Origin of the sequence: Sinorhizobium sp. 7-81 (assembly GCF_030124405.1) — a bacterium.
In the GTDB taxonomy this organism is placed as follows: Bacteria; Pseudomonadota; Alphaproteobacteria; order Rhizobiales; family Rhizobiaceae; genus Sinorhizobium; species Sinorhizobium psoraleae.
The window spans coordinates 115344-173014 of sequence record NZ_JASKLT010000008.1; the positions used below are offsets into that span (position 1 = coordinate 115344).

The following is a 57671-nucleotide window of genomic DNA, read 5'->3' on the forward strand; positions in this document are numbered from 1 at the left end:
GCAGCAGGAAGGCAACGCCAATATCTACACGATGGACCTGCGTTCACGCACGACGACGCGGCTGACCAACACAGCGGCGATCGACACGTCTCCATCCTATTCTCCGGACGGCAGCAGGATCGTTTTCGAAAGCGACCGCGGCGGCAAGCAGCAGCTCTATGTCATGGGTGCCGACGGTTCCGGTCAGACGCGCATTTCCTTCGGTGACGGTTCCTATTCGACGCCGGTCTGGTCTCCTCGCGGCGATCTCATCGCCTTCACCAAGCAGTCGGGCGGCAAGTTCTCGATCGGCGTCATGAAGCCGGACGGTTCGGGCGAGCGCATCCTCACGACCGGCTTCCACAACGAAGGCCCGACCTGGGCGCCGAACGGCCGCGTCCTGATGTTCTTCCGCCAGAACGCGGGTGCCGGCGGGCCGCAGCTCTATTCGATCGACCTCACAGGTTACAACGAGCAACCGGTCCAGACACAAGGCTTCGCATCCGACCCGGCCTGGTCTCCTCTGATGGAATAGAGCGGACGAGGAGAACTGTAAGCGGTTCTCCGCCCGCATCCCGCGTCTCTACTTGCTGAAGCGCGCCGCGATCAGACCGATCCATGCGGCGCGCTTCATGTCTTTGTTTTTGTGCATGTCGCAGCCCCAAGACCACCGTCTCCGGGTAGCATGGACCAGAACCGATCACATTTGCGATCGATCCAAGATCATCGTGATCCGGTGTCCACAGAAGCGGCGGGAAATGTGGCCGATGTGCCGCTTTCTCGCCGCAAAGTGCTGTTCTAGCAGGCGTCCCACGCAAATTATCGATTTGTTAACCATATCAGTTGAAAAGCAATTAACCGCTTCCGGTTACAGTCTGGCAACCGTGAATCAGACACTTCCAAGGAGACCCGGCCCATGAGCCGAATTGACACCCCGGCCGCGAGCCGCATGCAGTCCATCGCCCGCAATCCGGTCATGATCGCTCTCGTCATGACGCTCGCTCTTGCCAGCTGCGCTTCCAAAAAGAACCTGCCGAATGATGCCGCCGGCCTCGGTCTTGGCGCAGGTGCGGCAACGCCGGGTTCGCAGCAGGACTTCACCGTCAACGTCGGCGACCGCATCTTCTTCGATACGGACTCGAGCTCCATCCGTGCCGACGCCCAGGCGACGCTCGACCGTCAGGCCCAGTGGCTGGCGAAGTACCCGAACTACGCGATCACCGTCGAAGGCCACGCCGACGAGCGCGGCACCCGCGAGTACAACCTGGCGCTCGGCGCCCGCCGTGCCGCTGCCACCCGCGACTATCTCGCCAGCCGCGGCGTTCCCGCGAACCGCATGCGCACGATTTCCTACGGCAAGGAAAAGCCGGTTGCCGTCTGCGACGACATCTCCTGCTGGTCGCAGAACCGCCGCGCCGTAACGGTTCTCGGCGGCGCCGGAATGTGATCGTCCGGTCACTGAACTTGAATTTGAAGGGGCGGCCACGGGCCGCCTTTTCTTTTTTACCACACTTTAGCCGAACTCCGTTGCTTTTTCACAGCAATTGGAAAACTGTGCGGCGCGCTCACCTTAAGAATCGGCGACAGTATCGCGGACCGCGATCGCGGGTGGGAGTAATCGGTATTCGAACAGGACAGACGAAATGAAGAAATTTGTCGTGGCAGGACTGGTTGGTCTTGTGGCCCTTTCGGGTCTCGGACCAGCGGCAAATGCCATGCCACTTTCCGGGCTCTTCGCCCGCGTGACCCATGCCGATGCCGCCAGCAAACATGACTTGCCGGTGGTGAAGGTGCAGTCGGCCGACCTCGGACGGATCGGTCAACTCGAGGAACAGATCCGCTCGCTCAACGGGCGTATCGAGGAAATGAGCTTCCAGTTGCTGCAGATGCAGGAACAGATCCGGAAGTTCCAGGAGGACAACGAGTTCCGCTTCCAGGACCTCGAAAACGGCAAGTCCTCTTCGAAGAAGAGCGGCGCACTCGAAACGCCGAACTCCAGTGATCAGGCGTCCGTCACCCCTGGGGTGACGGATAGCCAGCCCCCGGTGGCACCTCCCGCCGCCGGCAACGACATGGCGGCAACGGGCGCCAATCCGGGCGCGACGGGCGCCGCACCGCCGACGACGTTGGGGCAGATCATTTTCGACGAGAACGGCAATCCGGTGTCGGCGACCACCGATGCCCAGCCGGGCGCGAACGCCACGCTTCCCGGCGTTGGGGCGGGAACGGCAGACGGCGGCGATGCGGGCCTCAACGGCAATCCCGGCAGCGAGCAGCAAACCGCCTCTCTCGACAATCCCGGCGATCTCTACCAATCCGCCTACGGACACGTGCTTTCGGGCGACTATGGGTTGGCTGAGCAGGAATTCCGCGATTACCTCGATACCTTTCCCAACGGCGACAAGGCGGCCGACGCCAGTTTCTGGATGGGCGAGGCGCAGTATTCGCAGGGCAAATACAGTGACGCAGCGAAGACCTTCCTGAACGCGCATCAATCCCACGGGAAATCGCCCAAGGCGCCCGAGATGCTGCTGAAGCTCGGCATGTCGCTCGGTGCACTCGACAACAAGGAAACTGCCTGCGCGACGCTGCGCGAGGTGAATAAGCGCTACCCGAAGGCTTCGCCCGCCGTGAAAGCAAAGGTGTCGAGCGAGCAGAGCCGCTTTGGCTGCTGAGGCCCACCGACGTGCCTGAAGCCGTCATTGCCACGGCCAGATATTTTCTCCGCGCCTTCATCGAGCCTCGCCGGATCCTCGTGGCCGTCTCTGGAGGCAGCGACTCCAAGGGACTTCTTCTCGCCCTCCATTCCGCAATCGGCGACAAAGATCGCGAAGGTTTCTCGCTCGTCGCCTGCACGATTGATCACCGCTTGAGACCGGAATCCGCAGATGAGGCAGCAGCGGTGGCGGCGTTCTGTGCCGAACTCGGCGTTCCTCATCTTGTCTGCCGCTGGGAAGGCGACAAACCGCGAACCGGGATTCAGGCGGCAGCGCGCCACAAACGCTATGAACTGCTGGCGGACGCCGCCGCCTCGCTTGGCGCCGACTGCATTGCGACCGGACATACGCTGGATGACCAGCACGAGACGATTGCGATGCGCGGCGCGCGTGGCGAAGGGGAGGGGTTGGGCAGCGCCGGCATGGCGAGCACCATGCTTTACGGGCGCCGGATCTGGGTGTTGCGGCCATTCCTCGGCCTGCGGCGTGCCGACATACGGGCATTCCTGACCGCGCGGGGTGTCGCGTGGTTCGACGATCCGAGCAATGCCAATCCCCTGTTCGAGCGTGTTCGCGTGCGCTCCGAGCTCGCAGCTTCGGAGGAGGCGCCGGCCGCCCGGTGGAGCGCTGCGCAAAGGGCCGCGTCGTCGGCGCGGGCAGCCGCCTTGATCGAAAGCCATGTCCGGGTCCACGAGACCGTCGCGGCCGAGATCGCGGCCGAGCAGGCAGGAAACCTGGGCGACGCCGACTGGCGCCGCGCGCTTCTGTCCGTCGCTGCCGTGCTCGGCGGCCGCAATCATTTGCCCGTGCATGCGACGATCGAGCGCATATCCGGCTTTCTGCAAGCGGGCATGCCGGGACGGATGACGGCCGGGGGCGTCGTATACGACAGGCGTCCAAGCGGTCTCTACCTCTACCGTGAGGCGCGCAACCTTTCCGCACTTGTCATTGAACCGGGCGAGACGAAGACGTGGGACGGGCGCTTCAACGTAACGAATGGCGAACGCAGCCCGTTGATGGTGACTGCCAAGGGACAGGATGGTCAATGGGATCAGAGGCTTATTGACGCAGGCCTGCCGTCTGGCGTCGCCAAACGGGCCTCCCGAGCTGCGCCACGTATTGCTCCAGCAGCCGCCAATGTCGTTGGCATGAGCCCGATTCAGGCGAAGGTGGAATGCCGCATCGGTCTCTACGACGCCTTTTTGCCCGGTTTCGACCGGATCATGGCAGATGCGGTCGCGATGCTGTTTGGGCGCGAACGATACCCCGCTCCGCCGGTTCACGATGTTTTTGACAGAAATGGAAAGGTAGCTGGCGGTTTGCCTTGGCAAGGCGACACCAGAACCTTATGTTAGGGAACAAGACTGTAGCTCGGCGAAATGCGCGAGTTGCGACAGGTTCCGGGGAGTTCGATGAACCCTAATTTTCGAAATTTTGCCCTTTGGGCAATCATAGCGCTTCTCCTGATTGCGCTATTCAGCATGTTCCAGCAGCCGACTGAGCGCGCCGGTTCTCGTGAAATTCCATTCTCGCAGTTTCTGAAGGATGTCGACGCCAGCCGCGTCAAGGAAGTCGTGATCACCGGCTCGAAGGTGATCGGCAGCTATTCCGAAAGCGGCGCCACCTTCCAGACCTACGCGCCCTCCGTCGATACGGCCTTGACCGAACGGCTGGAAGCCAAGGACGTTACCGTCACCGTGCGTCCGGAAACGGATGGGTCCTCGGGCTTCCTGAGCTATATTGGTACGCTGCTGCCGATGCTGCTGATCCTCGGCGTCTGGCTGTTCTTCATGCGGCAGATGCAAGGTGGCTCCCGTGGGGCGATGGGCTTTGGCAAGTCCAAGGCCAAGCTCCTGACCGAAGCGCACGGCCGCGTCACCTTTGACGATGTCGCCGGCGTCGACGAGGCCAAGCAGGATCTCGAGGAAATCGTCGAATTCCTGCGCGACCCGCAGAAGTTCCAGCGCCTTGGCGGGCGCATCCCGCGCGGCGTGCTGCTGGTTGGCCCCCCTGGCACCGGTAAGACGCTGCTTGCCCGCTCGGTCGCCGGCGAAGCGAACGTGCCTTTCTTCACGATCTCCGGCTCTGATTTCGTCGAGATGTTCGTCGGTGTCGGTGCGTCGCGTGTCCGGGACATGTTCGAGCAGGCGAAGAAGAACGCCCCCTGCATCATCTTCATCGATGAGATCGATGCTGTCGGCCGCCATCGCGGTGCCGGCCTCGGCGGCGGCAATGACGAACGCGAGCAGACGCTGAACCAGCTGCTCGTCGAAATGGACGGCTTCGAAGCCAATGAAGGCATCATCCTGATCGCCGCGACCAACCGTCCCGACGTGCTCGATCCGGCGCTGTTGCGTCCGGGCCGCTTCGACCGCCAGGTCGTCGTACCGAACCCGGACATCAACGGCCGCGAACGGATCCTCAAGGTGCATGTCCGCAATGTGCCGCTGGCGCCGAATGTCGATCTCAAGGTCCTGGCGCGCGGCACTCCGGGCTTCTCCGGCGCCGATCTCATGAACCTCGTCAACGAGGCTGCGCTGATGGCGGCGCGGCGCAACAAGCGCCTTGTCACCATGCAGGAGTTCGAGGACGCCAAGGACAAGATCATGATGGGTGCGGAGCGCCGCTCTTCCGCCATGACCGAGGCCGAGAAGAAGCTGACCGCCTATCACGAAGCGGGCCATGCCATCGTCGCTCTGAACGTTCCCTCCGCCGATCCGCTGCACAAGGCGACGATCATCCCGCGCGGCCGTGCGCTCGGCATGGTGATGCAGTTGCCCGAGGGTGACCGCTACTCGATGAGCTACAAGTGGATGATCTCGCGCCTTGCCATCATGATGGGTGGACGCGTTGCCGAGGAACTGACCTTCGGCAAGGAGAACATCACTTCCGGCGCCTCCTCCGACATCGAGCAGGCGACGAAGCTTGCGCGTGCGATGGTGACGCAATGGGGCTTCTCCGATCAACTCGGTCAAGTCGCCTATGGCGAGAACCAGCAGGAGGTCTTCCTCGGCCACTCCGTGGCGCAGCAGAAGAACGTTTCGGAAGCGACGGCACAGAAGATCGACAACGAAATCCGCCGCCTGATCGATGATGCCTACGAAACGGCGCGCCACCTCCTGACCGAGAAGAACCACGAATTCGTGGCGCTTGCGGAAGGCCTGCTGGAATACGAAACCCTGACCGGGGACGAAATCAAGGCGCTCATCCGCGGCGAGAAACCCGCACGCGACCTCGGAGACGATACGCCTCCGCATCGTGGTTCGGCCGTTCCCTCGGCCGGTACGAAGAAGGAAGCCGGTGCCAAGGGCGAGGAGCCGGAAGGCGGCTTCGAACCGCAACCGCAATAGCACCGGTCGAAAAAATCAGAATCGGAGGCCGCCGCGCCGAAGGGAGCGGCGGCTTTTTTGTTGGGTATTTTCTTCGAACGTATCTTTCGCGCAGTTGGTAACGCGCTGTAATGATTTCTGATGATAGGATTGCTGCCGTTTGCTGCGGTTTTATGCCAAAGATGATTCAACCATGCCTGACCTCTGCGGTGGACGCGAGCAGGCTGCAGCCATAACAAGCCGCGCGAGCGTCAAGCCCTTTATACGAGGTCCGGCGATATGAAATCCAGTCGCGGAACACGCGGACAGACGCGGCCGACAAAGAAGATCCTGCCGAAGCGGGACAATGGAGTTTTTATGAGGCGCAAATATTTCGGGACTGACGGCATTCGCGGGCAGTCCAACATTTTCCCGATGACGCCGGATCTGGCCATGCGTGTCGGCATTGCCGTCGGGACGATCTTCCGCAACGGCGCGCACCGTCACCGCGTCGTGATCGGCAAGGACACGCGTCTTTCCGGCTATATGCTGGAAAATGCAATGGTCGCCGGCTTCACCGCGGCTGGCCTGGATGTTTTCCTGCTCGGACCGATCCCGACACCAGGTGTCGCCATGCTGACGCGATCGTTGCGCGCCGACATCGGCGTGATGATCTCGGCCTCGCACAATCCTTTCCGCGATAACGGCATCAAGCTCTTCGGACCTGATGGTTACAAGCTTTCCGACGATATCGAGGAGAAGATCGAGGAGCTCATCGACCAGGATATGTCCGCACAGCTTGCCAAGCCCGAGGATATCGGCCGGGCCAAGCGCGTCGATGGCGACATCTACCGCTATATCGAACAGGCGAAGCGGACCCTGCCGCGCGACGTCACGCTGAAGGGATTGCGGATTGCCATCGACTGCGCGAACGGCGCCGCCTACAAGGTTGCCCCGTCCGCGCTTTGGGAGCTCGGCGCCGAAGTGGTGACGATCGGGACGGAGCCGAATGGCGTCAACATCAATCTCGAATGCGGGTCGACGCATCCGGCCGCTTTGTCGAAAAAGGTCCACGAAGTCAGGGCCGATATCGGCATCGCACTCGACGGGGATGCGGACCGGGTCCTGATCATCGATGAAAACGGCACTGTCGTCGATGGCGACCAGCTCATGGCCGTCATCGCTGACAGCTGGGCTGCCGATGGCATGCTGAAGGGTGGCGCCATAGCCGCGACGGTGATGTCGAATCTCGGCCTCGAACGCTACCTGAAGGAGCGGGGCATCGGACTGCACCGCACCAAGGTCGGCGACCGCTACGTCGTCGAGCAGATGCGCCAGGATGGCCTTAACGTTGGCGGTGAACAGTCCGGCCATATCGTGCTCTCCGATTTCGGAACGACCGGCGACGGTCTGGTGGCTGCGCTGCAGATTCTCGCCGTGGTCAAGCGGCAGGGCAAATCGGTCAGCGAAGTGTGCCATCGCTTCGAGCCCGTGCCGCAGGTCTTGAAGAATGTTCGCGTGTCGACGGGCAAACCGCTCGAGCATCCGACCGTGCAGCAGGCGATCGCCGATGCCGAGGCGGGACTTGCCAGGAATGGCCGCCTGCTGATCCGTCCGTCCGGAACCGAACCGCTGATCCGCGTCATGGCGGAAGGTGACGATCGTAGCCAGGTCGAGCGTATCGTCGACGAACTGGTCAACGTGATCGGCAGCGTTCGCAGCGCCGCCTGACCATCAAAGTGCGACAGCGATATTTGTGCGTCTGAAAAGACATACGACGCTGTAGGACCATGATTGCTTTTGAAGGCCGGCATCGATCGCCGGCCTTTTTTGTTGCTGCGTCGGGTTGTCGAATAGGGCGAGCATGAGCAATTGTTAATAAACAGAGTAAATTTCTATGCTTAATCCGATATTAACCGCAGCGTGCGACTTTTGACGCAACAAGAGTGCAGTATCCGGCCGAGGCAACGCGGCGCGGGTCAGAATATTCGCGGAGCTATTATGAAAAGACCTTTGATTGCATTTGTTGCCGCAATATTGAGCGGCGCCCCGGTTTTGGCTGCCGACCTTTATGTCGAAGATCCTGCGCCGGTTATAGTGCCCAGCGGCTGGTATCTGCGCGGCCATCTGGGGATGAGCAACCAGAAACTCGGTCATATGAAGCACGAACTCATGGATGTCGTGGAACTTCACGAGTTCCTCGACGAAGGCGAGTTCGACAGCGCGCCGCTCGCCGGCGTCGGTATCGGTTATCAATTCAATGACTGGCTGCGCCTGGACGGTATCGTCGAATACCGCGGCAAGGCGGATTTCGCCGCGCTTGATCGTTACGGCCACAGCGGCCCGACTGGTCCGATCTGGGATGGCACGAACGACTACGACGCCGCCAAATCGGAGTGGCTGTTGATGGCCAACGCCTATGTCGACATCGGCGATTGGTACGGCATCAAGCCCTATGTGGGCGCCGGTATCGGTGCCTCGCGAAACAGGATCTCGGGTTTCCGTGACATCAACGTGCCGACCCTCGGCGTTGCCTATGCCGACGACGACCCGACCTGGAACTTTGCATGGGCGGTGCATGCCGGCGTCGCTTATCAGGCGACCGAACGCCTGGCGCTCGATCTCGGCTACAGCTACGTCGATCTCGGCGACGCAAAGACCGGCAATATTCGTACCTACGACGGCTCCACGGTGAACGCCCCGATGCACTTCGAAGACATCACGTCGCATGACTTCAAGCTCGGCATGCGCTACGCCCTGCAATAGTCCGGGCTGTAGAGCGAGACATCGTCCGGGGGCCGCCATGCGGCCCCTTTTCACTTCGGGGGCTCACCTTTCGAGGGGCGGCCGCCGTGCCGGATTTCCTTAAATTTTCCGTCAATCAACATGCTTAACCGATGGTTAACTTGTCGCTGCCAATAGTTAACGCCAGCAAGCGGGCCGTCATGGCCGCTGACACGAATACTGGCAGGGCGCGGACATGCATTGGCGGAACGGGATTTGCGGCATCGCTTTCAGCGCCGGTTTTCTGCTCTCCGGCATGGTGGAGGCCGCAGACGAGGATTTGCTCGACGCGCCGGAGATCACCATCTCGACGAAAGCGGAGCGCAGCAGCGGTCTCTATCTGCGCGGCGACATCGGTTATGCGCCGTGGCGCGACGAGGGCGATCCCTCCTATCGCACCTTCGACGCCGGCACCGGCGGCTACAGCAGCGTTCCGTTCGACAATGCCCGTTTCGACAGGCCGATCTCCGGCACGATCGGTATCGGCTATCAGTTCAATGACGTCGTGCGCGCCGACATAACCGCGGAATATTTTGAGGGGCGGTTCGACGGCTCGTCGTTGTCAGCCACTCCCTGCGCAGGCCAGGGCGCCGGAACGTCATGCGACTTGTCGCACAGCGCCAATTTTTCCGCGCTCGGGCTCATGGCGAACGGCTATGTCGACCTGGCGACACTTGCCGGCTTCACGCCATATCTCGGCGCGGGCATCGGCGCCACGAACATCAACTGGAACACCGTCCGGGAGACGGCAACCTGTGTTCCGGGCGGTGGCGCCTGCGCGGGTGTGGCAGGTGGAACGTCCTATGAGGGAGAAGACAGCTGGCGCTTCACCTATGCACTCATGGCCGGTGTCTCCTACGACATCACGGATCGGCTGAAATTCGATCTCGGCTACCGCTATTCCCACATCGCAGATGGCGACATGTTCGGCTTCGGAGCCGAGGCGCTTGCCGGCGCCAGTGGCGCCAAGGGTCATGACGACGGCCTTTCCCGCCACGAGATCCGCGCGGGCCTGCGCTTCTCACTCTGGTAACAATCGTTCGGCGTCTGCACTCTCTGTGTTCGAAGTTTACCCGGAACGCCGAAAATTTTTCCAAAAGCGACGCAAGTTGCTTGACTTCCTCTCTGACCCGCAATATTCCCGGCGGCGGGACACCCCTCCCCAACGAGGGGCTTCTATCTGAGAGGATAGCATTATGACGAAGCCTGCCACGCCGGACGTGCGTCCGGCAAATACCCATTTTTCTTCTGGCCCCTGCGCAAAGCGTCCCGGTTGGACGCTCGAAGCTCTCTCCGATGCCGCGCTCGGTCGATCGCACCGAGCCAAGATCGGTAAGACGAAGCTGAAGCAGGCCATTGACCTCACCCGTGAAATTCTTGAAGTGCCCGCCGATTACCGCATCGGTATCGTGCCCGCTTCCGATACCGGCGCCGTCGAAATGGCGCTGTGGTCGCTGCTCGGCGCCCGTGGCGTCGACATGCTCGCCTGGGAAAGCTTCGGTGCCGGTTGGGTGACCGACGTGGTCAAGCAGCTCAAGCTCGCCGATGTTCGCAAGTTCGAGGCTGCCTATGGCGAATTGCCGGACCTCGCCAAGGTCGATTTCGACCGCGATGTCGTCTTCACCTGGAATGGCACGACCTCCGGTGTGCGTGTGCCGAATGCCGATTTCATTCCGGCGGACCGCAGGGGCCTGACGATCTGCGACGCGACCTCCGCCGCCTTTGCCCAGGATCTCGATTTCGCCAAGCTCGACGTCGTCACCTTCTCCTGGCAGAAGGTTCTGGGCGGAGAGGGCGCGCATGGCGTCCTCATTCTTTCGCCGCGCGCAGTCGAACGGCTGCTGACCTATGCGCCGGCATGGCCGCTGCCGAAGATCTTCCGCCTGACCAGCGGCGGCAAGCTGATCGAAGGCATCTTTTCCGGCGAGACGATCAACACGCCGTCGATGCTTTGTGTCGAAGACTATATCGACGCGCTCCTTTGGGCGAAGTCGGTCGGCGGCCTCAAGGGGCTGATCGCCCGGGCAGACGCCAACGCCGACGCGATCCATCGGTTCGTCGACGCAAATGCCTGGATTGCAAACCTGGCGATCAAGGCGGAAACCCGCTCCAACACCTCGGTGTGCCTCAAGATCGTCGACAAGGACGTTCTTGCCCTGGATGCCGACGGCCAGGCCGCTTTCGCGAAGGGCGTCGTCGCCCTGCTCGAAAAGGAAGGTGTGGCCTACGATATCGGCCACTATCGCGACGCCCCCTCCGGTCTACGGATCTGGGCTGGTGCCACCATCGAGACTTCCGACATGGAAGCGCTGATGCCGTGGCTCACCTGGGCCTTCGAGACCCAGAAGGCGACGTTGTCGCAGGCCGCCGCCTGATCCAAGCGATAAGCTTCGCTCGCTGCGAGCGAAGCCACTCACGCACCCTTTCAGAACTGATCCTCAAGGAGGCCTCTCATGGCACCTCGCGTTCTCGTATCCGATGAACTGTCGGAAACCGCCGTCCAGATCTTCCGCGACCGCGGCCTTGAAGTGGATTTCCAGCCGAAGCTCGGCAAGGACAAGGAAAAGCTCGCCGAGATCATCGGCAACTATGACGGTCTCGCGATCCGCTCCGCCACCAAGGTGACGGAGAAGCTGATCGCTGCCGCCACCAATCTCAAGGTCGTCGGCCGAGCCGGTATCGGCGTGGACAATGTGGACATCCCGGCTGCATCTCGCCGCGGCATCATCGTCATGAACACGCCCTTCGGCAACTCGATCACGACGGCCGAGCATGCTATCGCGCTGATGTTTGCCGTCGCCCGGCAGCTTCCCGCGGCAGACGGTTCCACTCAGGCCGGCAAGTGGGAAAAGTCGAAATTCATGGGCGTCGAGATCACCGGCAAGGTGCTTGGCGTCATCGGTGCCGGCAATATCGGCTCGATCGTCTGTGCCCGCGCCATCGGGCTGAAGATGCACGTCGTCGCCTACGATCCGTTCCTGTCGAAGGAACGCGCCGAGGAAATGGGCGTGGTCAAGGTCGAACTCGACGAGCTCTTTGCGCGAGCGGATTTCATCACACTGCACGTACCGCTGACGGACAAGACCCGCAACATCATCGACGCGCAGGCGATCGCCAAGATGAAACCGGGCGTGCGCATCGTCAACTGCGCGCGTGGCGGCCTCGTCGTCGAAAGCGCGCTTGCCGAAGCGCTGAAATCGGGCCATGTCGCCGGTGCCGGCTTCGACGTCTTCGAGGTGGAACCCGCCACCGAAAGTCCGCTGTTCGGTCTGCCGAACGTCGTCTGCACGCCGCATCTCGGCGCTTCCACGACCGAAGCGCAGGAGAACGTGGCGCTGCAGATCGCCGAGCAGATGTCCGACTATCTGGTCAACGGCGCTGTCTCGAACGCCATCAACATGCCGTCGATCACGGCGGAAGAAGCGCCGATCCTGAAGCCCTTCATTCGGCTCTCCGACGTTCTCGGCGCCTTCGTCGGCCAGGTCACCGAAAGCGCTATCAAAGAAATCGAAATCCTCTATGACGGTTCCACGGCGGCGATGAACACCAAGGCACTGACGAGCGCCGTTCTTGCCGGCCTGATCCGTCCGCAGGTGGCGGACGTCAACATGGTTTCCGCGCCGGTCATGATCAAGGAAAAGGGCGTCATCCTTTCCGAAGTGAAACGCGACAAGTCCGGCGTCTTCGACGGCTATATCAAGCTGACGGTGACGACATCGAACCAAACCCGTTCGGTCGCCGGTACGGTTTTCTCCGATGGCAAGCCGCGCTTCATCCAGATCAAGGGCATCAATCTCGATGCCGATGTCGGCAAGCACATGGTCTATCTCACCAACACCGACGTCCCCGGCATGATCGGATTCATAGGTACGACGCTCGGTGACGCCGGCGTCAACATCGCCAACTTCCAGCTCGGTCGCGAGAAGGAAGGCGGCGACGCCATCGCTCTGCTTTATGTCGACGGTCCGGTCTCCGAGACGGTGCTCGACAAGCTGCGTGCCAACGCGGCAATCCGCCAGGCGAAGCAACTGGTGTTCAATATCGATTAAGCGACACCCCACCCGGAACTCGGCGACAGCGCCGCACGTCGTTCAGATGTGCGGCGCTGTCGCGTTTCATACGGCACGGCGAAGTTCTTATCAGCGCGGCAGCTTCGGACGGCCACGTTCCGCGATGGCAATGCCGCCAAGCACCAACAGCAATGCCACGAGATGAAACGGATGAAATGTCTCCCCGACAAGAAGCACGGAAAGGAGCGTCCCGAAAACCGGGATGGCATTGATGAACAGTCCGGCGCGATTGGCGCCGATCATTTCAACGCCGCGCACGTAAAGAACCTGCGACATCAGCGATGGGAAGATCGCAGCATAGACGACGATCGCCCAGCCGCTGGCGTCGGGTGCGATGGCGCTGCCGTTTGAGAATTCCCAGATGAGGAGCGGGATAGCGCTCAAGAGTGCCCCGAAGGCCGGCGCGGCGATGAAGCTCTGCCAGTGCATGTTCGGCTTCCAACGCAGACCGACGGTGTAGGCGGCGTAGACGATACAGGCGAGGATCATCAGCGCGTCGCCGAAATTGAACTGCAATTGCATGAGGCTTGCGAGGTCGCCATGCGCGGCTGTGATCAACACGCCGATCAGAGTCACCGTAAAACCGATGATCTGCGCGACCGAGGCCTTTGTGCGGAACAGGACGAAGTTGAAGAGGAAGATCAGCATCGGGATGCCGGCCTGCAGGATCACGGCGTTGATGGCGCTCGTATATTTCACCGCCGAATAGAGGAATGCGTTGAACATGGTGAAGCCGACCGCGCCGTAGGCCAGCAATTGCAGCCAATGCTCACGGATCTTGTCCCAGTCGCGACGGATCTGCGGCGTCATCAATGCCAGGATGACGGCGAGTGCCACCATCCAGCGCAGCGTCGTCAGCATCATCGGACTGACGTGCCCGACGGCCATCTTGCCCGCGACTGAATTGCCGCCCCAAAAAAGCGAAGTTATTGCGAGATAGAAATAGGCCCTGGCGTTCACGATGCTGCGATCCATGTGGGACGGGAATGAGTGCCGGAGAGGCGGGAAAGCAGCAGAGATATAGGCGCTAAATCCGTCGGTTGTCATGCGAAAAAGGGCTTCGAGCGGGGCACAACGGGGTCGCTTTCCGCAAGACAACACAGTATAGATGCGCGGGTTTCAGAATGGCGCAATCCCTTGTGCGCGTGCGAACAGGAAGAAAATTATGACGAATGTCGTGGTGGTCGGATCCCAATGGGGCGACGAAGGCAAAGGCAAGATCGTGGACTGGCTTTCGGAGCGCGCGGACATCGTCGTGCGATTCCAGGGCGGCCACAATGCCGGCCACACCCTGGTGATCGACGGCGTCAGCTACAAGCTGTCGCTGCTTCCCTCCGGCGTCGTCCGCCCCGGTAAGCTCGCGGTCATCGGCAACGGCGTCGTGATCGATCCCCATGCGCTGATCGCGGAGATCGACAAGCTTGCCAACCAGGGCGTGAAGGTCACCCCGGACAACCTGCGTATCGCCGACAACGCGACGCTCATCCTGTCGCTGCACCGGGAGCTCGACGGCTTCCGCGAGGATGCAGCCTCGAACAGCGGCACCAAGATCGGCACGACGCGCCGCGGCATCGGCCCGGCTTACGAGGACAAGGTCGGCCGCCGCGCCATTCGCGTCATGGATCTTGCCGATCTGGACACGCTGCCGGCAAAGGTCGACCGACTGCTGACACATCACAATGCGCTGCGCCGCGGGCTCGGTGAAGTGGAGATCAGCCATCAGGCGATCATGAATGAACTGTCGTCGGTCGCCGCACGCGTGCTGCCGTTCATGGATACGGTCTGGCTGCTCCTCGACAAGCATCGGCGCAAAGGCGCGCGTATCCTCTTCGAAGGCGCTCAGGGCACGCTGCTCGACATCGACCACGGCACGTATCCCTTCGTCACCTCGTCCAACACGGTTGCTGGCCAAGCGGCCGCCGGTTCGGGCATGGGGCCGGGCTCGCTCGGCTATATTCTCGGCATCACCAAGGCCTATACGACACGTGTCGGCGAAGGACCGTTTCCGACGGAGCTTAACGACGAGGTCGGCCAGTTCCTCGGTGAACGCGGCCATGAATTCGGGACCGTCACCGGGCGCAAGCGCCGCTGCGGCTGGTTCGATGCCGCGCTGGTGCGTCAGTCCGTCGCCGCGAACGGAATCACCGGCATTGCGCTCACGAAGCTTGATGTACTTGACGGTCTCGACGAGTTGAAGATTTGCGTCGGTTATACTCTGGACGGACAAGAGATCGACCATCTTCCGGCAAGTCAGGCGCAGCAAGCTTCGGTAAAGCCCGTCTACATTACGCTTGAAGGCTGGAAGGAATCGACGGTCGGCGCCCGCAGTTGGGCCGATCTTCCGGCACAAGCGATCAAGTATGTTCGCCAGGTCGAGGAACTGATCGGCGCGCCGGTCGCACTTCTTTCGACGAGCCCGGAACGCGATGACACAATACTTGTGACGGACCCTTTTGAGGACTAGTGTCGGCGCGACGACAGTGGCGTCGGTGATTGCGGGCGCATGCCTGGGAGTATGAGAAAGTTCTGATGGCGGATTTTGTTGCAGTTATTCGCAGGACCGTTGACGGCCTGTCGGAAAACACACCGGAAATGCGGGGCAGGGTTTACGAGAAGGCGCGTAGTGCCGTGCGCCGGCAACTCGAAAACATGAGCCCACGGCCATCGGACGACATGATCAATCGCCAGCTTAACAAGCTGGAACAGGCAATCGGCGAAGTCGAAAGCGAGCATGCGGAAGCCCTCCCTGCCGTCGAGGAAACCGACGCGGTCGAGCCGCGCGTAGACGAAACGCCGACGGGGCAGGAGCCGCCTGCCTCGAGCGAGCCGCAGACTGAAGCGAGCGTTGCTGACGAGCCGGAACAAGCGTCGTCGGAGGAACAGACCGAGGAACCTGCAAGCGAGGAGTCGGAAGTCGCAGAACCTGTGTCGCCGCCGCTGGTTAGCGCCGAAGCGGGCGACGAGGCGCAGCACGCCGCGCCGATCGACGAGGAGGCGGCACACGAACCGGTCGCCGCCTATGACGAGGGCACCCCGTCCGAACCGCCTGAGGAAGTGCCGGCCGAAGAACCGACGGACGAAGCAGCGGCACCACGGACCGCTCCGACAGACGAACGACCGGCCGAACATGAATTCGAAGCCGATCAGGCGCCGCCGGTTGACGATGCGGGACAGCCCGAATCGCGCGCTGACGATTTCCGCGACGAGCAGGTCGAGGCCGAGCCCGATCACGGGGAGCCGGTACGGCCCGAATCTCTCCCGAGTGAGGGGGATACGGAGGCGAAATCCGCCGCGTCGGAATGGGCCCTGCCGGAATGGGACGATACGGCTTCGACGACAAAGGCGCCCGAGGCGGCCGGGGATGCCTCTTCGGCGGCGCCAGAGCGGCTGGGCATCCACCCGGTGGAACCGGTAACGGACGAGCCCGAACAGCAGCATCCCGGCGACGCCGAGCCGTCGCGCTCCTGGTCCTTCGACGAAAACGATCCTTTCGCGCCGGCAACGGAGAGCAAGAAGGATAAGGCTGCCGAAGCCGACATTTCCGAATGGTCGTGGCCGGTGGAAAAGGCGCCTGTGCCCGCGAGCCAGGAAGAGCGCGCCAGCACCGCCTGGAACCACATCGACGACCTGCTTGGCTTTGGCGACAACGCCGGGGCAGGGGCGGCTGCGAACGGAGCGGCAACTGCTGCCAAGGAGAATGGCAGCGAGCCTCCGGTTTCCGCGCCGGCTCGTCCGTCCTACCGGGCAACACCCAAGCCCTCCCGCTTCAATTTCAAGCGGCTGGCGATCGGCGCCGTCATTGCGCTTCTTCTCGGCGGCGGCGGTTATGCCTATTGGCAGAACCGCGAGGCGGGCAACGCCTGGCTTTCGGGGCTGATCGCAAAGATCATGCCCGCGGCGCCGGAGGGCACCGGAACGCCGGACGGCCAGAACGCGCCTGCCGACCAGCCCAGCCAGCCAAGCGGGCAGTCTGGCACGCCTGGCGAAACGGCGCAGCCCGAGGACAGTTCGACCAAGCTCACCCAGCGGCTGCTTGCCGATGGGTCCGAAGTGGATGAGGGTCCGGCGGGCGCGAGCGACACGGAAGTCTCGCAGGAGGGCAAGTCAGTCGCTCCTCAGACGGAGGCCGGACAGCCGCCAAGTGGTGGTGCCGAACCACAGCAGACGGCAGGGGCAGAGGCCCCCGCGGCGCCGAACCAGGACGCCGGGCAAGCGCCTCAGGCGGAGATCTCCGTCGCCGACGGGGAGAAGATGTTCCTTTACGAGGAACGGCTCGGCCAGTCCTCCCCGACGGCGATCCCCGGTACCGTCGCCTGGTCGATCAAGGATGAGTCGCCGGGCGGAGACGCGAAGCCCGAGCCGACGATCCAGGCGCAGATCACGGTGCCCGACAGGGGGTTGACCGCGCTGATGACGATCAAGCGCAATGCCGACCCGTCTCTGCCGGCGAGCCACGTAGTCGAATTTGTGTTCTCGCTTCCGGAGAACTTCGAGGGCGGCGCAATCGACGGTGTCCAGCGCGTTTCGATGAAGCGCACGGAGCAGGACCGTGGCGATCCCCTGATCGCCGTCCCCGCTAAGATCACCGACGATTTCCACATGATCGCGCTCAACGACTTCGCCGAAGCTGTCAGCAACAATACGGAACTGCTGCGCAGCCGCAGCTGGATCGACATTCCGATCACCTACCGGAACGGGCGTCGTGCCTTGCTGACGCTGGAGAAGGGGGCTGCCGGCATCGAAGCCTTCAACAAGGCGATGCAGGCGTGGGGCGCGCTCGGCAACACGGCCGCAAGCAGCCAATAGCCGGGGAAGAGATGGCGATACAAAAAAATCCCGGCCAGGAGAGCCCCGGCCGGGATTTTTCTTGTTCCTATGTGACTTCCCGCGGGCGGGGAAACCGAGCCGTTACGCGCCTTCGACGACGCGCAAGGCGTTCGAGCGTTCGAGCGCTGCCTTGCGGACCGCGTCCTGAACCTTCTCGAAAGCGCGGACTTCGATCTGCCGGACACGCTCCCGGCTGATGTCGAACTCGGACGAGAGGTCCTCAAGTGTTACCGGATCCTCGGCAAGGCGACGGGCCTCGAAGATGCGGCGCTCGCGATCGTTCAGAACCTTCATCGCGCTGGCGAGCAAGGCCCTGCGGCTATCGAGTTCGTCCTGCTCGATCAGGATCTCTTCCTGGTTGTCATGGTCGTCGACAAGCCAGTCCTGCCACTGCCCCGAGTCGCCTTCGCTGGCCTTTATCGGCGCGTTCAGCGAGGCATCGCCCGACAGGCGACGGTTCATCGAAACGACCTCGTCCTCGCTGACCTTCAGGGTCGTCGCGATTTCCTTCACCTGCTCGGGCTTGAGGTCTCCCTCATCGAGAGCCTGAATGCGGCCCTTCAGCCGCCGCAGGTTGAAGAACAGCCGCTTCTGGTTGGCGGTCGTACCCATTTTGACGAGGGACCAGGAGCGCAGGATGTATTCCTGAATGGCTGCCTTGATCCACCACATCGCATAGGTCGCCAGCCGGAAGCCGCGATCGGGTTCGAATTTCTTGACGGCCTGCATCAGACCGACATTGCCTTCCGACACGACTTCGCCGATCGGCAGGCCATAGCCGCGATAGCCCATCGCAATCTTGGCGACGAGGCGAAGATGGCTTGTCACCAGCTTGTGCGCGGCACTGCGGTCGTCATGCTCCTGATACCGCTTGGCGAGCATGTACTCTTCCTGCGGTTCGAGCATCGGAAATTTGCGGATTTCGTCGAGATAACGGTTGAGACCGCCCTCTCCGGCGGTAATGGTCGGCAAAGTATTGCGGGCCATGAAGCACCCCCTTTTTGCGTCTCCGGCCTCCGGGACGGCAGACCGGGCTGTGGGTCTTCGTCAAGACCCCACGAAGCTAAAAGATAAGTACGGCGAAAGCATGATTCAAGGACTCCGGTTTCACGCTACCGTGAGACCGGGGAAGGGAATGTTGCGAATTGAAGCTTCTATAAGATTGGAATCCGCAACGGCGAATTCAAGGGCTACTGCATGTATCCTCAAACGTACTCTATTAAAGGACAAAAACATGGCAGCAATTCAAAGCGCTACGGCGTCCTTTGCGCGTCTGATAAGACGTTCGGCGCTGTAGGATCACTCCTCAGCGCGTAGAGCAGCGACAAGGACCTCCATGTCCGCGGGCATCGGCGCCTCGAAATGCATCGTCTCGCCCGTGGTCGGGTGCTCGAATTGCAGCATGAAGGCGTGCAGCGCCTGCCGGTGAAAACGGTTGACCACGGCTTTTGCCGGTTCCGGCAGCAGATTGGCCTTGGTACGAAAGGCTGCACCATATTCGGGATCGCCGATCAGCGGGTGGCCGATATGGGCCATATGGACGCGAATCTGGTGCGTGCGGCCGGTTTCGAGGTGGCACACTACGGTCGAGGCGAGGCAGGTGCCATCCGGTTTTTCGAGGTAACGCTCGACGACTTCATAATGGGTGATGGCCTCACGCGCGTCGTCACTCTCCTCGCGTTTGACCGCTCGCTTCGTCCGGTCTAGGGCCCGTCCCAGCGGAGCGTTGATGGTGCCCTTCAACTGACGGGGACGTCCCCAGACCACTGCCTGATAGGCGCGCTCGAGCGGTCCGGTGCGCCCGTGGTCGGCAAACTGGTCCGAAAGATGGCGGTGGGCGGCATCGTTCTTCGCCACGACCATGACGCCGCTGGTTTCCTTGTCGAGCCGATGAACGATACCTGGTCGCCTGACGCCGCCGATGCCGGAAAGGCTGTCGCCGCAATGGTGGATGAGAGCGTTGACGAGGGTGCCCGTCCAATTGCCGGCACCCGGATGCACGACCAGGCCGGCCGGTTTCACGAGAACGATCAGGTCGTCGTCCTCGTAAAGCACGTCAAGGGCGATCTCTTCGCCCCTCGGTTCGGGATCCTCGGGCTCAGGCAAGGCAATCTCGAATACGTCGCCGGGATGCACCTTTCTTTTCGGCTCGCTGACCGTCGAGCCGTTGATCGAGACGGCGCCCTGTTCGATCAGGCTTTTGATGCGATTGCGGGAAAACTCGCCCGAAAGCGCGGCCGTGAGGAAGGCGTCCAGCCTTCCGGCCGCGCTCTCGTCCGCCTTCAGGACTTTCCTATTGTCGGCCGCTTGTTTAAAGGGATCGTTCATTCCGTCTCAATTCCGATAGAAAGCCAGCCATGACTGCAATCGAGCCCGATGAACAGGAAGAAAAGCCGCTTGATCCCGCGATGGAGAATGTCCGTCGCAAGATGGTGCGCCTGCAACTCGTCTCGGCCGGCGTGATGCTCGTCATGCTTATGGCTGTCCTTGGGACGATTGTCTACAAGGTCACCCGTCCGAATGGTCGCGCGGAGGCGGCGCCGACCGCGATAGACGTGCCGAGCGACGCGCCGGTGAGCGCGATCGCCGCACTGCCGGCCGGGTTTTCGGTGAGCAATGTCGCACTCTCCGGTTCGCAGGTGCTTTTCTACGGCAATCTGCCAGGTGCCGAGCCGCGTGCGATCGTGTTCGACATTCCCGCGGGGCGCATCGTCGCCGACATCACCGTCAGGACCAATTGACGGATTCGCCATGACGCTGCCCTCCCTCGCCCGCATCGATGATCCGTCCGATGGCCGCATCGCCGCATTCGTCGCGATCAAGGAGCGAGATCTGACGGGGCGGCAGGGCCGTTTCATCGCCGAAGGCACTGTCGTGCTCCGCATGCTGGCTGCCGCTCACCGCGCTGGACGCGGCATCGTTGCCGAGGCGATCCTGCTGCTCGAGAGCCGCGTTGCCGGCCTGACCGGGCTGCTTGCGGAATTTCCGGCCGACATTCCCGTCTATGTGGCGGATGCTCGGGTCTTCGACGCGATCGCCGGCTTCAACATGCATCGCGGCGTCCTGGCGCTCGGGCGGCGCGAGGCGATGCCGGACGCGGATGCTCTGATCGCGGGACTTCCGGCGGTGAGCCTGGTCCTCGTCGCCTGCGGGATATCGAACCACGACAACATGGGCTCGTTGTTTCGCAATGCGGCCGCCTTCGGCGTCGATGCCGTGTTCATGGACGCCACGAGCTGCGATCCGATGTATCGCAAGGCAATCCGGGTATCGGTCGGATCGGTACTGACGATGCCTTTCGCACGCGAAGGGACGGCATCCTCGCTGATCGAACGACTTCAAGTCGCCGGTTTCGCGATCTGGGGGCTGTCGCCGCGCGGCACAGTCGACATCAACGATATCCAGCCTGCGCCGCGCACGGCGCTCCTCGTCGGCACCGAGGGCGAAGGGCTACCGGAGGCGATCCTTTCTGCGATCCAGACAGCGCGCATCCGCCAGCGGCCGGGCCTCGACAGTCTGAACGTCGCCATGGCTGCCGGCATAGCGCTGCATCAGGTTGCACTGATCAACAAGCGCCTCTGACGCTTGCGCTTTCTATCGTCCGAAGCATGCGGACGACGTGAGGCATAGCCTTCAAAAAGGAAAAACGGTCGACAGCGCGCTCATTCCGGAGGCAGGTATTCCTTGGCGCGGCTTGCGAGGCTCTTGCGGGTCGGCGTTGCGCCCGTCTCCTCCCCGGCAAGAAGGCTGCGGATCGGTGACGCCTTGCCTTCGCTTGCCGCCGTCAGTGCGATCATGCCCGCGGCAATATCGGCGATCTCCTGCCGCAGCGCCTCGTCATGCGCGGCGGATTTGGCGTTTATCAGGCGCTCCGAAAGTGCGGTAGCGCGATTGCGCAGGTCTTCGGACAGTATGGTCGTGTCAGGGCCTGGAGCGGCCGCAGGCGCCGCTTTTGTGGCGGGCTCGGCGATCTCTCCATTCACGGCGTCCACGACGGCGGACTTTTGCTCCGCGCGTTTCGGCATGGTCAGACCCGCCGCGCGAAGTGCCTTGGCCGCTTCGCGCATCTCATGATTCAGGTCCTTCAGGCGGGCCTTCAGTTTTTCGATTTCGTCCGCGCGCCGCGTCAGCGCGTTCTCGCGGTCCGCGTTGGTGGCGGCTTCGCGCGCGACGGTGGTTTCAAGCTGGCGTATCCGGGTCTCGTTCCGACCGAGCCGCAGTTCCATTTCCCGTGCCCGGGCATTCTCGGCCTTGAGTTCGCCTCGAAGTGCCTCGCGCTCGTCGCGCAGTGTGGCGACCCGGCTCTTCAGGTGCTCGATCTCGGTTTCGCGGGCGGCGAGATCTATCCGGAGATTGTCGATATCCGCCGCTTGTTTCTCCATCTGGCCGTTGAGCTTGCGAATCGTATCGTCCTTGGCGCCGTTGTGCTTTTCCGAGGTTTCAGAGGTCGACTTCATCCGCTCGATGCGTTGTTCGAGTTGGCGGATGGTGGAGCGCATGTCGGCGGCCTCCACGTTCATGTCGGCGAGTTGAGCCTGCAGATCGGCCTTCTCGCCGGCAAGTTTGCGCGCCTCCCGCAGGGTATTTTCGCTTTGCAGCATCAGCGTGACGCTCTTGTCGCGCTCGCGGCGGAGCGCCTGCTGGGCCTTGGCATTTTCGGCAGCATAGGCGGCGCGGGCGGCATCCTTCTGCGCGCGTACTTCCTGGGGGCTCAGAGGCATAGTCGCCTTCAGCCGATCCTCCGCAAAGCGCACGATGCGTCTTTGAATGGCAGGGGCGGCCATGAGGCCGATGACAATCGCTGTCAGAAAGCCCAGGGAAAAGAGGAGCGCAAATTCAATCACGAGCTGGCCGTTTCAATCTGGACCGGATGCGCCGCCCGCCGCGGAAGCCAGGCGCCATCTCGGTGCTTCCCCCGCAGTAAACATGATGCCCTGAATGCTGCAAGTGCTAGAACAGCAAAGCGCGTCTTTTCAGACGCGCTTAATTTCTGGCGAGACGGGGAGATGAGGCATTTTTGCAGCGGCCGGGTCAGCGGCTTTTCTGGAACATGCCGCCGCTTGAAGTACCCTCAGAAAGGATTCCAGGTCGGCTGCTGCGTCAGCTTGAGATAGCCGACGTTAAGACCGAGTCTCGCGCCGATGCCCGTGCGGATCGGCACGACAACAACGTGCTCGTCGGTCAATACCGTCATGCCGACGCCCGCGACGACATAGGCCGAGCCGGAGACGCCGCCGAACCGCTTGTAGAGCGCCGGAACGCTGGGCAGATTGTAGACGAGCATCATGGCGCGACTCCCCTGGCCGCCCCAGTCGAGCCCAAGCGAGGGTCCCTGCCAGAAGACCGTGTGTTGGCCCACGTTCTTCGTATAGAGTTCGCCTTCGCCATAGGTGAGGCCGGCGATGAAGGCGCCGGAGCCTTCCTGCCCGAGGATGTAGCCATTCGGCAAGCCGTAGCGCTCGAAGGCGCGTTCGACGACCTTGGCAAGTCCGCCCGATGTTTCGCCGAAGAAGCCGTGGCCGGCGTCAACGATTTCCTGCATCGTGTACTGGCTGTTGTTGGGGGATTGGGCGTGGGCGGCAGACATGGTGCCGGCTATCAGCATCATCGTCAGGATAGCGCGAACAACCATCGTGGTTGCCTTCATGAACGGCTGCATCGTTTCCTCCGTCAGGCACGAAAGTGACCTGCGCCGGCTGTCATGGCCGGCATTTGCATCGGTTGCGCGTCCGGCGCGGGTCTGGTCCAATTCCAGGGGCGGGCGCGGAAAAGTGTGAAAACTGGTTCCGGCCGCGCATCCTCCAGCGATTCAGGCTGAATTCGGGATGCTCCAGCAATTTGAACCGATCATCTTAACAATCGGTTTACCAAATGTGATGTCATTATGGCCTAGTGATTACCGGCCGCGCCCGCGCGATTCATGGCCCATGCCATGGTCGTGCGGCAGCTTTGGTTGCGGGGCAAGAACGCGCGGCGGTGGCGCCGGCAGACGGATAGCAAACAAGGAAGAATGATGGCAAAGAATCCGAACCTGACATTGACGGGACCCGATCTGGCTGCACTGCTCTGCAGCCGGGTTTGCCACGACATCATTTCGCCAGTCGGCGCCATCAATAACGGCCTTGAACTCCTGGACGAGGGGGGAGCTGATGCCGATGCGATGGACCTGATCCGCACCAGTGCGCTCAACGCTTCCGTCCGCCTCAAGTTTGCGCGCCTTGCCTTCGGTGCATCCGGTTCGGTCGGCGCGTCGATCGATACGGGCGAAGCCGAAAAGGCGGCCAAGGATTTCGCCGCGGCGGAAAGGAAGACCGAGGTCAACTGGAACGGCCCGCGCGCGATCATCGCCAAGAACCGCGTCAAGCTTCTCCTCAATCTCTTCCTGGTCGCCTACGGCTCCATCCCGCGCGGTGGCTCGATCGACATCACGCTGGAAAAGCCCGAATTCGACGCGACCTTCACGCTCGTCGCCAAGGGGCGAATGATGCGGGTGCCGCCGAAGCTCGTGGAACTGCTCTCCGGCACTCCGGAAGAGGCCGTCGATGCGCACTCGATCCAGCCCTATTACACCGTCCTGCTGGGCGAGGAGGCCGGAATGACGATCGACGTCGTTTCGACCGGCGAGGCGATCGTGTTCACCGCCAAGACCGAGGCCTAGAGTATCCCTCTTTCATCAAAACGGCCCGCATCCGACCCTCCGCGACGCAAGTCTGCCGGAGGGTTTTTCGTGTGCGGCTTGGCGTTGCGCTCGCCTCTGCGCGATTAAGAAGCGTTGGATCGGCGCCAAGCCGAAAGGAAGCATTAAGCAATCGTCGTAACGGTTTCTTTGCCAAATCTGTATAGGCTTTGTTTCTTGGATGCGGGGTGCGCGTGCAAGTAGGCGTGAAGGAGTTTGGACATGCGGCGCTTGATGATTGCCGATGGCTCGGATGTTGTCAGGAAAGTTGGGAAGCGCATCCTCTCGGGCATGGGATTTCTGGTTCTGGAGGCGCCAAGCAGCCTTGATGCGCTGGTGCGCTGCGAAGCCGAGTTGCCGAACATCCTGATCGTCGATGCCGCGCTGGACGGCGCGCTCGATCTGATCGCCAATATCCGGCACCTGCCGAATGGCACGTCGGTGCGCATCTACTATTGCGTTGTCGAGGCGGACCTGAAGAAGATGATGGCGGGCAAACGTGCCGGCGCCGACGACTTCCTGCTGAAGCCCTTTGACCGCAAGATCCTGACGAGTGTCTTCGCCGGCCAGTCGATGGCCGCCTGACGAGCGTTGAGAGCCTCGTTAGATCATTGGTGAAATAAACTAGTTGTTTGAAACACGGCCGCGGCAATGCTGCGGCCTTTTTGCATGCGCCCTTTCGGCATGCCCAGCGCCAATCCGACATGAGACGGCGTGGACGGGAGAGGAGGCGCCGTCGTCTCGTCATTGTCTAAATGCATGTCGCCCGAAAGTGTGCAGCGGTATCGGGACAACGACATGCATGCAAACAAAGACTTAAAAGCGCGTCGCGCGCCTCCAATTGAATGCGACGCGCTTTAATGAGCGGGCAACCTGCCGCCAAAGAAAAACCCGCCCGAGAGGGGCGGGGTTTTCGATCCGATAATAGCCGTGAGAGCGGACGAGGAAATGCGGGTCTCGACCGTGATGCTATCGAAAATCAGGCCGTTTCCAGGTAGTCGTTGCCGTCGGGCTCGCGCAGCACGTAGCCGCGACCCCAGACTGTCTCGATGTAATTGGCGCCGCCGGCAGCATTTGCGAGCTTCTTGCGCAGCTTGCAGATGAAGACGTCGATGATCTTCAGCTCCGGCTCGTCCATGCCGCCATAGAGATGATTGAGGAACATTTCCTTGGTGAGCGTCGTGCCTTTGCGCAGCGAGAGGAGCTCCAGCATCTGGTATTCCTTGCCGGTCAGATGCACGCGCTGACCACCGACTTCCACAGTCTTGGCGTCAAGATTGACGATCAGCTCGCCGGTCGAGATGACCGACTGGGCGTGACCCTTGGAGCGACGGACGATTGCGTGGATACGCGCGACCAGTTCGTCCTTGTGGAAAGGCTTGGTCATGTAGTCGTCAGCGCCGAAACCGAGGCCCCGCACCTTGTCTTCAATTCCCGCCATGCCCGACAGGATGAGGATCGGGGTCTTTACTTTCGACAGGCGCAGCGTTCTCAGGACCTCGTAACCGGACATATCCGGCAGGTTCAGGTCGAGAAGAATGATATCGTAGTCATAAAGCTTGCCGAGATCGACGCCTTCTTCACCGAGATCGGTCGTGTAAACGTTGAAACTCTCGGACTTAAGCATGAGCTCGATGCTTTGAGCTGTCGCGCTATCGTCTTCGATAAGTAGAACCCGCATGTTTTTCCCCTTTTCCGCCGCCCAAGGTACGTCGTGGCCCCCTTACGCGATACGGATCCAGTCGTTGCCTGATTTGGAGGCTGCCACCAAATGGTTAACAAATTCTGATTCACTCTGGCAAGGTGTATCGAGAATGTTAAATATTTTTAGCAGTCTCCTGATTCAAAAGGTGAATCTCAAATGGCACCTCTCATGTAATACATGAGGAAATGCCGCTATCTGACTCTTCCGACTCGTTAATGCGCGAAGTGCCACATTTCATGCTTCAGCATTTACGGAGCCTTAAATCATCACCCCTATGATTAACGATGCCCGTAAACGAAAGGTTACCAGCGGTAGGCCTTTGTTAAGGTCGCTTCTATTTTTTGTTTCCGGTCGCCACGGGGCCGGCACGACGGGTCAGGATCAGTAACCGGGGTCTCGCTATCCACGGGAGTATTGCGTATGAAAGCACGTGAGAGCCTTGTCCGCCTGAAGGAATTTCAGGTCCGGGAGAAGCAGCGTCAGTTGAACCAGCTTCAGATGATGATGGCTGAGTTCGAGCGAATGACCAAGGATCTGGAAAGTCAGATTGTATTCGAAGAGAAGAAGTCGGGAATTTCGGATCCCGCGCATTTTGCCTATCCCACCTTCGCCAAGGCCGCCCGCCAGAGAGCCGACAATCTACAGGTCTCGATTCGCGAGCTGAAGGCGCAGCAGGATGCGGCCGAACTCGCGCTCGAGGAGGTTCAGGCCGAGTACGCGAAAGCGGCGGCGCTCGAAGAACGAGACACAGGCGCCCGCATGCGCGCCTGAGTCATTATGCTCCTTCAAAGTGTTACAGCGATCTTTCCGTATCTGATTGGACGTGCGGTGCTGTCTTCTCGAGTCATGCAGTCTGCCTGACGCGGGAGACGTTTCTATTGCAGCCTGCAGCAGTTCCAGGAAAGGTATGTAACGGTTTCCGTCCGGAATTGTGTGGCTTCAAAGAGTTAGATCATTTCATTGTTTCAAGGGAACAATGAAATGATCTAATCGATCCCCCCGCATGTTCGGATGCCGGGCGTATCAAGTCGTCGATGGACGATCGACTCGTCGGAATGCAAGGCGGAGCATGACGGAAGAGCGCGTCTTCACGACCTCGGCTGCTTGTGAGCGCGCCGTCCGCTGAGCTTCGAAAACGCCGATCGCGCGGGCCCGCTTACGCCTGAATGACGTCCTGCCACTCCGGATGGCGCATCGCTTGCGCGCGCATGAAAGGGCAGAGCGGAATGATCTTCCAGCTGCCTTTTCGCGCTTCGTCGACTGCGTGCTTTGCGAGCGCTTGTCCGACGCCCTTGCCGCGCAATTCATCCGGCACCAGCGTGTGATCGATGATGATCAGTTTCGGTGAGGACCGCGAATAGGTCATCTCGCCGGTATGGCCCTCCACGGTCGCCGAATAACGGCCCTTTGCATTGATTTCCTCGTGGGCGATTTCCATAGATCTTCGCTCCGCATCTGTTGCTGCCGGCGGGAATGCTACAACATGTTTTCCGCGATCGGAAACATGAGCAATTCAAAGTGCTACGGCGTCCTTTGCGCGTCTGATGAGACGCGCGGCGCGGTAGCGGCGTCATGCGATCCAAAACAACACCGGCGGCTGCGGGCAGATCCCGAAGCCGCCGGTGTTGAACTATGGCCCTGTCGGGTGAAATCAGTGGCGATACTGTTGGATGCGCGTGGTCCGCAGACCGGCGAGACCATGATCGTTGATGGAGGACTGCCAGGAAAGGAATTCCTCCACGGTCAGGGTGTACCGTTCGCACGCCTCCTCGAGGCTCAAAAGGCCACCGCGCACGGCGGCGACGACTTCAGCCTTCCGGCGGATAACCCAGCGCCGGGTGTTGGCCGGTGGCAGATCCGCGATCGTCAGAGGGCTGCCATCGGGGCCGATGACATACTTTACGCGTGGTCGCATCATTTCGGTCATGGGACTCTCTACACAAACTCAAGACCATATGACCGCGACCTTAGCTTGCCACATTTAACATTTGCCTAAGCCGCCGGTAACAATTTGCTCATAATTTGAGACACTTCGAAGCTGCGACGTAACACCGGACGTCACAGACGAGATCACTGTCGGGCGCGTTGTCTCCTTGCCGATATTTGCTGGCCTCCGCATGGAAAAACCCAAGTTTCGCGTGGTTTTCACATGGGAGCCATGCAATTACCACATTTCACTTCAACTAAAATTTTTGATAGCGAGGCGCACAGCAAAGAATGAGCGTTCGCGTGTACGCTCCTGGAATTATCTCCTGGGCACAACATATTTTCTTGATCGGCCGCGTTGCTTGCGCGACCAGCTGATCGGTGCCGGCTGTATTGCAGCCGCCAGTTGAAGACTGTGCCAGGGTTGCAAGGGAGCATTCAATTCTCGACCAGGCGAACCCGCCGGCAACGTGGTGACAAGGTATGAAGGAATCGAGTGAACCGGCCTCGCGGCACGAGGCTGATGACGACATGCTTTCGGAGTTTGATCCCGCATCGGTGCGCACCGAATACGAGCTGTTGCACTTGATGCGGCGACTGGTTGCGCGCTACCGCTTCAGCCGCTTCGTGATCGCTCGGCTGCCGCTGGCCGAGCAGCAGCGGTTTTCCGAACGTCTGGTGCTCAGCAATTGGCCCGCCGAACTGGTGCGCCAATACGATGCCTCCGGCGCCTTTCAGGCGAGCGTCCTCGTTGAGCGGCTGCGCCAGACGAAACTGCCGGTCGTGGGTGGCGCGGAGCTTCTGGACATCACACGTAAGGATGGAGAGGCGTTGTCCGTCCGCCACCTTCAGGCCCATACTGACATGACGCGTCATTTTGCCGTGCTTTTGCATACGACCTATGGGGAGCCGTTCGTCGTCATGCTTTCGGGAACGCGGGAAGAGCCGGTCGGCACGGAACGCGCAATGCTCTATCTGACGCTCGTGCAGCTCTTCGAGTGTCTCGAGCGCACTTTCGATACCGGGAGCGCGGCGCGTGAAAAACTGTCCAGCCGCGAGATCGAGTGCCTGCGGTGGGCAGCGGCCGGCAAGAGCAGCGACGAGATCGCCATCATTCTCGGCATTTCCGCCTACACGGTCAGCAGCTATTTCAAGAGTGCGACCCGCAAGCTCGATGCGGTCAACCGCATGCAGGCGATCGCTCGCGCGATGCGGATGAAGCTGATCTGAAAGCTTGATGCGGCTGATCCGCAGCCAAACCTCCGCCCTTGCCGCAGGGCGGACAAGTTTCTATATGTCGCGGCACAGAAAGCTTTGAAATGCCGCTTGGCGCCGTTTTTGCGGAAGGCCCAAGGCATGAGCGTGAAACAGGGCGGCGCAGGCGATCGACGCGTGCCCCGCAATGCCGGATTGGATCCCGTGAACAGTCTCGATTTTGACCGCAAGCCCGAAGATACGCGCGTCGTCGTCGCCATGTCCGGTGGCGTCGATTCCTCCGTTGTGGCGGGCCTGCTCAAACGCGGGGGCTATGACGTGCTCGGCATCACGCTGCAGCTCTACGACCATGGCGCGGCCGTGCACCGCGCCGGCTCCTGTTGCGCCGGCCAGGACATCGACGATGCGCGGCGCGTCTGCGAGACGCTCGGCATTCCGCATTATGTGCTCGATTATGAAGCGCGCTTCCGCGAAACGGTGATCAATCCCTTCGCCGAAAGCTATATCGCGGGCGAGACGCCGATCCCTTGCGTTGCCTGCAACCAGACGGTCAAGTTCGCCGATCTGCTTGCGACCGCCAAGGAGCTCGGCGCGGATGCGCTCGCCACCGGCCATTACATCCGCTCCCGGCCGAGCCCGAAGCCGCGCTATGCCGGGCAGCGGGCGCTCTACCGGCCGACGGACGCCGAGCGAGACCAGAGCTATTTCCTGTTCGCGACAACGCAGGAACAGATCGACTATCTGCGCTTTCCCCTCGGTGGGCTTTCCAAGACCGAAACGCGTGCTCTGGCCGAAGACATGGGCCTGATCGTCGCCAAGAAGGCCGACAGTCAGGACATCTGTTTCGTGCCGCAGGGCAAATACAGCGACATCGTTTCGAAGCTGAAGCCGAATGCGGCTCTCGCCGGCGAGATCGTCCATCTCGACGGGCGCGTGCTCGGCAGCCACGACGGCATCCTGCACTATACGATCGGCCAGCGGCGCGGCATCGGGGTCGCCACCGGCGAGCCGCTTTACGTCGTCTATATCGACGCCCGCTCGCGCCGTGTCATCGTCGGCCCGAAGGAGGCGCTGGAGACGCGCCGTGTCTATCTGCGCGACGTCAACTGGCTGGGCGACGAGGAGCTTGCGCAGGCTGCTGCCCGCGGCTTCGACTGCTTCGCCAAGGTGCGCTCCACCCGCCAGCCGGCGCCGGCGGTCCTGAGAAACGACGCAGAAGGTCTCTACGTCGAGCTTGCCGAAGGGGAGGCCGGCGTTGCACCTGGCCAGGCCTGCGCACTCTATTCCGGCACCGGCGAAGACGCGCGCGTCTATGGCGGCGGTTTCATCCGCAAATCCGAACGCGAGCCCGGCGCGGAAGCGGCGCTCAAGGCGCTTTTGCAGGCACCGGCGGCGGCTTGAGCAGGTGCGATCAGGAACGTCGGGAAAAGTTCACATTTTCCCGCAGACTTTGCTTGACACTAGCCGGAACAGCACCTTATAAGCCGCCCGTCCAGCCGAGACGGGCTTCCTCGGGGAAGCTTCACGGTGCCGGCGGCGGAGTAGCTCAGTAGGTTAGAGCAGAGGAATCATAATCCTTGTGTCGGGGGTTCGAATCCCTCCTCCGCTACCATTCTAAGCCTTGTCCAGCCCGGAGACATAGGTAACAGAACGTACCTAAGAGATGTGTAGCTCTCTGTAGCTTCCCGTGAATGTCCGGAATTTTGACAGGAAAAGTGAAATTTTCCGGCATCTTGTCGAAATCCACTCCAGAACGCACCGTTTTCGAAGCGGTCTCAAACCCGCTTTGAAGAAGCCTCATCGCCTGCATGTCGCTTCCCGCCTTTGATTACTTCGGCTCGCCAAACTGAGCCCTACCGGGACCCACGTATCGTCTTCAGCTAGTGCGTGTTCGGCAGCCACATCCTCCAACTCACACCAGTGTTGACCATCTCGGTCGCCCGACCAGCGGCAGCCTCAGCATGGCTCGTCAAAGTAGCCTTCGTCATCGCTGCAGGGCTTCTCGATCACCCCATTGCCCCATCTCCCCATCTCCTCATCTCCTCTTCCACCACGTCCTCGTGCAGGCGTTCGTGGCACTCGGTGCAAACTGCTCTCGTAAGGTTGCAGTTGATATTCCCCGCAACCATGGCAAGCTAATCGCCATGGTTGAGGTGAAACATGATCTGGTCATTACAAGTTCTGCGTCTTGTCGCCGCGCTCATGGTCGTCTACCTGCATGCGGCGCTGACAGCTTTTCAGGCGACAGGCTCCAGCGGCGTTCTCCCGCCTGAAATTCAGATCGCTGGCACGGCCGGCGTCGATATTTTCTTCGTCATCTCAGGCGTCATCATCACGCGCACCGGACGCAATCTCACATGGCAGCAATTCGCCTGGAAGCGGCTTCGCCGGATCGTGCCGATCTATTATCTGGCATCTATCCCGGCAGCCTTCGTCGCGGCCAAGGCGGGCTTTGGCTGGCGCGAAGTGGTGACGACAATCACCCTTTGGCCGGCTCTCGACGTGATGACCGCGCCTATCCTCCCTGTGGCATGGACCCTCTGTTTTGAGATGCTGTTCTACGGCGCGGCGACGCTTGTGCTGTTTGATCGGCGGTTCCTGCCGCTCCTGCTGGGGCTCTTTGCCATCTCTTGTGCATTCAGGTCGGCAGGGCCGGTGTTTCAGTTCATCGGCAACCCGATCATTATCGAATTCCTGATCGGGGTTGCCCTTGCCTTCGCGCCACCGTTCCGCGCGGCCTTGTGGGGCATCCCGCTTGGTGCCACCGCCATCCTGATTGCCGGCCCACTAGGCATCACTCCGTTTGGCGACACTATTGATTTCCTTCTTGGCAAAGAGGCGTTCCAGCGCGTCCTCGTGTATGGCGTCCCCGCCGGCCTGATCGTCTACGGCACGATGCAAGTCCGCGCCGAGCGGAGCATTTGGACCTATCTCGGCGACGGCTCCTATACGCTCTATCTCTTCCACACCTTTCCGATTTCTCTTTTTCTGACGCTCTGGAACGCCTTCCCGTTGGCGCCGGACATCATCATCCTGTTGGAGTTATTGCCGCAGTGCTATTTTCATGGCGGGTTTATGAGCGCGTCGAGAGGCCCCTGTTGGAGGCGATTAGGAGGCCGCGAATTGGCACAATCGGCGCCTTTGATGATCAGTTCCCGCACCGCCTTTCCTTGCCCCCGACCGACGGAGTAGGTCAGTTCGGCCTCAAGAAAGGCGAACCCCGCGAACGTCTGCCGGATCGCCGAAACGTCGTTGATCGATAGCATGAAGTGCCCCGGAAGCGGCTTCAAGTGCCCGGCCATGATCTTGTCCAAAGAGCGCCTTGCCGTGGTCGCGCTCGCAGCCGAAATACAGGCCTAAGACGTTTGCCCGCGGCGTGCGGGACTAAGGTCCTATGGATTGAAGGTGATGACACCCTAGCTCCATGGAATTCGCCGCGGTGAAGCAACCACAAGAACCTAATTATTTCAGAAAAGCTTTAGGGCGGGTCCCCTGCCGCAACGGTACGGGGTCCCGCTTGTGTGGTCGAAAGCGAGGTAAGCAAGGTCGACAACTGCCCTATCGGATCATGCTCACTCAACAGTCGTCTTCATCGACGGTAGCAGCCATCAAGGTCTTCAGGCATCCTACGTTATCGGGCTGGACTGTTTTCCGGCTAGCAGGAACGCGGATTTTAGATCAGAAGTAAGTGCAGCAGTTGCATGTTTCCGACCAGCGTACAAAGGGGGTTGGAATGAAGTTCCGCGTTTCTGACCGCGCAGAGTTTTTCCTGATTGGGAACCGCAAAACGATTTTCGTCGAATCGTTGCAACGGATTTTTGAACTTGACGACCTAACGGCGTATCTGACCTGCAATCTCGCCGAAGCCATGTCGTTTCAACAACTGGTATCCGACCTTGCGGCGCGTGGCGTCAACCGGAGTTCCGCCGGTGCATTCGTGAGAAAATATCTCCTTTCCTGGTCCCGTCAGGGATTGCTGGACATTGTGCTTGACGAGAGCGACGGACCGCCTGTTGGCACACATGTGCTTGATCTCGCCGCGACTGCCGCATCGGTGGCATATTACGATCAAGGTGCCGTCGATCTGCTTCGGCCCGTTTTCGATCATCTGGCGGTGAAGGGCATCGAGGCCCCTTTTTGCTACAATGTGGCAAGGTTCGGCGACCGGCTGTGCATCAGCAGGAACGGCTCTCCGGGGATGATCGTCACTGGCGCCGAGGCGGCGCCAGCATTGAAGAGCTTTCTCACCGAAGACGTCTTGGCGGCGGTCGGCACCGACATTGCGCTTCACGCGGCGCTTCTGGTGAAGAAATCGCGGGGCCTTCTGATCTGCGGCGCGCCAGGAGCGGGAAAGACGACACTTGCTATGGCGCTCGTTGACGCGGGCTTTGATTGCGGCGGCGACGATATTGCATTGATGGACGGCCGGGGTCTGGTGCGCGGGGTGCCCTTTGCGCTCGCGCTCAAGTCCGGTTCGTGGGGTCTCCTTGAGGGGTCTCGCGATGCGATCATGTCCTGCCCGGTGCACCGCCGCCTCGACAACAAAAGTGTCCGGTATGTCGCGCCGGTTCGGCAGGCGCCGCGCGAGCGTGTTCCGCTGCACACGATCGTGCTCATCCGCCGCCGAAAAAAGGGGCCGGCGGTGGTTTCGGCAGTAGAGCCGGTGCAGGCTCTGTCTGAACTGGTCGCAGGCGCGTTTACTCCCGCGCGACGGCTGGACATGACCCAATTCCAGAGCTTGCTGAATGTCGTTTCCGGCGCTCGCGTGGCGGAGCTTGCTTTTTCACGGCTCGATGAAGCCGTTGCGATCCTGGACCGGTATCATGAAGCGGAGTAGCTACAGGGATCTTCTCGCTCTTGCTTCCTGCCTTGATGGCCGCCTTCCCGACGAGATAGACTGGGACGCCGTCATAGACCTGGCGAACAAGACCATGACGATCCCGTCGCTTGCCGTGGCGGTGGCCAGATTTGCGCGCCAGGACGATATCCCCGAGGAGGTTCGGACCTATCTTGCGGCGATTTACCAGAGAAATTCACAGCGCAATTCACGGCTGAATTCCCAGCTGGAAGAAGCGGTAAGCCGTTTGAACGACATTGGCATCGAACCGGTTGCCATGAAGGGCGCCGCAATTCTAGTGGCGCAGAGACAGGACGAGATCGGTGCGCGGATGCTTACCGATCTGGATATTTTCGTTCGACCCGCCGAGATGGCCAGGGCGATTGCAGCACTGCAAAGTGTTGGCTATGAAACCCGCGAAGACGCCGGTGTGGGCTCCTGGCCCGGAAATCCAAAGTTCCGTCTACCTGTCGTACTCGCTCGCCCCGCTGATGCCGGCAGCATCGACCTCCATTGCCGCCTGAAGGGTCCAGCCTCCTTCAGCGACATCGAATGGCTGTACCGCAACGGCAACCGGATGGCACTCGCCGGAGGCCACGTCTACATCCCTTCGCCGTTCGCCCAGGTGGTCTATCTGATGCTGCACGATCAATTTCAGGATGGAGACTACTGGCGAGGTTTGGTCGACCTGCGCCATCTTCTCGACATAGCAAACATTGCGCGTTCCACAGGTGAGATACAATGGGAGGTGTTGAGGTCGCTGTTTTCAGCGGGATATGAAAGAAATGCAATCGACACACAGATTCTGACGATAAGTGCATTGTTCAATATCGGGAGTACTCCCGCGGCGTTGTTCGGCAAGGCCGCGCATTTCCAACTTTGGCGGCGAAAAATCCAGATAGAACGACAATATCTCCGCGCGTCGTTTACGCTTCTGACGCTTCTGACGGAACTGTTGCATTATCCATCCTGGGATCGCTTTGGAGGCGAGCCCCATTCTTCCCGGCGGCAGGAAACGAAGCGAAAGCTTCGCGAGTTGCGTCGTATTTTTCGCCCGATAGCCCCGGGCAAGGCGTAAAACCCGCGCAAAAATCGCCAGTGTGTCGTGAATGTTTCGAACAGGACGGCGCGAGGCGCCATTCTCACCGACTTTTCGGCATAATGCTTTAGAGTTAAACGACCCTATTTTTTGCTGTTTATTTAACCAAGAAGAATCATCGCTGCGTAGTCCTGCTCCGTCAAAGTAACGAGATAATTCCCGCTATCAATTTCTTTGGTCTTACAGTACGCTAGGTCGGTTATCCGACGCGAACAGGAGGCATTCATGAGTTCTCAGATGCCAGACGGGCTGCCGTCACGCAGTGAAGAAGACCGGCGCGAGTTTTTGAAAAGCTGCGGCCGCTTCGCAGTGGTGACGCCGCCGGCGGTGACGATGTTGCTGTCGACGAGCCTTACGTCGAATGCAATCGCCAAATCGGGTGGAGGCGGCAGCAAAGATCACGGCAATAACGGTTGGGGTAACGGCCCGGACAGCACAAATCCTGGCAGTTCTCACGGCGATGGTGTCTCCCAGGGTGGACGCGGCGGAGGGCAATCGCAGAGCGGTTCCAAATCCGCGAGCATAGGACGCTAGAGCAGTTCAGGCTTTTCCGTCCGGGATTGCGATCTTATCGCAGCGAGAGCGCACGCCGTAGACGCGAAGGCGGATTTTGAGCCGGGGGGATCGGGCGGAGGGCTCTCTTGCCGCAACCGCATTTGGATGGCGGGCGGCGGCAATAAAGAAAATGCGTCCTCTCGGACGCACAAAAGTTCCCAACAAATTTCTGAGCTGTTTTGTGGCGCGGTGAGCCTATGAACTCCGGCGCAGGGCCTTGCCGGGCCCGTCGACGTCCTTGCGGTAGATCACGGTGCCGGAAGGCATTTCCTCAGGCCGCGCCGCCGGGCATCATCTCGACAAGGAAAAGCCCCGACGCGATGTCGGCCGACAGCGTGAGAGGAGGCGGCTGGACGAGGATCGCCGCATCCAGTGCATGGAGCGTCGCGGTCACCCCTTCCGCCGCCAGTGTGACGCTTCCGCGGTGGCAGAAGACGATGAGCTCTCGCGCATGGGATTCGAGCGACTGCGAGCCCTCGACGTGAAGCCGCCGCACGCGGTGTTTCAGCGCGCTGCGTCGCGTCATGACGTTGAGGTCGATAACCGGGCCGTCGCGAAGCGCAGCCGATGTCGGCGCATCGGCGGGGAAGGACAGCGGCGCATCGGCGACCGTCAGCAGTTTCGGCTGTCGCCCTTCGATCGCGAGTGTCATGCCGGCACCTTCGAGGATCGAGAGCGTGCGGTCGATGCCGGGGAAGGTGGAAAAAGAACCATCGCTCGCCACCGTCGCCATGCTGATGCGCCAGTCGAAATCGGAAAGCGACGCGCGCTCCGGGGAGACGGCGATTTCCACAGTCTCGCCGCCGCCGTTCTTCCACGGCATGCGCCTATATTCGTTCGAACGCAGGATCTTCATGGCGTAGCTCCTTGCATCAGATTGCGCATCCGATCGACGTCCTCATTCATAGGCCGGTCGTCGGCATAGGTCGAGATCGTTTCGCGGATGCAGCCATAGAGGGAGGCCGTCCGTGTCGCCTTGGCTCGGGATCGTGGTTGCAGATCATAGGCCTGGGCGGCCGCGAGCAACTCGATCGCCAGAATTTGCTCGAGATTGTCGAGGATCGAGAGCGCCTTCCAGGCTGCGGGCGTTGCGTGGGTGAGAATGTCCTCCTGAAGCGCAGAAGTAATGCCGCCATCGAGGCTTGCCGGTGCCGCCAGGCGGCGGTTTTCTGCCGCGAGCGCCGCGGCGGTGTATTGCGCTATCATGTAGCCCGAAGAAACGCCGCTGTCGCCCGCGAGAAAGGCAGGCAGACCACTGACGAGCGGGTTCACCAGCCGGTCGATGCGGCGCTCCGAAATCGCTGCGAGCTCCGCCGCCGCGATCGCGAGACTGTCCATGGCGAGACCGAGGGCGGCACCGACGGCGTGCGCCTGGGAATGCACCTCCGGTGCTTCCGGCGTGCCGGAAACCGCCGGATTATCGGTAACGCTCGAAAGCTCCCGGTTCACCACCTCGGCGACGTGATCGAAGGTGTCACGCGCGGCGCCATGGACATGGGGTATGGCGCGCAGGCTCAATGGGTCCTGGGTGCGGGTGCCGGCTGTTTCGGCAAGCATCGGGCTTTGTGCCAGCCAGTCACGCAATGTCGCGCCGACCGCCTGGAGGCCGCGCGATTTCCGCAGCGCCAGCGGCCCCTCGGCGAATGCATTCGCCTGACTGCCCAGGTTTTCGTAAGTCATCGCAGAGGCCGCATCCGCCCAGTCGAGAAGCCGCTCCATACGGGCAAGGGCCAAGGCAGCCTGGCCTGTGGCGCAAGGTGTGCCGTTGACGAGACTGAGGCCTTCTTTCGCCTCGAGCCGCAACGGTTCAAGCCCGATGCGGGCAAGGGCGTCGGCGCCGCTCAGCCGGTCTTTGCCATGCACGGCCGCACCTCGTCCGATCAGGACGAGACCGATGGCGGCGGCATGGGTGAGATAGCCGACCGAGCCACGCGACGGGATCAGCGGAATGATGTCGGCATCGAGAAGTGCAAGCAGAGCCTCGACGGTTTCCATCCGGACGCCGGAGAAGCCGTGGGCGAAGTTGGCAATCTGCGCCGCCATCACGGCGCGCGCCTCGGCGTTCCCGAGCGGCTCGCCCACGCCGCAGGCATGGCTGAGAATGATGTTGCGCGACAGGGCTCGCTGGTTCTCGCGGCTGATCACGACGTCACAGAGCGCACCGACACCGGTGTTGATGCCGTAGCCGCGGATGCCACGCTCGACCAGAGCATCAACGATCCGTCGCGCTTCGACGATCCGCGTGCGGGCGGCATCGGACAAGGCGAGGCGCGCTCCCCCGGCGACAGCAGCAATCTCTCGCCAGGTGAGGGGGCCGTCGATCGTGATCGTCTCAGTCATGGGATTCGGGTCTTCCCTGCCGACGCTGAACAAAGCGCGCGACATAGTCGTTAGCCGGATTGCCCAGAATATCATCCGGCGTCCCGACCTGCACGACCTGACCGTCCTTGAGGATCGCGATTTCCGAGCCGATGCGCAACGCTTCATCGAGATCATGGGTGATGAAGACGATGGTTTTCGAGAGATTTTGCTGCAATTGCAGGAGCTGGTCCTGCATGTCGGCGCGGATCAGCGGATCAAGTGCGCTGAAGGCCTCGTCCATCAGGATCACGTCGGTATCGGCGGCAAGCGCTCGTGCGAGCCCGACGCGCTGCTTCATCCCGCCGGAAAGCTGATGCGGGAATTTAGCGTCGTAGCCGGCAAGTCCGACCGTATCGATCCATTTCATGCCGATGCCGCGGGCGTCCGCCTTCGATACGCCGCGCACACGTTGGCCGTAGACGACATTCTGCAGCACGGTACGGTGCGGCATCAGGGCGAAACTCTGAAACACCATGCTGACGCGGCGCATACGAAACGCCCGCAGCGTCTTGGCATCCAGATCGAGGATGTTGCTTCCGTCGAAGACGACCTCGCCGCTCGTCGGCTCGATCAGTCGGTTGATGTGGCGCACCAGCGTCGACTTGCCGGAGCCGGAAAGCCCCATGATGACGAAGATCTTGCCGGCGCCGATCTTGAGGCTGACATTGTTGAGGCCGACGCTGCAGCCGGAGCGGGCGAGAATATCGGCCTTGTCCAGGCCGTCCTTGGCCATGGCGAGCGCCGTCTTCGCGTCGTGCCCGAAGATCTTGTAGACATTGCGGATTTCGATATCAGCCATTGCGGGCGTCCTCCGTCCGGGCCTTGCCGAAGCCCTGCGTAATGCGGTCGAGCACGATCGCCAGGATGACGATGCCGATGCCAGCCTCCAGGCCCTTGCCGACGTCGAGGGTTTGGATGCCGTTCAGCACCTGCTCGCCGAGACCGCGTGCACCGATCATCGAGGCCACCACCACCATCGAAAGCGCCATCATGATCGTCTGGTTGAGACCCGCCATGATGGTCGGTGTCGCAAGCGGCAGCTCGACCCCGAAAAGGATCTGCGTCGGGCTACCGCCGAAGGCGGTCGCTGCCTCGATAACCTCCGTGTCGACCTGGCGGATGCCGAGATCGGTGAGGCGGATCAGCGGCGGGACGGCATAGATGATCGTAGCGAGAATGGCCGGCACCTTGCCGAGACCGAAAAGCATCAGTGCCGGAATGAGATAGACGAAGCTCGGCATCGTCTGCATGACATCGAGCACGGGCAGCGTGATGTTGCGGACGACCCGGCTCTTGGCGACAAGAATACCCATCGGCACGCCGATCACCACCGAGACGATCGTTGCCATCAGCATCAGCGCCAGCGTCTGCATGGTCAGATCCCAGAGGCCGAGCACGCCGACGGCAAGAAGCAGGGCGCCAACTGCGACGGTCAGCGACCAGCGACGCGAACTCTGCCAGGCGAGTGCCATGAAGGCGAGAATGACGAGCCACCAGGGCAGGCCGCGCAGGATCCATTCGATGAACAGCACGGCTTTCAGGATGACGCCGCTGATCGCCTTGAAGACCCAGCCATAATTTGTGACGAGCGCTTGGATGAAGTCATTCACAGGCGCCCGGATGGAGAGATTGAGAGAGTCCGGAAACATCTGATGTCGTTCCTTGTTCAGGCACCTTGGCGGTCTTCACCGCAAACCTGCCTGCTCTGCGGAAACAGCTTTTAAGCCATGGCTGCCACGCCCCCGTCCCGCGCTGAAGGCGGAAGAGGCGTGGCGGGCACGGTTCGGCAAAACTGTCGTTACTTCAGGCTTGCTTCGATCTTGCCGCGCGCCTCGTCGGAGACCCACTTGCCCCAGACGTCGCCCTTGGTCTTCAGGAACTCGGTAGCGGCGGCCGTGGCGTCGACCTTGTTGTCGGCCATGTAGGCGAGGCTGCCGTTGACGTCCTCAAGCGGGAAGGTCGCCTTTTCGAGGATCGCGACGATTTCCGGCGCTTCCGCAGCGAAGGTACTGTTCACGCCGTAGGCAACGTCGACCGAGGGAAAGGCGCAGCCTTCATCACGCTTGCCGTTGGCGCTGCTCAATTCCTTCCAGCAGGCTTCGTTGTAGGCCGGCTCTTCAAGCTGGACGAGCTTGAACTTGCCCATGATCGCGGTGGGAGACCAGTAATAGAAGAGGATCGGCTCACCCTGCAAATAGGCCGAGGTGATTGCCGAATCGAGCGCCGTGCCGGTGCCGGGGCGGAAGTTCACATAGGTTTCGCCGAGTTTGTAAGCTTCGAGCTTGGCGGAGCTTACGCCTTCGCAGGTCCAGCCGGATGGGCAATTCAGGAAACGGCCCTTCGACGGCTCTTCCGGATCCGCAAAGATCTCGGCGATCTTCGGGTCGGAAAGCTGCGAGACACTCTTCAAGTCCGGTGCCTTCGCCTCGATATTGCGCGAGGGGTCACCGTGAACCACATAGTCCGGCACGAACCAGCCTTCGCTGGCGCCGACGAAGGTCTTGCCGACGGCGACGACCTTCTTTTCCTCGACGGCCTTGTTCCACACGTCCGAGCGGCCGAGCCATTCTTCGGCGAAGATCTGGACGTCGTTGTTGGCGGTCGCCTGTTCCAGCGTCACCGAGTTGCCGGGGATGGAGTCCACCTGGCAGTCGTAACCCTTGGCAAGAATCGTCTTCATGACTTCGGTGATGAAGGCGCCGCTCTCCCAGTCTATGCCGGCAAAGGTCACGGTCTTGCCGTCGCTGCAATAGGAGGCGCTGGCGCTGCCGGCGGAGGCCGCAAGCATCAGGCCGGCGGCGGCGAGGGTGAGTTTCATTGTGCTGATCGACATGCGCATTCCCCTTTTTTGATCGTCGCTTCGATGACTATTTCAGTTTCGTCAGAACCCGCGCGAAGGCGCGGTCGATGTCTTCCTCCCGATCATGGCGTCCATTGCGGATCTTCCATTGGCCGGCGACCATGACGCCGCGGACCGTTTCGCCGCCGAGTGCAAAGAGCCAGCGGTCGAGAATCTGGTTGCCGCTTGCCGCGGCGATGTAGGGGTTGTCGCCGTCGAGGACGACGAGGTCCGCAGGCGCGCCTGCCTTGATGCCGGTCAAATCGACACCGGCCGCTTGCGCGCCGCCGGCAAGCACCGCCTCGAAGATCGAGCGACCGACGGACGCGCCTGGACCAGCGGCAAGCCGGTTGCGCCGGCGGTCGCGCAGCCTTTGGCCGTATTCGAGAAGCCGCAGTTCTTCGGCAACGCTCGTTGCGACGTGGCTATCGGTGCCGATGCCGACGCGGCCATGCTCGGCGATGAAATCGACCGCGGGAAAGATGCCATCGCCGAGATTGGCCTCGGTCGCGGGGCAAAGGCCGGCAACCGCTCCCGAAGCAGCCAGCCGCTTCGTTTCCTCAGCCGTCATGTGCGTCGCATGGATGGCGCACCAGCGCGCGTCGACCGGCATCTCGTCAAGCAGCCATTCGACCGGCCGCCTGCCGCTCCAGGCAAGGCAGTCGTCGACTTCGCGCGTCTGCTCGGCCACATGAATGTGGATCGGTCCTGAGACTGGAGCCGCCCCAAGAATTGTCCGCATTTCGTCCGGCGTCGCAGCACGCAACGAATGAATGGCAAAGCCGAGCCTGGCGCCGGCCTTCGAGCAGGCGGGAACGAGGCGATCGAGAAGGGCGAGAAAGCAATCCGGATCATGCAGGAACGGACGCTGACCGGGATTGGGCGCCATGCCGCCGAAATTGGCGTGGGCATAGAAGACGGGCAGATGGGTCAGGCCGACGCCCGTCGCCTCAGCCGCACTCAATATCCGAAGCGACATTTCGGCCGGATCGGCATAAGGGGTACCGTCTGCCTGGTGATGAAGATAATGAAACTCGACCACGCGGCCGAAGCCACCCTTCAGCATCTCCACGTAAAGCTTGGCGGCGATCGCCTCGACGTCATCAGGGTCGACGAGGCCGACAGTGCGGTACATTTTCTCGCGCCAGGTCCAGAAGCTATCGTCTCCCGTGCCCGCCACTTCCGCAAGACCAGCCATGGCGCGCTGGAACGCATGGGAATGAAGGTTGGTGATCGCTGGAACGACAGGTCCGGAAAGCCGCTCGTCACCTTCCGCAGGCGCTTGGCCGGTCACAACGGACGCGATGCCGCCGTTGCCGTCAAGAATAATTGCCACGTTTTCGGCCCAGCCGGTTGGAAGAAGAGCGCGCTCCGCGAAGAGCCGGGGGACGGGAAAAGTTGGCATGTGCGTTTTTCCTGTACGTGGTTGTATATGGAACTATAGATATTTTATGGTGGCGCGCAAGGCTAAAATGGACGAAAAGAATCATCGATTGCCGGGAGGAGCCGCAGCCTTGATCGGCATAAGATGGGAGTAGACAATGACGCCACCGGGGCGGACGAGCGACATGTCGACCTTCGCGGAAGGGCCCGTGCCGCGCTATGAGGCGGTAAAGCAGTTCATTCGCAGCCGGATCGAGAGCGGCGAATGGCCCGCCAATCACCGGATACCGTCGGAAAACGATATCGTCGCGGATCTCGGCGTCAGCCGGATGACGGCGAACAGAGCGTTGCGGGAGCTTGCGAGCGAAGGCGCAATCACTCGGGTTCAGGGCGTCGGTTCGTTCGTTGCTGCGCATAAGGGCAGCACGGCGCTCCTCGAGGTCCGCAACATCGCGGACGAGATCCGCGAGCGCGGCCATCGGCACACCTCCCGGCTGAATCTGTTGCAGGAGGAGCCGACAGGCCCGGAGATCGGCCATGCGCTCGGGCTTCCGACGGGAGCCAGGGTGTTCCATTCGATCATGGTCCATTGCGAGAACGAGGTGCCGATCCAGATCGAGGATCGGTTCGTCAACCCGGCGATCTGCCCTGACTACATGGCGCAGGATTTCCGGACCATGACCCCGAACGCCTATCTGACGTTGGTGGCGCCGATCACCCGCACTGAACAGATCGTGGAGGCCGTGTCGCCCAAGCCGTGGGAATGCAAGCTTCTCGCGATCGGCCGCAACGAACCGTGCCTGATGATCCGCCGACGGACCTGGTCGGAAACGGCGAGCGTGACGACCGCGCGGCTGCTTTATCCAGGCACGCGCTATCGCCTTGAAGGCGCCTCGCAGTGAGGCGGTTCCGCGAATAGACAGGGATGGAAGAATGGACGGAGAGTCGCTCAAGCTCCGCACGCAACTCGCAAGGCCGGATGTCTCCGTCGAGGAGGCGAAACGCATCTTGTCGGAACATTACGGTCTTTCAGGCGCCCTCACAGAACTCGGCAGCCAACAGGACCGAAACTACCGGTTGGACGCCGACGACGGCCGTTTTGTCCTGAAAATCTGTCGGCTGGAATATGCGCGGGTCGAACTCGAGGCGCAGAACGCAGCCCTGCATCATCTTGCCGCCAGCTCGGGTGCTCCGAAGGTGCCGGCTGTAGTAGCCACACTGAATGGCGAAGAGATTGTAGACGCAATTGTCCGGGACGTGCCCTATCAGTTTCGGCTGCTCACCTATCTCGATGGCACGCCGTTGACCCGGCGCAAACACCTTCCGGCGCAAACGGTCGCCGAACTCGGCGCTCTCGCCGGGCGGCTCGCCTGGGAGCTTCGCGAGTTCGACCATCCAGGGCTCGATCGGGAACTGCAATGGGACCTTCGGCGGGCGGGACCGGTCGCGCTGCATCTGCTGTCGACGATCGCTGACGTGGATCTGCGCAAACGCATTGCCGAAGCGATGATCGGCGCCATGCGGCGTGTGCAACCGCTCATGCCGCAGTTGCGGGTGCAGGCCATTCACCAGGACGTCACCGACGACAACGTCGTGAGCAGGACGGAGGCGAGCGGCCGGCTCGTGCCTGAAGGCGTGATCGACTTCGGCGATATCCTCAAGGGGTGGCTCGTCGCCGAACTGGCGGTTGCATGTGCATCGCTGCTTCACCACTCGGATGGCGATCCTTTCTTTATCTTGCCGGCGGTCAGGGCTTTTCACGCAGCGTTCCCGCTGACGGATGCCGAACTGAAGGCGCTCTGGCCGCTAATCGTGGCACGAGCGGGCATCCTGGTCGCGAGTACGGAGCAGCAGCTGGAGATCGATCCCGACAACGCCTACGTGCGAGGAAACGCCGCCCATGAGCGCGAAATCCTCGATGTCGCGCTTTCCGTGCCGTTCGGCCTGATGGAGCAGGCAATTCGTCAGGCCGTGGGGAAGGGGGCGGCATTGACCGTACCTCTGACGGACGGCCGGTTGCTGCCGGACATCGACCCAAGCCACGTCGGCATTGTCGATCTTTCACTTCTCGGCCCCCATCTCCCGGCCGACCGCTGGCATTATGAGGACACCGAAGCGCTGCTTTTGCAATCGGCGGCGCGGGCAGCCGGCGCTTCGACGACACGCTACGGCGAATTTCGTTTGACGGAAACGCGGCTTCTCCAGGCAAACCCGCCAGCGACCTTCGCGCTGCAAGTCGATCTTTGCCTGCACGGACAAACTGCCGTTCATGCTCCCTTTGATGGGCAGCTTAAGTTGCGTGGCGAAAGACTGGTTTTGTCGACCGACGGACTGCATCTCCATCTCAGTGGCGTCGAACCGGCCGATGGCGCGGAAGGGGCGATCGAAACCGGCGCGCCGATCGGGGTCGTTCCCGGCGATCGGTCGGCGCTGGGCTTCATCCGTGTCCAACTGTCAACGGAGGCGGAAATAGACCCGCCGCCCTTTGCGACGGCGAACCAGGTGGAAGCCTGGCGGGCGCTCTGCCCGTCGCCCGCGCAAATGCTTGGTTTCGATTGTGATGCTTCCTTGCCGATAGCAAGCGAACTGCTTCAGCGCCGGCAAAGTCATTTCGCGCGGCCGCAGAAGAACTATTACCGGCAGCCGCCGCAGATCGAGCGTGGCTGGAGGGAACATCTGTTCGATGTCGAGGGCCGGGCCTATCTCGATATGGTCAACAACGTCACCATTCTCGGCCATGGCCATCCGCGCCTTTCTGCAGCCGTCGGCCGGCAATGGTCGCTGCTCAACACCAATTCGCGCTTCCACTATGCATCCGTCGCGGAATTTTCCGAGCGCCTCGCGGGATTGGCGCCGGAGGGCCTCGACACGGTCTTTCTCGTCAACAGCGGATCGGAGGCGAACGACCTCGCGATCCGGCTGGCCTGGGCCTATTCGGGCGCGCGCCATGTCGTCTCGCTGCTCGAAGCCTATCACGGCTGGACGGTCGCGAGCGATGCGGTCTCGACCTCGATCGCCGACAACCCGCAAGCGCTGACGACGCGGCCCGACTGGGTGCACCCGGTCCTTTCGCCGAACACGTATCGCGGACCGTTCCGCGGGGAAGGTTCGACCGGCGACTATGTCCGCGCCGTTGGCGAGAAACTGGCGGAAATCGACGAGAAGCAGGGAGGTCTTGCCGGTTTCATCTGCGAAGCGGTTTACGGAAACGCGGGCGGCATCCCGCTGCCGCCCGGCTATCTCGAGGCCGTCTACGCCATGGTCAGGGCAAGAGGTGGCGTCTGCATCGCCGACGAAGTGCAGGTGGGCTATGGCCGCCTCGGCCACCATTTCTGGGGGTTCGAGGAGCAGGGCGTCGTCCCGGACATCATCACGGTTGCCAAGGGGATGGGCAACGGCCATCCGCTCGGCGCGGTCATCACGAGGCGCGAGATGGCGGAGGCGCTGGAGAAGGAAGGCTACTTCTTCTCCTCGGCCGGCGGCAGTCCGGTCAGCTCCGTCGTCGGGTTGACCGTGCTCGATATTCTCCACGATGAGGCCCTGCAAGAGAATGCCCGCACCATTGGCGACCACCTCAAGGCGCGGCTGCAGGCGCTTGGCGAGCGCTTTCCGATCGTCGGCGCGGTCCACGGCATGGGACTCTATCTCGGCGTCCAATTCGTCCGCGACCGCGAAACGCTCGAGCCGGCGACAGAAGAGACGGCGGCCATATGCGATCGCCTTCTCGATCTCGGCGTCATCATGCAGCCAACCGGCGATCATCTGAACGTGCTGAAGATCAAGCCGCCGCTCTGCCTCAGCCGCGAGAGCGCCGATTTCTTTGCCGACATGCTGGAGCAGATGCTGGAAGACGGCTGGTAAGCGAGGCTCCCTCAAGGGGCCGCGGCAGCACGGCGCGGACGGCTGCGTTTAGGCCGGCTCCCTAACCTTCGCTCAGCATTTCCCTCTCGCCGCTCAATCGGCCGACCAGGCTGCGGCGAACGCGGCCAATATCGCGCGCCGGCGGCTCGCCGAACTGGCGGGCATATTCGCGGCTGAACTGCGACTGGCTCTCATAGCCGACCTGATGGCCGGCATCGCCTGCATCGAGGCGCTCCTCAAGCATCAGGCGCCGCGCTTCCTGCAGCCGGAGCTGTTTTTGATATTGCAGCGGGCTCATTGCCGTTATGGCCTTGAAGTGGTGATGAAGCGAGGAAACGCTCATGCTGACGCGGCTTGCGAGATCGTCGATGCGCAAGGGACGGGAATAATGCTCCTTCAGCCAGGCGACGGCGCGGCCGATCTGATGCGGCTGGCTTTCCGCCGTCGTCATCTGCCGGAGCCTTGCGCCATGCGGTCCGATGAGCAGGCGGTAGAGGAGTTCCTGCTCGATCAATGGCAGCAGGGCAGCAATGTCGTCCGGGCGTTCGAGCAGCCGCAGCAGGCGGAGCGCCGCGTCTTCGAGATCGGGCGTGATCTTGCTCACCGTCATTCCGCGTGGCGAGGCAGGGGACTTTGTTGGCCCATCACCAATCAGGTCAAGCAGCGCGGGGATCTTCCCGGTATCGATCTGGAACGCCAGGCTCATATAGGGCTCTTCCGGCGACGCCTGCGAAATCTGGGAAAGAACCGGCAGGTCGATCGAGGTCAAGAGATAGTCCGAGGCGCCGTAGACGAGCGTCTCGTCGCCAAGCACCACGCGCTTGACGCCTTGCACGATGATCGCGAGGCTCGGTTTGTAAGCCGCGCAATTCGGGGTCGCCGTGCTTGAATGCCGATGGACGCTGAGGCTCGGTATGACCGTTGCGTAGTCTCCATCTCTTTCGGCGATACGGGCAATGATGTCGATCATCTCGTGGCGAGGCGTCTGTCGTAGCGTCGTCATATTCAGTGGTCTTTCCAATATCTTAGATATGTGCGGGATGCCGTTCAGATAGAGCCAGGAGGTGGCCTTGCCACAGCGGTCCGTTCAATCTTGCAGGATTATGCAAAAACTTTGCAGAATTGCACTAACGCATTGTCCTTCCCGAACAGCATAGTCTGCCGCGCCGCAGGAGGTCCATGCCTCCCAAGCGCATCATTTCCCAGACATCAAGGACAGACTCATGGCTATAGCTAGAGGATATGCGGCGACCGATGCTTCGAAGCCGCTTACACCTTTCACGTTCGAGCGCCGCGAACCACGCGACGACGATGTGGTTATCGACATCAAATATTGCGGCGTCTGCCACTCCGATATCCACCAGGCCCGCAACGAATGGGGCAACTCCACCCTCCCGATGGTTCCAGGCCATGAGATCGTCGGGATTGTTTCGGCGGTCGGATCAAAGGTCACGAAGTTCAAGGTCGGCGACCGCGCTGGCGTCGGCTGCTTTGTCGATTCCTGCACGACCTGCGCCACCCGCGATTTCGATCTGGAACATTATCTGCCGGGTCTGGTCGGGACCTATAACAGCGTCGAGGCCGACGGAAAGACCCCGACCCAGGGCGGCTACTCGGATCATATCGTCGTCAAGGAAGGCTATGTGCTTTCGATTCCCGAGAACCTGCCGCTCGACGCAGCCGCACCGCTGCTCTGCGCCGGTATCACGCTTTACTCGCCGCTGCGCCACTGGAAGGCGGGACCCGGCAAGAAGGTTGCAATCGTCGGCATGGGCGGCCTCGGGCACATGGGCGTGAAGCTTGCCCACGCGATGGGTGCCGAGGTCACGGTGCTGAGCCAGAGCCTCTCCAAAAAGGAGGACGGGCTGAAACTCGGTGCGGATCATTACTACGCGACCAACGATCCGGAGACGTTCCAGGCGCTTGCCGGAAGTTTCGACCTCATCATCTGCACCGTCGCCGCCGAGATCGACTGGAACGCCTACCTCAATCTGCTGAAGGTCGATGGCGACCTGGTGCTTGTCGGCATTCCGGAGAACCCGGTTCCGGTCCACGCCTTTTCGCTTGTTCCGGCCCGGCGCAGCATTTCCGGTTCAATGATCGGCTCGATCAAGGAAACCCAGGAGATGCTGGATTTCTGCAGTGAGCACGGCATCGTTTCGGAGATCGAGATGATCCGCATGGACGAAATCAATGCGGCCTACGAGCGTGTCGTCAAGAGCGACGTGCGCTATCGCTTCGTGATCGACATGGCTTCGCTGTAAGAGGCAAATCCAGGAAAAGCATGTAACGGTTTTTTCGTCCGGAATTGCGTATTTTCAAAGGGTCCGCTGCCGCTTTCAGACGAGCGGCAGCGGACCGTCGTTCTTGATCTCTTCCATGACAGCGTAGGTGCGGGTTTCCTTGACGCCCGGCAGTGTCCACAACACCTGCCCCAGGAAGTTGCGGTAGGCGGTCATGTCCTCGAAGCGAGTCTTGACCAGATAGTCGAAGCCGCCGGCGACCATATGGCATTCGAGCACGGCCGGGGCCTGTTTGATGGCGATCGCAAACTGGTCGAAGACTTCCGGTGTCGTCTTGTCCAGCATAACTTCGATGAAGACGAGCAGACCGAAGCCCAGCTTGTGCGGGTCGAGGCGCGCGCCGAAGCCCGAGACGTACCCTTCCTTAAGCAGCCGGCGCAGCCGCTCGCTGGTCGCGGTCGGCGACAGGCCGATGCGGTCGGCCAGCTCAAGGTTGGTGATCCGGCCATCCGCCTGCAGGATGTTCAGGATTCTGCGATCCGTCTTGTCGATCTGGTGCATTACCGCCGCCTCCCGCTCGCGTCTCTCAGGCGGCCAGTCGCGTTTCAGCGAGCTTCACCCAATAGGAGATCCCGTGCGGGATCGCCTCGTCGTTGAAGTCATAGGCCGGATGGTGAAGGCCGGCCGTGTCGCCGTTGCCCATGAAGATGAATGCGCCCGGCCGGGAGAGCAGCATGTAGGAGAAATCCTCGCCACCCATCATCGGGTCGAGCGAGGGATTGACCTTGGCCGCTCCGGCAACCGTCGCGGCTGCCGCAAGCGCGTGGGCGGTCTCGTCGGCATGGTTGACGGTCACGGGATAGTTGCGGCCGTACCAGACGTTCACCGTCGCACCATAGGCGCCGGCGATGCTTTCGGCGATCTGGCGGATGCGCGCCTCGCCGGTGTCGCGCACTTCCGGCATCAGGGTGCGGACGGTTCCGGCAAGGACCGCCTGCTCGGGAATGACGTTGTGGGCGAAGCCGCCGTTGAACTTCGTGACCGAGACGACGACGGATGCGAGGGGGTCGACGGTGCGCGAGGCGATCGTCTGGAGCCCATTGACGATCTGCGCGCCGACGACGATCGGATCGATCGTCTTGTGCGGCTGGGCCGCGTGGCCGCCGCGGCCGTTGATGGTGATGGTGAACTCGTCGGTCGACGCCATGATCGGGCCGATGCGGCTGCCAAAATGGCCGACCGGCATGCTCGGCATGTTGTGCATGCCGTAGACCTCCGCGATCGCGAAACGCTCCATCATGCCATCCTTGACCATCTCGTTGCCGCCACCGCCTCCTTCCTCCGCCGGCTGGAAGATGACCGCGACGGAGCCCGCGAAATTGCGTGTCTCGGCGAGATATTTCGCCGCGCCGAGCAGCATGGCCGTGTGACCATCATGGCCGCAGGCGTGCATCTTGCCCGCGGTCGTCGACGACCAGGGCTTGCCGCTCGTCTCGGTGATCGGCAGGGCGTCCATATCGGCCCTGAGCCCGATGGTCCGCCCGGTGCCGAGATTGCCGCGGATGATGCCGACGACGCCGGTCCTGCCAAGACCAGTCACGATTTCGTCAACGCCGAATTCCTTCAGTTTCCTTTCCACAAAGGCTGCCGTATTTTCGACCGCGAACAGGAGTTCGGGGTTCATGTGCAGGTGGCGCCGCCACTCTGTAACTTCGTTCTGGAGTTCGGCAGCGCGGTTGAGAATCGGCATAGGGTTGTCCTGTTGGTCTGTTCGGTCACTACTGCATGATTCCTTAAATCGGAATCGATTTGAGGACAAAGTCACGCAGAAACTCAAAGCTCCACAGCGACTTTGCGTGTCCCATTGGACGCGCGGCGCTGTAAGGGCGCAGTGGATTGGCGCGGCAGCCAAGGATTGGGCTTTGCCATCTCCTCGCCATATAGGCTAAATACCGGGACAAGACGAGGCAATTGCGGAATTTCGAGGTTGGATTGTGGTGACAGGTGGATTCTTGAGGCGTGATGGGGCGAGGACGGTGGGCGTTCTCGCGGGAGCCTGTGCGGCATTTCTGGCAGTGGTAATGCCGGCATTTGCCAATCCGCGGCTGGTCGTCGACGTCAACTCGCTCAAGGTCTACGAGCATCAGGACATCTTCCGGAAGTGGTACCCGGCATCGCTGACCAAGCTGATGACGGCCTATACGACTTTCCGGGCGATCAAGACGGGGCAACTGACGCTGGAAAGCCCGGTCGTAATGACGAAGAATGCCGCGTCCGAGCCGCCGAGCAAGATGTTCTACAAGCCCGGCCAGGCGATGACCCTCGACAGCGCGCTGAAGATGATGCTGGTGAAATCGGCAAATGACGTCGCCGTTGCCATCGCGGAAACGGTCGGCGGCTCCGAGTCTGCCTTCATCGAGCGGATGAATGCCGAGGCACGGCGTATCGGGATGACCTCGTCCCATTTCATCAATGCCAACGGGCTGCCGGGCGAGGGGCAGTATACAACCGCTCGCGACCTTGCTGTGCTGGCGATCACGTTGAAGCGCGAGTTCCCCGAATATGCGACCTATTTTTCGCTGGAAGGCTTCACCACCGGCAAGAAGGACTATGCCAATTACAACATGCTGATCGGCCGCTTCGATGGCGCGGATGGCATGAAGACCGGCTTTATCTGCGCGTCGGGCTTCAATCAGGTCTCTTCGGCGACGCGCGATGGCCGCAGCGTCGTTTCGGTCGTTCTCGGTGAAGACAGTCTCGGCGCCCGCGCCGACGAGTCTGCCCGTCTCTTGCAGATGGCGCTGACGACCAGCAGCGCGGGCAAGCAGTCTCTGACGCAGATCGCTCCCTATGGAGAGGGCCGCGACACGGTTACGGACGTCAGCAAGCAGATCTGCTCCAAGACCGCCGCGAAGGTGCGCAGTGAAGGCCGCGACGAAGCCGGGCGCCAGAAGCTGCTTTCTCCTTACATCCACGAACTCAATCGCCCGCTCAAGCTTGCTTTTGCCGGGCTTATCCCGGGCAGTGGCGCCAAAATCGCCAAGGCCGGCAGCGATATCGCGGGGCAGGGCGACGGCGTCGAGATCGCCAACGTGCCCATTCCGGTTCCTCGCCCGAGTTTCTAGAGCCGGGTAACAAGAGGTGCGCGGTCTTCGGCCGCATCGCGCGTCTCAAATTTCGTGGTTTCGAGTCGATCCGAGACCAGCGTGATCTAAGATGGAGTCCGCCATGAACGGTCCCCTGCCGGTGGTGCCGGTATCTATCCTCACCGGCTTTCTCGGTGCGGGCAAGACGACGCTTCTCAATCGCCTGCTCAAGGATCCGGACCTCGCCGACACGGCGGTCATCATCAACGAATTCGGCGATGTCTCGATCGACCACCTGCTGGTCGAGGCCTCGAGCGACGGCGTGATCGAGCTTTCCGACGGCTGCCTATGCTGCACGGTGCGCGGAGAGCTTGTCGACACGCTTGCCGACCTCATGGACCGTATGCAGACCGGCCGCATCAAGCCGCTGCGGCGTGTTGTGATCGAAACGACCGGGCTTGCCGACCCGGCGCCGGTGCTGCAATCCGTGCTCGGAAATCCGGTTATCGCGCAAAACTTCAGACTGGACGGTGTCGTCACGGTCGTGGACGCGGTGAACGGTCTGCAGACGATAGCGAACCACGTGGAAGCCCTGAAGCAGGTCGCGGTCGCCGACCGGCTCGTCGTCAGCAAAACCAAGATTGCGACTGACGCGGAGCGGGAGACGCTTCTGGAACGGCTCAGGGACCTCAATCCACGCGCGCCGGTAATCGACGGCGATACGGATGAGGCGGGCCGTGCGGAACTGTTCGCCTGCGGTCTCTATGACGCGTCGACCAAGGTCGCCGATGTCGGCCGCTGGCTTCAGGACGAGGCGCACGCCGATCATGATCACCAAGATCACGACCACGACCACGATGAGCATGATCATCATCATGGACATCACGATCACCACCATCACGATGTCACGCGCCACGGTTCGGACATCCGGTCCTTCAGCATCGTCCACGATCGTCCGATCGAGCCGATGGCGCTGGAAATGTTCATCGATCTTCTGCGTTCGGCCCATGGCGAAAAGCTGTTGCGGATGAAGGCGGTCGTTTCCATGGCGGACAATCCTGAACGGCCGCTCGTTCTGCACGGCGTGCAGACCGTTTTTCATGCGCCGGAGCGGCTCGCCGCCTGGCCCGATCCTGCCGACCGGCGCACGCGCATGGTGCTGATCACGAAGGGACTCGAGGAACCGTTCGTGCGCGACCTCTTCGATGCCTTCACCGGCAAGCCCCGGATCGACCGGCCGGACGCGCAAGCTCTCTCGGACAATCCACTCGCGGTTCCCGGCGTGAGATTCTAGACCGCAGTGCGCGGAATCGGTTGGATTTGCCAATCGGCTGCGGCTTGATTTTCACAGCCAGCGGTGGACGCGGCTCTTGTAGCCGCGATAGGCGTCGCCGAACTTCACTTCGAGATAGGCTTCCTCTCGGGCGACCACTAGGTACCGGATGACAAAGTAAAACGGCACCAGCAGGATGAGGAGCCACAGGCTGTCGAAGCCGATGGCAAGACCGATCAGGCCGAGAAACATGCCGATGTAGATAGGATTGCGGCTGTAGCGGTAAGGCCCCTCTTCGACGATCGTCGTCGTCGGCTGGGTGGTCGGAATGTTCGTTCCCGCCCGGCGGAAGGTCGTCGCCGCCCAGATCAACAGTGCCAGGCCGGCGAGGAACACGATGGCGCCCAACCAACCGGCCGGCACTGCCGCCGGCAGGAAAGGCAGCGGGTAGAGCGCGTCGATCACACGCCCCGCCACAACGGCGAGTGCCCAGACGATCGGCGGCCGCACCGCCGCGCCGGAACTGTCGTGGAAATTGCCGCTCGCATCGTTCATTGTACAGCCTGTATGTACCTGCGACGCGATCATAGCAAGAATTCCGATCGCGTTGGAGCGCGTCGGAGTTGGATGCGATAGAGCCAGGAGCTTTGCCCCTCACCCTAACCCTCTCCCCGCAAGCGGGGCGAGGGGACTGGAGCGCGCAGCGAGTCCCTTCTCCCCGTCAAAACGGGGAGAAGGTGCCGGCAGGCGGATGAGGGGCAGACGCAACCTGAGGTCACGATGGTTTCAGGTCGGATCGACCCTGCATGATGGACTGACGACCGCACGCCTTCTTCGATCCGTCAGGCCTTCTTGCGGATGACGAAGCGATGGCCGCCCTCTGTGGGCGCGGCTTCCTCAAGCCGGTGTCCGTCCTCGTTGCAGAAATGCGGAATGTCGATAACCGCCAGAGGATCCGTCGTCTCGATCTCGATCAGGGACCCGGGTGCGAGCGCCTGCATGCGCTTGCGCGTCTTCAAAACGGGAAGGGGGCACTTAAGCCCCCTCAGGTCATAGACGATCCTGGGCTCGTCCGGCATCAATTGCCCCAGATCTTCCAGAACGGACGCTTCTTCGGCTGTTCGGCGGCGGGTTGTTCGGTTGCCGCCTGCGGATTTTCCGCCGGAGCCGCAGCCACTTGCGCATTGCTTTCGGCGGGCATTCCTGTCTGCTTCTGGTCGGCGGCTGCCGGCTGCTGGTTTGCCGCGGGCTGCTGTGCCGCCGGCGCGGCGGCCTGCGGTGCGGGTGCCTGTGCCGCAGGTGCAGGCGTCGCGGCTTCCGGTTCGCTGGCCGAGAACAGATTCCAGAAGGATTTTCTGGCGGGCGGCGTCTGGACGGCCGCCTGCAGGACAGGCCGCTCGATCGGGCTTGCCTGCGGTACCGGCACGCTCGCGCCGCCACGGGTCGCTTTCTCAAGCGCCTCCTTCTGGATCAGCGCCGCCTGCTTGGCTTCCTCGGCCGCCTTCTGATCCGCGAGCTGTTTTTCGAGGTCGCTCACCTTCATCAGCTTGCCGGCATCGAGCGAATTGCCCGTGGGGGCATAGGCGAGTTCGCGGCCCTTGCGCTGGTCGGCGACGATCGCCTTGCGCTCCGCTTCGCTCGGTTCATACCAGACCATGCCTTCGTACTTCTTCAGCGCCTTGTCGTAATTGCGCTGATAGTCCTTCTCGAAGTTTGTCATTGCCACTTGCAGCGCAGGTGGCGTCGACATCGCCGGGCATTGGCCCGTCGGATTGAACGTGCTGTCGCTCTGCTGGTTGAAGACGTATTTCCTCTCGCAGACATTCACATCCGGCGGACGCTTGGTCACCTCGAATTGGTCGTAGCCGGCCTTCAGCATCTTCCAGAACTCGATGTTCGGATTGTCGCGATGGCGGGCCATGTTCTCCGCGGTCATGCGGAAGGGGAAAGCCTGGAGCTGGACGCTTTGCTGTCCACCCCTGAAGGCATCACGCGCGAGCGCGAAGATCTCGATGATCTGCTCGTCCGTCATCGAATAGCAGCCCGACGAAGAGCAGGCGCCATGGATCATCAGATGCGTGCCGGAACGGCCGTTCGCCTTGTCGTAAGTATTCGGGAAACCGGTGTTGATCGCGAGATAATAATTGGAATTGGGATTCATCTGGTGCGGGAACAGCGGATAGAATCCTTCCGGTGCCTGCCGGTCGCCTTCCTTTACCTTGGGACCGAGCTTTCCGGACCACGCGCAGATCTTGTAGCTCTTCAGGAGTTGAAAGCGGTTCGCCGCGTTGGCCTTCCAGACTTCGAGCGTGCCTTCTTCCTTGAAGATCCGCAGTGCGATCGGAGACGTCTTCTGCATCCCCAGTTCGCGCATCTTTGCGGTCATCTTGCTCGAAAGCTGATATTCGGTCTTGTTCTTTACCGAGGAGAGATTGACAGAATCCAGCGTCTCGTTGGTGCAGCCGGCAAGCGCGGCTGCGATAGCGGCGGTGGCAACAAGGTTCCTGAAACGCATCGGCAGAGGCCCGTTAAAAAACAAAATCCGTCATTGAGCGCCGCACCCGTCGAGGAGGCGCCCTCAACGAATCAGTAAGCGATTATTCTTCACGAAATCTTAACCCTGCAGGATCCCCCTGCGCACGCCATCTTTCATGACCGTACGAATATGGCCAAGATTTGGCCACAGTCCGATTTCCGGTTGCCGCTACCGCCGTTTTAATCGCAAAGGTTCAGAGATTTCGGCCGATATTGAGGTATTTCTGCCGGCGGTCCGTCCGCAATTCGTCGCCGCTGCGGCCGGACAGGTCCTTGAGCGCATCGGCGATCACGGTCCCGGTGCGGCCGATGACCGACAGCGGGTCGCGATGGGCGCCGCCGACCGGTTCGGGAATGATGCCGTCGATTATGCCGAGTGATTTCAGGTCCTCGGCCGTAATTTTCATGCTGCTTGCCGCTTCCTTGGCGCGCGCTGAATCGCGCCACAGGATCGAAGCCGCGCCCTCCGGCGAGATGACGCTGTAGATCGCATGCTCCAGCATATAGACGCGGTTGCCGGTTGCGATCGCGATCGCGCCGCCGGAGCCGCCTTCACCGAGGACCACGGTGACAATCGGCACCTTGACCTTGAGACACATCTCGGTCGAGCGGGCGATCGCCTCGGCCTGCCCGCGTTCCTCGGCGTCGACGCCGGGATAGGCGCCGGCCGTGTCGACCAGCGTGATCAGCGGCAGGCTGAAGCGGTCGGCCATCTCCATGACGCGGATCGCCTTGCGATAACCTTCCGGGCGCGGGCTGCCGAAATTGTGCTTGATGCGCGATTTGGTGTCGTTGCCCTTCTCCTGGCCGAGAACGGCGACCGGCATGCCGCGAAAGCGGGCGAGGCCCGCCTGGATCGCATCGTCGTTGCCGAAGTTGCGGTCGCCGGCGAGCGGTGTGAATTCGGTGAAGAGTTCGGCTGCGTAGTCGAGGAAATGCGGGCGTGAGGGGTGGCGGGCGACCTGGGTCTTCTGCCACGGCGACAGCTTGGAATAGATCTCGGCCATCGCGTCGCGTACACGCACCTCAAGCCGTGCGATCTCGTCGGATGTATTCACACTCTCATCTTCACTGGCGAGTTTCTTCAGTTCGAGAATCTTGCCTTCGAGATCAGAAATGGGTTTTTCGAAATCGAGATAGTTGTGCATGAGATGCGTTTCCGATCAATTTGCGACAGGGCTCTGCGGTCGAAGCCAGCCTGCCCGGCGGTCCTAATCCTGTTTTTTCGCCTGTTTGGCAAGGGGGTGATGGTTCTGCACGAGGTCATGCAGCCGTTCTTCCAGCACATGTGTATAGATTTGTGTCGTTGAAATGTCCGAATGGCCGAGCAGTTCCTGCACGGCGCGCAGGTCGGCGCCGTTGGCGAGCAGGTGGCTGGCGAACGCATGGCGCAGCACATGCGGCGAGATCGCAGTAATCCTTATGCCGGCGCGTGCCGCGAGGCCCTTTAGGTCGCGCGCGAAAACCTGGCGCGGCAGAAAGCCGGTCTTGCCATGGGACGGAAAGAGCCAGGGGCTTTCCTCTGGCGGGTCGGCCGCCGCGTTCCTGACGCGCAGGGCTTCTCCATAAGCGCGCATGGCGCGCAAGGCGGCCTGCGACAACGGCACCAGCCGTTCCTTGTTGCCCTTGCCGCGAATGACGAGGAAGCGTCCGTTCTGGGACAACACGCTCGCCGGCAGCGAGACGAGTTCGCTGACCCGCATACCGGTTGCGTAGAGGAGCTCGATCAGCGCGTGCATGCGCAGTTTCGCCAGTGCGTCTTCACCGCCGGTGGCGGCTTCCGTTTCCGCCTGACCGATCAGCCTGGACACATCATCGATGCTGAGCGTCTTCGGCAGCGCGCGTCCTTTCTTCGGCGCATCGAGAATCCCGGTAGGGTCGTCGCCCCTGAGGCCCTCGGCGTAAAGAAACTTGTAGAACTGCCGCAACGCCGACAGGCGGCGTGCCTGCGACGAGGATTTGAAGCCCTCGCTGGCGAGATGCGAGAGATAGCTTCGCAAATCGTCGGCCGAAGCATCGATCAATCGCGTGCCGCGGGTCCGCAGAAACGAGAGCGCATCTATCAGGTCGCGCTCATAGGATTGCAACGTGTTGGCCGCCGCGCCACGCTCGGCGCTCATCATCTCCAGAAAGGATTCGACATAGGCGGCGGAGAGATCGCTCATTTCGGCTTGTTGACCCGTTCCGATGGAATGCGCACCGTTACATCCCGCTCGACCGGCTCGACGAAAGTCACGAGCGCCACCATCGTGCCGTAGACGATGCCGGCGAAGACGGCCAAGAAGAACAGGAAGCGGAAAAGGGTCGGCATTTCGGTCTCCTCTGCATGACTCCTTTAAATCAGAGCTGGTTTAGAAATCATGCAGTCGTTCTTCAAAGTGCTGCAGCAATT

General features: G+C 61.5%; 52 protein-coding genes and 1 tRNA gene (2 of these 53 cut by a window edge). 30 read left to right on the forward strand and 23 right to left on the reverse strand.

Translation table 11 applies throughout. From position 1 onward, the window contains the following. The 10 genes from tolB to serA all read left to right on the forward strand — a co-directional run. Positions 1-514: the final stretch of a Tol-Pal system beta propeller repeat protein TolB gene (gene tolB / locus QN224_RS23655; RefSeq protein WP_269281561.1), read on the forward strand. The gene continues 797 nt to the left of window position 1, outside the view; only the last 514 of its 1311 coding nucleotides appear in the window; the start codon falls outside the window, past its left edge; its stop codon occupies positions 512-514. Positions 515-895: 381 nt separating this feature from the next. Continuing rightward, positions 896-1426, forward strand: a complete 531-nt coding sequence (gene pal, locus QN224_RS23660) for a peptidoglycan-associated lipoprotein Pal (RefSeq protein WP_283978604.1) — start codon at positions 896-898, stop codon at positions 1424-1426. 196 nt (positions 1427-1622) lie between these two features. Beyond that, positions 1623-2654, forward strand: coding sequence for a tol-pal system protein YbgF (gene ybgF / locus QN224_RS23665; protein WP_283978605.1), 1032 nt, complete (start codon positions 1623-1625; stop codon positions 2652-2654). A gap of 11 nt (positions 2655-2665) precedes the next feature. Further along, complete coding sequence (tilS, locus tag QN224_RS23670) at positions 2666-4051, forward strand: tRNA lysidine(34) synthetase TilS (RefSeq protein WP_283978606.1); 1386 nt, start codon at positions 2666-2668, stop codon at positions 4049-4051. Positions 4052-4108: 57 nt separating this feature from the next. Beyond that, a complete protein-coding gene (gene ftsH / locus QN224_RS23675; protein WP_173509203.1) occupies positions 4109-6046 on the forward strand; it encodes an ATP-dependent zinc metalloprotease FtsH in 1938 nt (645 codons plus the stop codon). 336 nt (positions 6047-6382) lie between these two features. Next, a complete protein-coding gene (gene glmM / locus QN224_RS23680) occupies positions 6383-7735 on the forward strand; it encodes a phosphoglucosamine mutase (RefSeq protein ID WP_283978607.1) in 1353 nt (450 codons plus the stop codon). Between the two features lie 270 nt (positions 7736-8005). After that, a complete protein-coding gene (locus tag QN224_RS23685; RefSeq protein WP_173509205.1) occupies positions 8006-8770 on the forward strand; it encodes an outer membrane protein in 765 nt (254 codons plus the stop codon). A 274-nt stretch (positions 8771-9044) separates the two neighbouring features. Further along, positions 9045-9821, forward strand: a complete 777-nt coding sequence (locus QN224_RS23690) for a porin family protein (RefSeq protein ID WP_283978695.1) — start codon at positions 9045-9047, stop codon at positions 9819-9821. Between the two features lie 163 nt (positions 9822-9984). After that, positions 9985-11163, forward strand: a complete 1179-nt coding sequence (locus QN224_RS23695; RefSeq protein WP_283978608.1) for a phosphoserine transaminase — start codon at positions 9985-9987, stop codon at positions 11161-11163. A gap of 78 nt (positions 11164-11241) precedes the next feature. Further along, positions 11242-12837 (forward strand): phosphoglycerate dehydrogenase, encoded by a 1596-nt coding sequence (gene serA, locus QN224_RS23700; RefSeq protein WP_283978609.1) that lies wholly within the window; start codon positions 11242-11244, stop codon positions 12835-12837. Positions 12838-12927: 90 nt separating this feature from the next. Here serA and QN224_RS23705 read toward each other — a convergent pair whose 3' ends face one another. Then, entirely contained in the window at positions 12928-13818 is an 891-nt protein-coding gene (locus QN224_RS23705) for a DMT family transporter (protein WP_283978610.1), read from the reverse strand. Between the two features lie 205 nt (positions 13819-14023). Between QN224_RS23705 and QN224_RS23710 the strand changes: the two genes are divergently transcribed. Further along, a complete protein-coding gene (locus QN224_RS23710; protein ID WP_173509210.1) occupies positions 14024-15322 on the forward strand; it encodes an adenylosuccinate synthase in 1299 nt (432 codons plus the stop codon). A gap of 65 nt (positions 15323-15387) precedes the next feature. Continuing rightward, complete coding sequence (locus QN224_RS23715) at positions 15388-17664, forward strand: hypothetical protein (protein WP_283978611.1); 2277 nt, start codon at positions 15388-15390, stop codon at positions 17662-17664. Positions 17665-17766: 102 nt separating this feature from the next. Here QN224_RS23715 and rpoH read toward each other — a convergent pair whose 3' ends face one another. Both rpoH and QN224_RS23730 read right to left on the reverse strand, forming a co-directional pair. Continuing rightward, complete coding sequence (gene rpoH / locus QN224_RS23720; RefSeq protein ID WP_173509212.1) at positions 17767-18672, reverse strand: RNA polymerase sigma factor RpoH; 906 nt, start codon at positions 18670-18672, stop codon at positions 17767-17769. 312 nt (positions 18673-18984) lie between these two features. After that, positions 18985-20013, reverse strand: coding sequence for an RluA family pseudouridine synthase (locus tag QN224_RS23730; protein WP_283978612.1), 1029 nt, complete (start codon positions 20011-20013; stop codon positions 18985-18987). 29 nt (positions 20014-20042) lie between these two features. On the opposite strand from QN224_RS23730, the gene QN224_RS23735 reads away from it, so the two are divergent. Both QN224_RS23735 and QN224_RS23740 read left to right on the forward strand, forming a co-directional pair. Beyond that, positions 20043-20426 carry a hypothetical protein gene (locus tag QN224_RS23735; RefSeq protein ID WP_283978613.1) on the forward strand — a complete coding sequence of 128 codons (384 nt, stop codon included), beginning with the start codon at positions 20043-20045 and terminating at the stop codon, positions 20424-20426. A 10-nt stretch (positions 20427-20436) separates the two neighbouring features. Next, positions 20437-21267, forward strand: coding sequence for an RNA methyltransferase (locus tag QN224_RS23740; protein WP_283978614.1), 831 nt, complete (start codon positions 20437-20439; stop codon positions 21265-21267). Positions 21268-21347: 80 nt separating this feature from the next. Here the strand turns inward: QN224_RS23740 and QN224_RS23745 are convergent, their stop codons facing one another. Then, complete coding sequence (locus QN224_RS23745; RefSeq protein ID WP_283978615.1) at positions 21348-22529, reverse strand: hypothetical protein; 1182 nt, start codon at positions 22527-22529, stop codon at positions 21348-21350. A gap of 227 nt (positions 22530-22756) precedes the next feature. Next, a complete protein-coding gene (locus QN224_RS23750; RefSeq protein WP_283978616.1) occupies positions 22757-23344 on the reverse strand; it encodes a DUF1134 domain-containing protein in 588 nt (195 codons plus the stop codon). Between the two features lie 354 nt (positions 23345-23698). Here QN224_RS23750 and chpT point away from each other — a divergent pair, with 354 nt between their 5' ends. Beyond that, entirely contained in the window at positions 23699-24343 is a 645-nt protein-coding gene (gene chpT / locus QN224_RS23755) for a histidine phosphotransferase ChpT (RefSeq protein WP_283978617.1), read from the forward strand. Positions 24344-24583: 240 nt separating this feature from the next. After that, entirely contained in the window at positions 24584-24946 is a 363-nt protein-coding gene (locus tag QN224_RS23760; protein WP_283978618.1) for a PleD family two-component system response regulator, read from the forward strand. Positions 24947-25340: 394 nt separating this feature from the next. On the opposite strand, the gene ctrA is transcribed toward QN224_RS23760, so the two are convergent. Beyond that, complete coding sequence (gene ctrA, locus QN224_RS23765) at positions 25341-26042, reverse strand: response regulator transcription factor CtrA (RefSeq protein ID WP_136508054.1); 702 nt, start codon at positions 26040-26042, stop codon at positions 25341-25343. A gap of 444 nt (positions 26043-26486) precedes the next feature. Here ctrA and QN224_RS23770 point away from each other — a divergent pair, with 444 nt between their 5' ends. Beyond that, on the forward strand, positions 26487-26837 hold the full coding sequence (locus tag QN224_RS23770) for a flagellar export protein FliJ (RefSeq protein WP_136508053.1): 351 nt from the start codon (positions 26487-26489) through the stop codon (positions 26835-26837). A 385-nt stretch (positions 26838-27222) separates the two neighbouring features. On the opposite strand, the gene QN224_RS23775 is transcribed toward QN224_RS23770, so the two are convergent. Beyond that, positions 27223-27504 carry a GNAT family N-acetyltransferase gene (locus tag QN224_RS23775; protein WP_283978619.1) on the reverse strand — a complete coding sequence of 94 codons (282 nt, stop codon included), beginning with the start codon at positions 27502-27504 and terminating at the stop codon, positions 27223-27225. Between the two features lie 213 nt (positions 27505-27717). Beyond that, a complete protein-coding gene (locus tag QN224_RS23780; RefSeq protein ID WP_003527546.1) occupies positions 27718-27993 on the reverse strand; it encodes a DUF1153 domain-containing protein in 276 nt (91 codons plus the stop codon). Positions 27994-28475: 482 nt separating this feature from the next. Between QN224_RS23780 and QN224_RS23785 the strand changes: the two genes are divergently transcribed. The 7 genes from QN224_RS23785 (at position 28476) to QN224_RS23815 (ending at position 35677) form a co-directional block, all read left to right on the forward strand. Beyond that, positions 28476-29222 carry a LuxR family transcriptional regulator gene (locus tag QN224_RS23785; RefSeq protein ID WP_283978620.1) on the forward strand — a complete coding sequence of 249 codons (747 nt, stop codon included), beginning with the start codon at positions 28476-28478 and terminating at the stop codon, positions 29220-29222. Between the two features lie 189 nt (positions 29223-29411). Beyond that, on the forward strand, positions 29412-30608 hold the full coding sequence (gene mnmA / locus QN224_RS23790) for a tRNA 2-thiouridine(34) synthase MnmA (protein ID WP_283978696.1): 1197 nt from the start codon (positions 29412-29414) through the stop codon (positions 30606-30608). A gap of 134 nt (positions 30609-30742) precedes the next feature. Then, positions 30743-30819: transfer RNA gene (locus QN224_RS23795), tRNA-Met, on the forward strand. Positions 30820-31367: 548 nt separating this feature from the next. Continuing rightward, entirely contained in the window at positions 31368-32399 is a 1032-nt protein-coding gene (locus QN224_RS23800; protein ID WP_283978621.1) for an acyltransferase, read from the forward strand. Positions 32400-32940: 541 nt separating this feature from the next. Further along, positions 32941-34044, forward strand: a complete 1104-nt coding sequence (locus QN224_RS23805) for a serine kinase (RefSeq protein WP_283978622.1) — start codon at positions 32941-32943, stop codon at positions 34042-34044. Beyond that, the gene (locus QN224_RS23810; protein WP_283978623.1) at positions 34031-35122 is read left to right on the forward strand and encodes a nucleotidyltransferase family protein; all 1092 of its coding nucleotides are present in this window, start codon (positions 34031-34033) and stop codon (positions 35120-35122) included. Before QN224_RS23805 ends, QN224_RS23810 begins: the two co-directional genes overlap by 14 nt. A gap of 246 nt (positions 35123-35368) precedes the next feature. Then, the gene (locus QN224_RS23815; protein ID WP_283978624.1) at positions 35369-35677 is read left to right on the forward strand and encodes a hypothetical protein; all 309 of its coding nucleotides are present in this window, start codon (positions 35369-35371) and stop codon (positions 35675-35677) included. Positions 35678-35969: 292 nt separating this feature from the next. On the opposite strand, the gene QN224_RS23820 is transcribed toward QN224_RS23815, so the two are convergent. From QN224_RS23820 to hutF, 6 genes are all read right to left on the reverse strand, one after another. Next, the gene (locus tag QN224_RS23820; protein ID WP_269281680.1) at positions 35970-36554 is read right to left on the reverse strand and encodes a HutD family protein; all 585 of its coding nucleotides are present in this window, start codon (positions 36552-36554) and stop codon (positions 35970-35972) included. After that, a complete protein-coding gene (hutH, locus tag QN224_RS23825) occupies positions 36551-38038 on the reverse strand; it encodes a histidine ammonia-lyase (RefSeq protein WP_283978625.1) in 1488 nt (495 codons plus the stop codon). Before hutH ends, QN224_RS23820 begins: the two co-directional genes overlap by 4 nt. After that, positions 38031-38858, reverse strand: coding sequence for a betaine/proline/choline family ABC transporter ATP-binding protein (locus tag QN224_RS23830; RefSeq protein ID WP_283978626.1), 828 nt, complete (start codon positions 38856-38858; stop codon positions 38031-38033). The genes hutH and QN224_RS23830 overlap by 8 nt, the downstream gene beginning before the upstream one ends. Next, entirely contained in the window at positions 38851-39708 is an 858-nt protein-coding gene (locus QN224_RS23835) for a proline/glycine betaine ABC transporter permease (RefSeq protein ID WP_283978627.1), read from the reverse strand. The genes QN224_RS23830 and QN224_RS23835 overlap by 8 nt, the downstream gene beginning before the upstream one ends. Positions 39709-39857: 149 nt before the next feature. After that, the gene (locus tag QN224_RS23840) at positions 39858-40892 is read right to left on the reverse strand and encodes an ABC transporter substrate-binding protein (RefSeq protein ID WP_283978628.1); all 1035 of its coding nucleotides are present in this window, start codon (positions 40890-40892) and stop codon (positions 39858-39860) included. A 34-nt stretch (positions 40893-40926) separates the two neighbouring features. After that, positions 40927-42303: a formimidoylglutamate deiminase gene (gene hutF, locus QN224_RS23845; RefSeq protein WP_283978629.1), complete on the reverse strand. Its 1377-nt coding sequence runs from the start codon at positions 42301-42303 to the stop codon at positions 40927-40929. A gap of 136 nt (positions 42304-42439) precedes the next feature. Between hutF and hutC the strand changes: the two genes are divergently transcribed. Together hutC and QN224_RS23855 are read left to right on the forward strand one after the other, a co-directional pair. Beyond that, on the forward strand, positions 42440-43183 hold the full coding sequence (gene hutC, locus QN224_RS23850; RefSeq protein ID WP_283978630.1) for a histidine utilization repressor: 744 nt from the start codon (positions 42440-42442) through the stop codon (positions 43181-43183). Positions 43184-43214: 31 nt separating this feature from the next. Next, entirely contained in the window at positions 43215-46142 is a 2928-nt protein-coding gene (locus QN224_RS23855; protein WP_283978631.1) for an aminotransferase, read from the forward strand. Between the two features lie 61 nt (positions 46143-46203). On the opposite strand, the gene QN224_RS23860 is transcribed toward QN224_RS23855, so the two are convergent. Further along, a complete protein-coding gene (locus QN224_RS23860) occupies positions 46204-47145 on the reverse strand; it encodes an AraC family transcriptional regulator (protein WP_283978632.1) in 942 nt (313 codons plus the stop codon). 220 nt (positions 47146-47365) lie between these two features. On the opposite strand from QN224_RS23860, the gene QN224_RS23865 reads away from it, so the two are divergent. After that, positions 47366-48406, forward strand: coding sequence for an NAD(P)-dependent alcohol dehydrogenase (locus QN224_RS23865; RefSeq protein WP_283978633.1), 1041 nt, complete (start codon positions 47366-47368; stop codon positions 48404-48406). A 75-nt stretch (positions 48407-48481) separates the two neighbouring features. Here the strand turns inward: QN224_RS23865 and QN224_RS23870 are convergent, their stop codons facing one another. Beyond that, a complete protein-coding gene (locus tag QN224_RS23870) occupies positions 48482-48946 on the reverse strand; it encodes an Lrp/AsnC ligand binding domain-containing protein (protein ID WP_136508815.1) in 465 nt (154 codons plus the stop codon). Between the two features lie 25 nt (positions 48947-48971). Next, entirely contained in the window at positions 48972-50135 is a 1164-nt protein-coding gene (locus tag QN224_RS23875) for a M20 aminoacylase family protein (RefSeq protein WP_283978634.1), read from the reverse strand. Between the two features lie 331 nt (positions 50136-50466). Here QN224_RS23875 and QN224_RS23880 point away from each other — a divergent pair, with 331 nt between their 5' ends. Further along, positions 50467-51510 (forward strand): D-alanyl-D-alanine carboxypeptidase family protein, encoded by a 1044-nt coding sequence (locus QN224_RS23880; protein WP_283978697.1) that lies wholly within the window; start codon positions 50467-50469, stop codon positions 51508-51510. 103 nt (positions 51511-51613) lie between these two features. After that, entirely contained in the window at positions 51614-52765 is a 1152-nt protein-coding gene (locus QN224_RS23885) for a GTP-binding protein (protein WP_283978635.1), read from the forward strand. A gap of 51 nt (positions 52766-52816) precedes the next feature. On the opposite strand, the gene QN224_RS23890 is transcribed toward QN224_RS23885, so the two are convergent. From QN224_RS23890 to QN224_RS23915, 6 genes are all read right to left on the reverse strand, one after another. After that, entirely contained in the window at positions 52817-53299 is a 483-nt protein-coding gene (locus tag QN224_RS23890) for an isoprenylcysteine carboxylmethyltransferase family protein (RefSeq protein WP_283978636.1), read from the reverse strand. A 287-nt stretch (positions 53300-53586) separates the two neighbouring features. Next, positions 53587-53823 carry a sulfurtransferase TusA family protein gene (locus QN224_RS23895; protein WP_283978637.1) on the reverse strand — a complete coding sequence of 79 codons (237 nt, stop codon included), beginning with the start codon at positions 53821-53823 and terminating at the stop codon, positions 53587-53589. Further along, entirely contained in the window at positions 53823-55259 is a 1437-nt protein-coding gene (locus tag QN224_RS23900; RefSeq protein WP_283978638.1) for a murein L,D-transpeptidase family protein, read from the reverse strand. Before QN224_RS23900 ends, QN224_RS23895 begins: the two co-directional genes overlap by 1 nt. Before the next feature lie 214 nt (positions 55260-55473). Continuing rightward, the gene (locus tag QN224_RS23905; RefSeq protein ID WP_269281710.1) at positions 55474-56427 is read right to left on the reverse strand and encodes an acetyl-CoA carboxylase carboxyltransferase subunit alpha; all 954 of its coding nucleotides are present in this window, start codon (positions 56425-56427) and stop codon (positions 55474-55476) included. A 63-nt stretch (positions 56428-56490) separates the two neighbouring features. Continuing rightward, complete coding sequence (gene xerD, locus QN224_RS23910) at positions 56491-57444, reverse strand: site-specific tyrosine recombinase XerD (protein WP_283978639.1); 954 nt, start codon at positions 57442-57444, stop codon at positions 56491-56493. Next, positions 57441-57590, reverse strand: a complete 150-nt coding sequence (locus tag QN224_RS23915) for a hypothetical protein (RefSeq protein ID WP_173509242.1) — start codon at positions 57588-57590, stop codon at positions 57441-57443. The genes xerD and QN224_RS23915 overlap by 4 nt, the downstream gene beginning before the upstream one ends. A gap of 49 nt (positions 57591-57639) precedes the next feature. On the opposite strand from QN224_RS23915, the gene QN224_RS23920 reads away from it, so the two are divergent. Further along, a protein-coding gene (locus QN224_RS23920) for a hypothetical protein (RefSeq protein WP_283978640.1) crosses the window boundary here: on the forward strand, positions 57640-57671 show its 5' portion. It continues 160 nt past the right edge of the window; 32 of the gene's 192 nt are visible here — the first part of the coding sequence; its start codon is at positions 57640-57642; its stop codon lies off the right edge, out of view.

Bases quoted from the DNA above. Each gene is read 5' to 3' on its own strand.
- QN224_RS23840 (WP_283978628.1), bottom strand. From the start codon at position 40,892: ATGTCGATCAGCACAATGAAACTCACCCTCGCCGCCGCCGGCCTGATG.
- QN224_RS23820 (WP_269281680.1), bottom strand. From the start codon at position 36,554: ATGAAGATCCTGCGTTCGAACGAATATAGGCGCATGCCGTGGAAGAAC.
- QN224_RS23870 (WP_136508815.1), bottom strand. From the start codon at position 48,946: ATGCACCAGATCGACAAGACGGATCGCAGAATCCTGAACATCCTGCAG.
- QN224_RS23695 (WP_283978608.1), top strand. From the start codon at position 9,985: ATGACGAAGCCTGCCACGCCGGACGTGCGTCCGGCAAATACCCATTTT.
- QN224_RS23815 (WP_283978624.1), top strand. From the start codon at position 35,369: ATGAGTTCTCAGATGCCAGACGGGCTGCCGTCACGCAGTGAAGAAGAC.
- xerD (WP_283978639.1), bottom strand. From the start codon at position 57,444: ATGAGCGATCTCTCCGCCGCCTATGTCGAATCCTTTCTGGAGATGATG.
- QN224_RS23835 (WP_283978627.1), bottom strand. From the start codon at position 39,708: ATGTTTCCGGACTCTCTCAATCTCTCCATCCGGGCGCCTGTGAATGAC.
- QN224_RS23715 (WP_283978611.1), top strand. From the start codon at position 15,388: ATGGCGGATTTTGTTGCAGTTATTCGCAGGACCGTTGACGGCCTGTCG.
- QN224_RS23780 (WP_003527546.1), bottom strand. From the start codon at position 27,993: ATGACCGAAATGATGCGACCACGCGTAAAGTATGTCATCGGCCCCGAT.
- hutC (WP_283978630.1), top strand. From the start codon at position 42,440: ATGACGCCACCGGGGCGGACGAGCGACATGTCGACCTTCGCGGAAGGG.
- QN224_RS23805 (WP_283978622.1), top strand. From the start codon at position 32,941: ATGAAGTTCCGCGTTTCTGACCGCGCAGAGTTTTTCCTGATTGGGAAC.
- pal (WP_283978604.1), top strand. From the start codon at position 896: ATGAGCCGAATTGACACCCCGGCCGCGAGCCGCATGCAGTCCATCGCC.
- QN224_RS23885 (WP_283978635.1), top strand. From the start codon at position 51,614: ATGAACGGTCCCCTGCCGGTGGTGCCGGTATCTATCCTCACCGGCTTT.
- QN224_RS23750 (WP_283978616.1), bottom strand. From the start codon at position 23,344: ATGCAGCCGTTCATGAAGGCAACCACGATGGTTGTTCGCGCTATCCTG.
- ctrA (WP_136508054.1), bottom strand. From the start codon at position 26,042: ATGCGGGTTCTACTTATCGAAGACGATAGCGCGACAGCTCAAAGCATC.
- QN224_RS23785 (WP_283978620.1), top strand. From the start codon at position 28,476: ATGAAGGAATCGAGTGAACCGGCCTCGCGGCACGAGGCTGATGACGAC.
- QN224_RS23775 (WP_283978619.1), bottom strand. From the start codon at position 27,504: ATGGAAATCGCCCACGAGGAAATCAATGCAAAGGGCCGTTATTCGGCG.
- QN224_RS23740 (WP_283978614.1), top strand. From the start codon at position 20,437: ATGACGCTGCCCTCCCTCGCCCGCATCGATGATCCGTCCGATGGCCGC.
- QN224_RS23760 (WP_283978618.1), top strand. From the start codon at position 24,584: ATGCGGCGCTTGATGATTGCCGATGGCTCGGATGTTGTCAGGAAAGTT.
- QN224_RS23810 (WP_283978623.1), top strand. From the start codon at position 34,031: ATGAAGCGGAGTAGCTACAGGGATCTTCTCGCTCTTGCTTCCTGCCTT.
- QN224_RS23880 (WP_283978697.1), top strand. From the start codon at position 50,467: ATGCCGGCATTTGCCAATCCGCGGCTGGTCGTCGACGTCAACTCGCTC.
- QN224_RS23690 (WP_283978695.1), top strand. From the start codon at position 9,045: ATGGTGGAGGCCGCAGACGAGGATTTGCTCGACGCGCCGGAGATCACC.
- ybgF (WP_283978605.1), top strand. From the start codon at position 1,623: ATGAAGAAATTTGTCGTGGCAGGACTGGTTGGTCTTGTGGCCCTTTCG.
- serA (WP_283978609.1), top strand. From the start codon at position 11,242: ATGGCACCTCGCGTTCTCGTATCCGATGAACTGTCGGAAACCGCCGTC.
- ftsH (WP_173509203.1), top strand. From the start codon at position 4,109: ATGAACCCTAATTTTCGAAATTTTGCCCTTTGGGCAATCATAGCGCTT.
- QN224_RS23895 (WP_283978637.1), bottom strand. From the start codon at position 53,823: ATGCCGGACGAGCCCAGGATCGTCTATGACCTGAGGGGGCTTAAGTGC.
- QN224_RS23915 (WP_173509242.1), bottom strand. From the start codon at position 57,590: ATGCCGACCCTTTTCCGCTTCCTGTTCTTCTTGGCCGTCTTCGCCGGC.
- QN224_RS23905 (WP_269281710.1), bottom strand. From the start codon at position 56,427: ATGCACAACTATCTCGATTTCGAAAAACCCATTTCTGATCTCGAAGGC.
- QN224_RS23735 (WP_283978613.1), top strand. From the start codon at position 20,043: ATGACTGCAATCGAGCCCGATGAACAGGAAGAAAAGCCGCTTGATCCC.
- QN224_RS23770 (WP_136508053.1), top strand. From the start codon at position 26,487: ATGAAAGCACGTGAGAGCCTTGTCCGCCTGAAGGAATTTCAGGTCCGG.
- rpoH (WP_173509212.1), bottom strand. From the start codon at position 18,672: ATGGCCCGCAATACTTTGCCGACCATTACCGCCGGAGAGGGCGGTCTC.
- chpT (WP_283978617.1), top strand. From the start codon at position 23,699: ATGGCAAAGAATCCGAACCTGACATTGACGGGACCCGATCTGGCTGCA.
- QN224_RS23830 (WP_283978626.1), bottom strand. From the start codon at position 38,858: ATGGCTGATATCGAAATCCGCAATGTCTACAAGATCTTCGGGCACGAC.
- QN224_RS23710 (WP_173509210.1), top strand. From the start codon at position 14,024: ATGACGAATGTCGTGGTGGTCGGATCCCAATGGGGCGACGAAGGCAAA.
- hutF (WP_283978629.1), bottom strand. From the start codon at position 42,303: ATGCCAACTTTTCCCGTCCCCCGGCTCTTCGCGGAGCGCGCTCTTCTT.
- QN224_RS23890 (WP_283978636.1), bottom strand. From the start codon at position 53,299: ATGAACGATGCGAGCGGCAATTTCCACGACAGTTCCGGCGCGGCGGTG.
- QN224_RS23860 (WP_283978632.1), bottom strand. From the start codon at position 47,145: ATGACGACGCTACGACAGACGCCTCGCCACGAGATGATCGACATCATT.
- glmM (WP_283978607.1), top strand. From the start codon at position 6,383: ATGAGGCGCAAATATTTCGGGACTGACGGCATTCGCGGGCAGTCCAAC.
- QN224_RS23865 (WP_283978633.1), top strand. From the start codon at position 47,366: ATGGCTATAGCTAGAGGATATGCGGCGACCGATGCTTCGAAGCCGCTT.
- QN224_RS23730 (WP_283978612.1), bottom strand. From the start codon at position 20,013: ATGAACGATCCCTTTAAACAAGCGGCCGACAATAGGAAAGTCCTGAAG.
- QN224_RS23800 (WP_283978621.1), top strand. From the start codon at position 31,368: ATGATCTGGTCATTACAAGTTCTGCGTCTTGTCGCCGCGCTCATGGTC.
- hutH (WP_283978625.1), bottom strand. From the start codon at position 38,038: ATGACTGAGACGATCACGATCGACGGCCCCCTCACCTGGCGAGAGATT.
- QN224_RS23875 (WP_283978634.1), bottom strand. From the start codon at position 50,135: ATGCCGATTCTCAACCGCGCTGCCGAACTCCAGAACGAAGTTACAGAG.
- QN224_RS23855 (WP_283978631.1), top strand. From the start codon at position 43,215: ATGGACGGAGAGTCGCTCAAGCTCCGCACGCAACTCGCAAGGCCGGAT.
- QN224_RS23900 (WP_283978638.1), bottom strand. From the start codon at position 55,259: ATGCGTTTCAGGAACCTTGTTGCCACCGCCGCTATCGCAGCCGCGCTT.
- QN224_RS23685 (WP_173509205.1), top strand. From the start codon at position 8,006: ATGAAAAGACCTTTGATTGCATTTGTTGCCGCAATATTGAGCGGCGCC.